This window comes from Pseudomonas sp. Irchel 3E13 (assembly GCF_900187455.1).
Taxonomy (GTDB): domain Bacteria; phylum Pseudomonadota; class Gammaproteobacteria; order Pseudomonadales; family Pseudomonadaceae; genus Aquipseudomonas.
Window position 1 is genome coordinate 112,687 of sequence record NZ_FYDX01000003.1, and the last position, 57,671, is coordinate 170,357.

Genomic DNA, 57,671 nt, shown 5'->3' on the forward strand with positions numbered 1-57,671 from the left:
GCGAGACCGGCAGCGCCTTGGCCGGGTAGCGCAGCAGCAGGACCAGCCAGGTAAGGATGAGCAGGATGCCGATGATCATGACGAGTACCGAGACGGAGGGGTTCCTTGATCCTAGCGGCAAGGTGGGCGGGCTGTCATGTTTGTCACGAGGCCTGACCCGCCGCGCCGCGGGTTAGCAGACCGAGCCACGAGAAACCCCGGCAGGACCGTTTGAACTGTAGGAGCGAGCTTGCTCGCGAAGGGCGCAACGCAATGAAACCGTGCCCCGAAGGGCACGGCCCGGCACCTCTTTACTGCGCGATCGTCTTGATCGACACCCCGCGCTCGATCGGCGTCGAGCGGCCGTAGATGTCTTCGAAGCGCTCGATATCGTCCTCGCCCAGGTAACTGCCGGACTGCACTTCGATGATTTCCAGCGGGATCTTGCCGGGGTTGCGCAGGCGGTGGATGGAGGCGATCGGGATGTAGGTGGACTGGTTTTCGGTGAGCAGGAACACGTTTTCGTCACAGGTCACCTCGGCGGTGCCGGTGACCACGATCCAGTGTTCGGCGCGGTGGTGGTGCATCTGCAGCGACAGGCTGGCGCCCGGCTTGACGGTGATGTGCTTGACCTGGAAGCGCCCGCCCATGTCCACCGAGTCGTAGGACCCCCACGGTCGGTAGACCTCGCAGTGGGTCTGGGTCTCGCTGCGGCCTTGGGCGTCGAGGGTGTTGACCATTTGCTTGACGCCCTGAACCTTGTCCTTGTGGGCGATCATCATGGCGTCCTTGGTTTCGACCACGACGATGTTTTCCAGGCCGATCACCGACACCAGTTTGCCGTTGCCGTGGATCATGCAGTTGTGGCTGTCCTGCACCACTACGTCGCCCTTGGTGACGTTGCCGTTGTCGTCCTTCGGGTGCACGTCCCACAACGATGACCAGCAGCCGACATCGCTCCAGCCGGCGGACAGCGGCACGACGCAGGCGCGCTGGGTTTTTTCCATCACCGCGTAGTCGATGGAGTTGTCCGGGCAGCAGGCGAAGGTGGCTTCGTCGATGCTCAGGCTGTCGCCGTCTTCCTGGCTGCGTTCGAGGGTCAGCAGGCAGGTGTCGTAGATGTCCGGGTCGTGCTTTTTCAGCTCTTCGAGGAAGCGGCTGGCGCGGAACAGGAACATGCCGCTGTTCCAGAAGTAACCGCCGGCCTGGACGAATTCGCGGGCGCGTTTTTCATCGGGTTTTTCCACGAACTGCGCGACCCGGCTGACGCCCTCCGGCAGCAGCGCATCCTGGCTGGAACGGATGTAGCCGTAACCGGTTTCCGGTTTGGTCGCGGGGATGCCGAACAGCACCATCTCGCCGCGTTCGGCGGCCACGGTGGCCAGGGCGAGGGCGCGTTGCAGGGCTTTCTGGTCGTCGATCACGTGGTCGGCGGGCAGCACCAGCATCAACTCGTCGCGGCCTTCATTGATCAGCTTCATCGCACTGAGCGCCACCGCCGGCGCGGTGTTGCGGCCGAAGGGTTCCATGAGGATGGCCTGGGTCTCCAGGCTCAGGCTGCTCAGTTGCTCGTTGACGATGAAGCGGTGGTCTTTGTTGCAGACCACGATGGGCGTGTCCATGCCGTCGAACACCAGCCGCGACAGGGTCTGCTGGAACAGCGTGTGTTCGCCGGTGAGGGCCAGGAACTGCTTGGGAAATTGCTTGCGCGACAGCGGCCACAGGCGCGAACCGTTACCACCGGACAGGATGACTGGAATCATGGTTGTTCTCCGAATCGTTCAATAAAGGGCAGTGGAATTAACGGGTCGAGACCGGGCGCTTGACCCAGACCGGGGACAGCTCGTTGCCGGAACCGGTGACGTAGAGCACGGCGGCTTCACCGCGCTCCAGGGCGACCGGTTTGACGTCGCTGACTTTTTTGTCGCCTTCGTACAGCGCCAGGCTGACCTTGACCGGGTTGATCTCGCGTTCGCCGCGGCTGCTGGCGGCCACCGGCTTGACCACTTCGGTCTTGCCGTCGGCGGTCTTCAGGGTCAGGGCCTGGTCACTCAGGTTCTGCACCCGCACCAGGGATTTCTGCTTGTTGCGAAACGGCGGTTCTTCCACCAGTTGCGGCTTGCCGTTGGCGTGGTTGACCAGGGTGTAGTAGTGGTCGGCGGCCAGTTTCACCGGCAGGTTGGCGCTGCCGATTTTTGCGCTGTAGTCGCCTTGCGGCATGAAGCTGAAGTCGCTGCTGGCCAGCGCCCCGACCTGGTTGATCGGGGTGTTGCCGACGCTGGCGGCGACCGGCTGGCTGGAGGCGTTGTACAGGCGCACGAAGGTCGAGCCTTTCGGTGCGCTCGGGCCGTAGAGCGCGGCGTCACCACCGGCCCAGGCTTGCAGCGAGGCGAGGGTGAGGCCGGCAGCGAGGGCGCAGGCTTTGGCGATACGGTGCTTGGAAGTGTGCAAGGTCATGTGCGTTTCCTCTTCAGTGTTCCGTCCGATGGGACGACAGGGCCAGCTCTTGATGGGTATTACGGGTTTTTTTCAGTTGCGCGATCCAGTGCGGATCGAAGCCGCTGAGATCGTTCTTGATGGGCAGATAACGCTCGGGAAATTCCCAGACCACGACTTGTGGCGGGCTGTTTTTGAATTCATCGCTTTGCAGGTACTTGAGCATCGGCAGGACCGGGCCGTGGCCGTCCTCGGCGTAGTTGGCGACATCGCTGCGCAGCGCTTGCTGCAAGGCGCCGAGGAAGTTCCAGTTGGGGTTGGCGCTGTAGCTGGTGCCGACCAGCGCCACCGGAATCTGCTTGTCGGCGAACAGGGCGTCGTCGCCGCCGCTGCCTTCTTCGGTGGCGCGGGTGCTGCGTTTCTGCAGTTGGTCCGGCTTGGGCAGGAGGTTGCTGAACAGCGGGTCCAGCGGCAGGAAGTTGGTCAGGTCGCCTTTGTATGGCGTCTGTTGCTGGTGCTCGGTGACGAAGGTCTGCGGCTCGCCGTTGAGCAGGGTCTGCCGGGCCACGGCCTCGGCCAGTTGCCGGGCGGCGACTTCCGCGCCCATCGGCGTCCAGTGGCTGTCGGTGCGCAGGAACACCTGGCCGCGGGCCTTGGCCGCTTGCAGCGGGCCGAACAGGTCCGGGGCGAAGATGTTGGCCTGGCGGGCCTGGGCGTGGAAGGCGTTGTAGAGGTCCGCGTGAAGGCTGGCCGGGGCCTGCTCGCCGATGTACTCGGGATAGACCCGCGCCTTGGCCGGGACGATCGCCAGTACCAGTTCCACACCGTGCTCGCGCAGGGTGTCGCGCACGCCGCGCAGCAGGGCGAGGTTCTCGGCCTGGGTCTGTTCGGCGTTAACCGCCGGCTTGAATTCCTCGTCGCTGAACAGCCACTGGTCGCGACCCAGGACCACGCCGGGACGGCCTTCGTTGAACAGCTTGAAGTCCAGCGCCGCCCACAGGTTGGTGCCGATGCGCTTGAGCGGGAACTGCTCGTCGTAGTGGGTCTCGGCGGCCTTGGCCAGCTTGCCGTCGAGCAGGCTCATCTGCGCCGTGCGCTGGAACCCGCCGAGCCCGCCGAGGGACCACAGGCCCAGCGCCGTCAACAGGGCGAGGAACAGCAGGGAGTAGAGGATGCGTAATGATCGGGTCATGGTCGGCTCGCTCAGAACTGGAAGTAGAGGAAGGGCGAGTAGCTCTGCGCCGAGAGCTTGAGGATCGAGGCGACGAACAGCAGCAGCACCAGCACGCGGGTGGCGTAGAGGCTCCAGTCGAGGCCGACGCTGCCGTCGTGGTGCACCACCACCGGGCTGGCCTTGGCGGTCGGTTTGGCATTGCGGTAGAAATCGCGCAGGCCGAACCAGGCCAGGGTGATGTAGGCCAGGATCAGGGTCGCCACTTGCAGGCCGGTGAGGCTGGCGCGGTTGAGTTCCGAGAGGTTCCAGTCGCCGAGGCTGAACATGGCGGCGTACATGCGTCCGGCGACGTGCAGGTTTTCAGCGCGGAAGATCACCCAGCCGATCACTACCAGCAGGAAGGTGAAGGCCCATTTGACCGGGTTGAAACGCTGCGGGTTGGTGTCGAGGCCCAGCGCCCGCTCGATCGCCAGCCACATGCCGTGCCAGGCGCCCCAGAGGATGTAGGTGAAGTTGGCGCCGTGCCACAGGCCGCCGAGCAGCATGGTCAGGAACAGGTTGCGGTAGGTGGCGAACGTGCCGCCGCGGTTGCCGCCGAGGGTGATGTACAGGTAGTCGCGCAGCCAGGTCGACAGGCTGATGTGCCAGCGCCGCCAGAACTCGGTGATCGACTGGCTGATGTACGGCTGCTTGAAGTTTTCCATGAAACGGAAGCCCATCATCAGGCCGAGGCCGATGGCCATGTCGCTGTAGCCGGAGAAGTCGAAGTACAACTGCGCGGTGTAGGCCAGCGCGCCGAGCCAGGCATCGCCGGTGGTGGGGTTTTCCAGGGCGAAGCAATGGTCGGCGACCACCGCCAGGGTGTCGGCGATGAACACTTTCTTGATGAAGCCCTGCATGAAGCGGGTGCAGCCTTCGGCGAACTTGTCGACGGTGTGGGTGCGGTGGTTGAACTGGTCGGCGAGGTCCTTGAAACGCAGCACGGGGCCGGCGATCAGGTGCGGGAAAATCGCGACGAACGCGGCGAAGTCGATCAGGTTGCGCGTGGCCGGGGTGTCGCCGCGGTAGACGTCGATGATGTAGCTGATGGACTCGAAGATGTAGAACGAGATCCCGATCGGCAGCAGCACGTGGGTCAGGATGAACGGCTCCAGGCCGAACGACGTCATGATCGCGTTGATGCTGTCGACGCCGAAGTTGGCGTACTTGAAATAGCCGAGGATGCACAGGTCCACCGCCACCCCGAGCAGCAGCCAGCGCTGGGCAGGTTTGGTGCGCACACCGGCGGCGCCGACTTTCAGGCCGATCCAGTAGTTCCACAGGGTGACCCCGGCGAACAGCGCGAGGAAATCCACCCGCCACCAGGCGTAGAACAGGTAGCTGGCCAGCAGCAACAGCAGGTTGCGGTAGCGTTGCCCGCTCAGGTAGTACAGGCCGAGAAAGGTCGGCAAAAACAGGAACAGGAACACGTTGGACGAGAAGACCATCCCGGTTCTCCTTGTTGTTCAAGCATCCGGGGCAACAGCGCCCCCCAAACCCCCCGCTGTTTGGCGGGGGAAACCAGTGTTTCAAGATCCTTGTAGGAGCGAGCTTGCTCGCGATCGCGTCAGCAGGTCCGGCACCGGTGTCCGGGCGGGCCTCATCGCGAGCAAGCTCGCTCCTACCGGGCTCCGGGGTCGTAGACCCGCGTCACGTCCCCGCCGAGGCGGAAGCTGTTGAAGGGTTGCAGGTCGTGTCGGCGCTGTTGCACGTCGGCGCCGCAGGCGTAGACGCTGCACCACGGTTCCAGCCAGGCGTATTTGCTGCCGACCTTGAGGTCTTTCATGTCCTGGTCTTCGCCGTTCTTGCGGGTGAACGCCGACGGGTCTTTCGATCCGCTCAGCACTCGATCCCCCAAGCGTTTCAACGCCTGGTTGTTTTCATCGCGCAGGTCCACGCCGTTGACCTGGGCGAAGCTGGCGATCATCGCCAGCGGCGGCAGGGCGTAGTTGTGGTAGGCGAGGGCGCGCTGTTTGCGCTTGAGTTCGTTAGGCAAGAAACCCTGGTCGTCGATCTGGTTGGCGGCGACGCGGTATTCCTTCACCGACCAGTCGAACAGGTCGCGACGGTCGGTGGCGACGGCGGTGGCCATCACCGACCAGGCGGCCCAGTAGCTGTGGTTGTTGATCTTGGCCAGGGGCAGGTTGCTCCAGTCGCTGACCACTTGATCGGCCAGGCGGCCGAACCATTTTTCGATTTCTTCGGCCTGGGCCTGATGCGCCGCCAGCGGCCGCGCATTGGAGAACTTCAGGCGCAGCCAGGCGCTGCTCATGCTGCCCAGCGCCCATTTGCGCATGGACTTGCCGGTGTGGTTGAAGTCCTTCGACAGCAGCGCATCGGCCCGCGCCCAGGTGCCCAGCCACGTGAGGGTGCAGTCGAGTTGCTGCGGACGGCCATCGCGCAGGTAGCGGTTGACCTGCTGGGCGACGCCGCGCTCCAGGGTGGTGATGCTGGCGGTGGAGTCGCGGAAGGCCTGTTCGGCGTCTTCGTTGAGGGTCGAGCGGGCGCCGTCCGAGCCTTCGTACTTGCTGCGAAATTGCAGCTTGCCGGTGTAGGGCGTCGGTACCGCGTCGCACTTGAAGTCGTTCTTGCCTGTTTTCTGTTTCTCGATGCCGGCGTAGTAGCCGGGCGGCGGCACCAGCCCGGCGGCCATGACCTGGCCGCCGAGGCTGAGCAGTACCGCGCTGGCGAGCATGCTGAGTCTGTTCATGGTGTCCTCACAATCCGGCCTGGGCGTTGCGCGAAGCATCGCCTGAACCGCGTTTGCACAAGGTGGCCTGCACCTTCTGGCTGCCGTTTTCCGGACCCTGGAGTTCCACGGCCAGCAGGGTTTGCCCGGCCCAGTCCTCGTCCTCGCGCAACTGGAAGGTGAAGCGGCCATCGGTGTCGGAGGTGGTCGGCTTGTCGATCTTCAGGTCTTCGTGGCGGCCGTTGAGGTACCAGAGGGTGGCCTGCAGGGTCTTCACCGAGGTGTCTTCGAAACGGATGTCGAGCTGGTGATTGCGGTTGGTCAGGTCCTTGATCACGCCATTGCGACCGTTGACCAGCAGCTCGTTGGTGCCCGGCTTGAGCGCGGTGCTGGCGCTCATCTGCGCCGGCTTGCCTTCGCAGCCGTTGTCGAGCAGGGCAAGCATCTGCCGCCAGATGGTTTCCTGGTTCAGCGGGTACAGCGGCGAGAATTCCCAGACCAGGATCTTCGGCGGGTTCTTCTTGAATTCCTCGCTGCCCAGGTACTGGATCATCGAGCCTTCCAGACCGCCGCCGGGGAAGGCGACGTTGAGCACGTCGGCGCCGATGTACTGCTCCAGGAAGCCCGAGAAGTTGTAGTTCTTGCCGCTGTGGCTGGTGCCGACCAGGGTGATCTGCGCGTTGCCGGAATCACCGAACAGGTCGTCGCCGCCGCTTTCGCCCTTCGGCTCGGTGGCGAACTGGTCCATGTACTGCACGGCGTAGCTGGTGCCGCAGAGCTGGCCGGCGACGTTGTGCAAGGTGCCGGTCTTGCCCATGCGCCCGGATTTGGTCGTCTCGAATTCCTTGCGCGGAATGCCTTCGAAGGCGGGCATCGAGTGCACCGTCTCGGCCACGATTTTCGCTGCGCGCTCGGCGCCGTAAGGCGTCCAGTGCTGGTCACCGCGGAAGTAGAAATCCTTGCCCTGGTCGGCGGCGGCCAGTTGCTCGTTGGTCAGCGGCGACAGGTCGGGCACGTTGTAGCCCATGCCGCCGAAGCGCTTGAGCATCGCCTTGTAGTTGCCGAGGGCCTTCTGGTAATCGAAGGCGGCCTTGTCGGCGGGGTTGAGCATGTTGCGGTTTACCAGGCCGCGGGTCGGCTGATAGACCACCACCAGTTCGATGCCGCGCGCCTTGAACGCATCGTGGATCTGCTGCAGGCGTTTGTAGCCGGCCGCCGTGGTGGTGAACTCGGTGCGCAGGTCTTCCTTGGTGCGGAACAGCCAGTCGCCCTGGGCCTGCACCAGCGTGGTGAAGTTCTGCTGGTAGCGGGTGGTGTAGCGGCTGGCGTCGTGGGCTTCGGGGCACAGTTGGCAGCACGGCTCGGCGCTGAAGGTCGGCGCCTTGACCTCGTCGGCGCGCACGCCGTTGCTGATCGCCAGCAGGGCGGCGCTGAGGCCGAGAAGTTTCATCAGGTGTGGGGTCATGTCGGGCTTCCTCAATCCAGCATTTCGGTCTGGCGTTCGACCGGGTCGATCAGCACGGCCTTCTGCTGGCGCACCATCAGGTCGAGAATCTCGTCCTGACGCTCGCCGAGCACGCCGGAGAAACTGATGCCGCTGGCCTTGCTCGGGGCCAGCATCGACACCCGGTACAGCTCGACGCTCAGCGGCGAGTCGATGGACAGCGGACCGCTGCCGTTGGCCGCCAGCTCGCCGCCGACGAGGATCAGCGAAACCTTGGTGTCGAACGGGTCGAGGGCGATGTCGCGGTCGGTGTCGGACAGGTCCTTGATGTGCCCGTAGACGCCCACCAGGCCGTTGGCCATGGCGAGGTTTTCGTACAGGCGGATGTTCACGCTGTTGCGCACGCGGATGCCGTGGCGGCGGTTGCTGATCAGCTTGTTGCCCCAGATCAGGTTGTCGCCGCTCTCGTACAGGGTGATGCCGTCGGTGTGGTTGCGGTAAATCTCGTTGTAGGCGATCAGGTTGTTGACGCTGTTACGGTCGATCACCACGCCGGAGAGTTTGTTGTCGAAGCTCTTGTTGTTGATGATCCAACTGTCGTTGACCTCGCGGGAAATGATGATCCCGTGCTTCTTCTTCGTGCCGTGGACGGTGTTGCCGGCGATGATCAGCCGGTGCGAACGGTCGTGGGGGTCGATGCCGTAGACGATGTTGTCGCGGTAGGTGCTGTCCTTGACCACGAAGTCGCTGGTCTCGTAGCAGTAGAAGCCGTACCACATGTCGCTGAAGGTCGAGCCGATGATCCAGCCGGTGGGTTCGGCGCGGCCCATCTGCTTGGCCATGTTCGGCGTGTACTGCGAAATGCTCACGCCGTAGGACTTGCTCTTGGCGTAGCCGAAGCTGGCCATGGTGGTGTTGACGATGTAGGTCTCGGTGCCGCCCCACGACAGCAGGAACGGGCGGAATTCATCCGGCTTGCGGAAGGTCGCCGGACCGTTGTCCGCCTCGCGCCAGCCGATCACCCGGCTGTCGCTGACGAACAGCTTGCCGTCGTTGACCAGGAACGCGCCGCCTTCCTGGGACAGCCGCAGTTCCTTGACCTTGCCGTTGATTTCCAGGGTCGCGCCGTGGCCGACCACGATCGGCAGGCGGGCCAGGTACACGCCCGGCGAGACTTCACGGACATAGCGCTCGGGCACTTTTTTCGCCAGTTCGGCGAAGTCCACATGGCCGCCCTCGATGAAGATCGCCTGGGGAATGCCGCGCTGGCGGGCGACCCATTCGGCGCCCTTGTTGTCGCCGCCGATGAACTCCTTGAGGGTGGTTTCCTGGAGCATGCGGCGGACCGAAACCTTGCCCTTGTGACGGCGGTCGATTTTCTTCTGCACCGCCTCGGCGGTGTAGCCGCTGAGGTCCGGCAGGGTCGGCGGGTCCATCTGCAAAGGCTCCACCGGCGCGCTGCTGACGGTGTAGGTCTTGGCATGTTGCAGCCCTTTGGCGGTCGGCGCCGCCTGGCCGTTGGCCTGGGCGATGCCGGTGGCCAGCAGCAGGGCGCCGGCCAGCAGGGCGTGGAGCCTGTTCGGGTGAAGGTTCATGTCAGTGCTCTCCGTGCATCAGAAGCGCCAGACCACGTCAACGAAGGCGCGATGCATGTAGGCGTCGGCCTCTTTGCCGTAGGCGTCGCCCGGCTTGAACACGCCGCCGCGAAAGCGCACCAGCGCCGAGGGTTCATCGATCGACTTGCTCAGTGAGGCAGGCAGCAGGCCCTGCTTGAAGTACTTGGTGACCACCAGGTCCATCTCCTGCCCGACATCTTTTTCGCCCTGGATCAGCGGACGGTTGATGCCGCCGTCGTCGACCACTGCGTTGATGCCGCTGCCGCCGAGGTTCTGGTCGCCATCGACGCGCCAGAACTTGTGGTAGATCAGGCTGGCGTCGTAGTCGTCGCGCAGCTGCCAGGAGGTGAACAGGGTCGCCGCCTGCAGGTTGCCCAGTTCGCCGCGGAAGGCTTCGCCGAAGCGGTGCACGCGCGAGCGGGTGCCGGTGAAGTTGGAGCGGTTGCTCTCGAGGCCGGTCTGCTCGTAGTTGTTCGAACCGTCGCTGCCGCCGCCACCGCTGCCGCGGGCGTAGGCGGCGCCGACCTGCCAGTTGGGATCGAGGCGCAGGCGGATGCCGAGGTCGGTGGCCCAGGCGTTGACGTCACCGCTCTGCTTGCCGGTGGCGACCTGTTCGCCGTTTACCGTGGTGCTGCTCAGGGTGTCGCGGTCGCCGGTCAGCCAGGTGAGGCTGCCCCAATAGTTGACGGTGTTTTGATTGCGCCAGTTGTAGGCGTCGCTGTTGGCTTCCACGCCGAGCCAGGTGAGGTCGCCGTTGCGCGTCTTGTCGAGGGCGTCGAGGGTTTCGCCGGGGTTCTTCAGCTTGCCGTCGTCGCGGGTGTGGTGGGCGCGCAGGCCGACCCAGTGGCCGGGTGTCCATTGCGCCGCGACATCGCCGTAGACATGCAGGCGGTCCTTGTCTTCGGCGGCCAGTTCGGTGAGGTCGGTGCGGTACTCGCTGAAGCGTTCGGCGACGCCGAGGTTGGCCCGCAGCAGGGTGGTGTCGAAGGTCCAGTTCAGCGCTTCGATATTGGTGTCGCGCCACATGCCGTCGTCGTTGCGCAGGCGCTGGCGGCCGAAGCGCAGTTGCTCGCCGGGGTAGGCGGTGAAGCCGCTGTAGCCGACCCAGAACTCGCGCATCGCCAGGTAGTTTTTCTTGGCTTCGCGGTCGTCGTTGCTGCTGTTGGCGTTGTCGATTTCGCTGCCGTCGGCGGACTGGCGGCTGGTGTCGGTTTCGATGATGTCGGTGGCCGCGACCGCCTGGCCCATGGCGTAGGCGCTCCAGTCGCCGCGCTCGAAGAACACCCACGGGCGCAGGTCGAGGCCGAGGCCGTTGACGTCGCCGCCGGCGCGGGTGCCGAGGTCGCGGTCGTCTTCCGACTGGCCGGTGATTTTCACTTCCAGGCCGAAGTTCTTTTCGGCGGTTTCGGCGGCCAGGGTCGGGCAGGCCCAGAACAGCGCGAAGCTCAGGCCGAGGCCGGCTTTCATCCACGGATTGAGCGTCATAGGGAATCCTCACCTTGTTCTTCGTCGGGAGCTTGTACGGCTTGCAGGGCCAGGGCATTCGGGCCCGGGCCGATGGCGCCACGGGCGGCGCGTTCCTGTTCCAGCAGGCGCTGGGCGGCGGCTTTTTGTTCGGGGCTGAGCTGGGCGTCGAGTTCGCCGGCCAGCGTGGTCGATTGTTCGCTGGCGTTGGCCTGCGCCAGTTGGGCGAAGACCCAGGCGTTGACCGGGTCCTGGCGAATGCCGTGGCCTTCGCTGAACAACTGGGCCAGGGCGTAGTCGGCGCTGAGTTGGCCGCCACGGGCGGCCTGGAGCAGATGATCGACGGCTTTCTGCGGCTCGACCTCGCCCAGGTAGCCGCGGCGATAAAGCTGGCCGAGGTAGTAATGGGCGCTGATCTCGCCGGCGCTGGCGGCGGCGAGCAGGTGGGATTCGGCTTTCTTCGCGTCGGCTGGAAGGGTCTTGCCTTCGTAGTAGAGGCGACCCAGCAGCAGTTCGGCACGCGGCTGCTCGGCGGCGCGGCCCTTGTCGATGTAGCCCATCAACTGGTCGCTGTCGCCCAGCTCGGGGAAGTCGTAGAGCAGTTGCGCCAGGCTGACCCAGGACGCCGGGTTCTGCGGCGCGATGTCTTCGAGCAGGGCCTGGGCGGTTTTTTCGTCGGTCTGGCCGAGGCTGCGGTCGGCCAGCACGCGGGCCACGCTGTCGACCCGGCTGGCCGGAACCGCGCCGCGCTGGTGTGCGCTCTTGAGCTGTTCCAGCAGCGCCGCCTGTTGTTCCGGCTGCGCGCGTTTCTGGTAGACGGTGGCGAGTTCGACGTAGCAGATGTCGGTGCTGGTCAGCGCCGCCTTGCAGATGCGCTCGACGTCATCGAGGTGCTGGTCGTAGGTGTTCTGGGTGCGGTACAGCAGGACCTGGGCCAGGCCCGCCTCCGGGTAGCCGGCGCTGCGCCACTGGTCGATCTGCTGCTGCGCGTTGATTCGCGGGAAGCTCTGCGGGTATTGCAGGTAGAGCATCGCCAGCGGGATCAGGGTGTTGCCCTCGCCGTTGGCGAAGGCTTTCTTCAACAGGGCCTCGGCTTCCTGGCGCTCGGCTTCGCTGGCGTCGGGTTTCGCCGCCAGCAGGCGGCCGAGGCGCGACTGGGCGCGGGGCGAGATTTCGGCGGCGGCGCGGTAGGTGGCTTCGGCTTCCTTCAGCTTGGCCGGGTCGCGGGTTTCCACCTGGATATCGGCGAGCCCGACCTGGGCTTCGCTGTAGCCGAGGTCAGCCAGTTGCCGATAGTTGCGCTCGGCGGTGGCGGTGTCACCGTTTTTCAGGGCTTCGTTGGCCAGGCGCTGGTCGGGCAGGCCGGCGCAACCGGTGAGGCTGATGGCCAGGGCCAGGGCGCACAGCAGGGGTGAGGCTGGGGGCCTCATCGCGAGCAAGCTCGCTCCTACGGGGGATGGCTGCACGTCCGTTGTAGGAGAGAGCCGGGCGGCGTTCCGCTCGCTCGCGATGGACGCAATGTGATTATTCATCGGAGAACCCTCTTCAGAGCCCATGCGCTACAGCGCTATCGATCAACCAGTCCAGCGACGGACCCCGCTTGGCGTTGACACTCGCCGGCAAGCCGATCAGGTTCGCGGGCATCGGTGCATCCGGTTTGATCTGCACGCGGATGTCCGAGGACAGGTCGTCCTGGTTCAGGTTGCTGCTGCTGACGATCTGCCCGGTACGGGTCTGCTCTTCGCCGGCGACCTGGAAGTTGACCCGGGTGCCCGGCTTCACATCGTCGAACTGGCGATAGCTGAAGCGCGCCTCGACGGTCGGGTTGGTGGTGCGCGGGATCAACTGGAAGATCACCGTGCCCTTGGCGGCGTACTGGCCGTCGTCCACCAGTTGCCGCGCCACGGTGCAATCGCACGGGCTGGTGAGGGTGCCGCTCATCTGCTTGCCGAACAGTTCTTCAACCTTGGCCGGCTCCAGTTGCTGGTCGTCCAGATGCCCTTTGAGCAGGTCGAGCATGCTGGTGCTGAAGGACGCCAGCGGTGCGCCCTTGACCACCTCGCCACCGTTGTCCACCAGCGCCTGCACGGTGCCGTCGCGGGGCATGGTGACCTGGGTGGTCGGCACGCTGACCACACCGGCCTCGGCATGGCTGACGAAGTACAGGCCGTAGATCGACTTGGCGACGAAGCCGAACGCGGCGACCCCGACCACGAACACGCCGAGGCTGAAGGTCACCGCCCGCAGCCGGCCCAGCGGGCTCAGGCCGCCGTGGGTGTCTTTCTGCTTGCGCGCCTTGGTGAAGTTGTCGCGCTGCAGGGTGCTGAGCACGTCGCCGATGCTGATCAACTCGCCGGACAGGTGCGAAGTGATGAGGTGGCGCAGGGTGGCGATGTCGCGCTGTTCGAGGTTCTGGAACTGCACCCCGGTGCGGCCGCTGGACGGGTCAAAGGAGCGCACCTGGAATTCCACGTCCATCGACAGGCCGAGGTTGTCCACCGTGAATTGCAGGCGGCCACGCAGCACGTCGCCGACTGTCAGTGGCTGTTTGGCGTGGAAGCTCAGGCCCCCGGCGGAGAGGTCGTCGACTTTCATCTCCAGGGTTTCGCGGTTGCCCCCCAGGTAGCGCAGCTTGGCGGGAATGCGCACCCGGGCGTGTTGGCGCTGGGTTTCGGACTCATGCACGACATTGACGTTCACGGCGGTATTCATGGCGATGTTTTCCTATTGGATCCGTTGGGTTGCCGCGGCTCACACGACCACGAACAGCACAGCAACGAAGATGCTGGCCGCCGAGAAGGTCATGGTCCGGGAAGACCAGGTGTTGAACCATTGTTGAAAGCTGGCGAGGTCGCGTTTGAGCGCGGTGGGCTGGCGGGTCCAGGACTGCCGGTCGAGGCGGAAGAACACGTAGATCTTCATCAGCGCGCCGACGATCTGGTTGTAGTAAAGGATCAGCGGATAAGCCGGGCCGATCTTGTGCCCCGAGCACAGCAGCATGAGGGTCAGGATCAGGCGGGTGAGGCCGATCCATAGCAGGTAGGCGAGGAGGAATTTGCCGCCGAACTTGAGGCTGGCGATCACCGCGACGGTCAGCCCGAGCAGGCTGGTCCACATCGACACGCGCTGGTCGAACAGCACCACGCTGGTGAACAGGCCGAGGCGACGCATGCCGAGGCCGAGGGCGCGGGAGTTCTGCCGCAGGTTGTTGCCGTACCAGCGGTACATCAGTTTGCGGCTGGCCTTGATGAAGCTCTTTTCCGGCGGGTGCTCGACGGTGTTGATCGCCGCGTCAGGCACGTAGAAGGTGTCGTAGCCCAGGCGCATCAGGCTGAACCAGCTCGACTTGTCGTCGCCGGTGAGGAACTTGAAGCGGCCCAGGCGCCAGTGCATCAGCGAGTCGCTTTCGACGTCGGCGATGAACTCGGGGTTGGTCACCACGCTGGCGCGGAACACCGACATGCGCCCGGTCATGGTCAGCACGCGCTTGGACAGGGCCATCGAGCACATGTTGATGTGGCGCTGGGCGAAGCGCAGCTTGTGCCACTCGCTCATGATGTAGCCGCCGCGCACTTCGCAGAATTCGTTGGTGGTCAGGCCGCCGACATTGCCGAACAGCTTGAACCAGGGGACGGTCTTGCGCACCACGCCTTCGCCGAGCACGGTATCGCCGTCGATCACCGCGACCACTGCGTTGTCGTCCGGCAGGTGACGGGAGATGGCGCGGAAGCCGAAGGCCAGGCCGTCGCGCTTGCCGGTGCCGGCGATGCGCACGAAGTCCAGGCTGACCCGATCCGGCGGGTTGTATTTGGCCCACAGGCTTTTCACCAGCAACTCATCGGACATTTCCACCAGCGAGCAGACCACGGTGGTGGGGTAGCCGCAGTCGATCGCTTCGCGGATCACCGAGCTGTAGACCTGCGCGGTGGTCAGGGCGTCGATGCGAAAGCTGGTGACCATCAGGTACACGTGCGACGGGTCGGCGGCGGCGCCGAGCTTGCGCACCTTGCGCCGCAGCCGTGGGTAGACCACGTAGAGAAACAGCATGCCGCGGACGAAATGGGTGGCGCCCATGGAATAGCGCCAGATGCCGACGGCGCCGATCAGGAAGAGGAAGTCCTTCGAGTCGGGGTCGAACAGGGTGTTGGGCAAGGCCAGGGCGATCAACATGAGCAGGGTCACGTAGAACAGCCAACCGGCAGCCTGTAGCAGGCCGTGCTTGAGGCTTTGCATGTTCTGCATCCGTATCGGTGACGTCAGGTTGGAAAAAGCGCGCGGGGCCGGATGGCCCCGCGCGGCCTGCTTACCAGCAGATGCCTTCGGTACGGTTGGTCGGGGAGGTGGCCTGGCTCATGAAGCCCACCAGGTCGATCACCTGCTTGCCGGCCGGTGCTTGTTGGGCGAGGGCGCGGAACTGCTCGTCGCGGTTGCCCAGGACGATGATCTCGGCGTCGTCGATGACCTGTTGCAGGTCAGCGTTGAGCAGCGAGGAGACGTGGGGAATCTTCGATTCGATGTAGTCCTTGTTGGCGCCGTGGACACGGGCGTACTGGACGTTCTGGTCGTAGATGTTCAGTTGGTAGCCCTTGCCGATCAGGCGCTCGGCCAGTTCCACCAGCGGGCTTTCGCGCAGGTCGTCGGTGCCGGCCTTGAAGCTCAGGCCGAGCAGGGCGACCTTGCGCTTGTCGTGGCTTTCGATGATGTCGAAGGCGTTCTGCACCTGGGATTCGTTGCTGCGCATCAGCGAGTCGAGCAGTGGCGCTTTCACGTCCAGGCTGCCGGCGCGGTAGGTGAGGGCGCGGACGTCCTTGGGCAGGCACGAGCCGCCGAAGGCGAAGCCGGGGCGCATGTAGTACTGCGACAGGTTCAGGGCCTTGTCCTGGCAGACCACCTCCATCACTTCGCGGCCATCGACACCCACCGCCTTGGCGATGTTGCCGATCTCGTTGGCGAAGGTGACCTTGGTCGCGTGCCAGACGTTGCAGGTGTACTTGATCATCTCGGCAACTTCGATGTCCTTGCGGATGATCGGCGCGTCGAGTTCTTCGTAGAGGGCCTGGAGCACGTCGCCGCTGGCGCGGTCCAGTTCACCGATGACGGTCATGGGTGGCTTGTCGTAGTCGGCGATCGCGGTACTTTCGCGGAGGAACTCGGGGTTTACCGCGACACCGAAATCGACGCCGGCTTTCTTGCCCGAGCAGTCTTCGAGGATCGGGATCACCACGTTCTTCACGGTGCCCGGCAGCACGGTGCTGCGCACCACGATGGTGTGGCGGCTGGCTTTGTCGCGCAGGACGAAACCGATTTCACGGCACACCGACTTGATGTATTCCAGGCCGAGGTCGCCGTTTTTCTTGCTGGGGGTACCGACGCAGATCATCGACAGGTCGCTGTCGCGGATGGCCTGGGAAAAGTCGGTGGTGCCGCGCAGGCGGCCGGTGCTGATGCCCTGTTGCAACAGGCCTTCGAGGCCGGGTTCGACAATCGGGGATTTGCCCTGGTTGATCAGGTCGATCTTGGTTGCGGAAACGTCCACGCCAATCACGTCATGGCCTCGTGCGGACAGACAACCGGCACAGACTGCACCCACATAACCCAAACCAAAGATGCTGATACGCATCGCATTCACCTCATGTAGTAAGCAATGCCGATTCCATTCAAAGAACCGGACCGGGTTGATTTACCAGCCGTTTTTCGGGCGCACGGAACCGCGGCGTTAAATACGCAGTACCGCGTGCAGGCATAAGTAATTTGTGAGCGCGCACTCTCACGTGCTCAAAGTAGGCAGCCAATGGCCATTAATCGGGACGTGCCCAAAACGCTAGCCGTCTTTATTGCAGTACTGCACTTTCAATACTGCAGTGCTTGTTTTTTCAAGTGGATTAAATCCTTTGAAATCAACCACTAGGACGAATTATGAGTGCGTATTCTCCTGGGCGTGAGCCGCGCGCCGAACGGATTTCGGGCGGATGCTCAACTGACTCTGTGTAACTTCCTGACTTCGGTTTTTTATGTAAGTCATTTCTCACACAGGGTTCGAAAATCGTTACGGGTGGTATGAGCGAGCGGCGAGGGGATAAGTTCCTGAGGGCGCAGAGTGTCGGTGAAAGATTTTTTAATATTTTTCTACTTGCCGATACTTTCACTTTGATAGCACGCGGGAGTCTCGTCCCTATATATAAAGGGCGAACTTGAGGTGGGATGGTTTTGTGCCAGTACGGAAAATTTTTTCAGGATTTTTCGTCAAAAAACTACGAACGGTCTTATGGCGTTTTGCGATAAGGATGGAAGGGTGGTTTTTTGGCGCCTGGATAATGGCGGTTTTGGGTGGGAAATGGAGTTTGCTGTTGGTGGTTTTATCGCTGCATGGGTATCTACACATCTTTCGGTCATGTGGTGGTTGGAGGGCGCTTGTCAAAAGACCGAGTAATGGTCACCAGGTGCATGTCGGTAGTTTTACAGTGTTCTTGAGATTGAGCGCCGCCCGCGCGGCGCTCGGTCTTCCAGCCACCACATGACCGAAAGATGTGTAGATACCCATGCAGCGATAGAGCCTTCAGCCACACAACAGATCAGTCGTCAGGATGATCCCGCAAGAACACCAGATTATCCGGCTTCGACTGCTCGGCACTGTAGTAGTAGCCCTGCGCATCGAACTGCTTGAGCTGCTGCGGATCGTTGATCCGTTCCTGGATCACGAAGCGGCTCATCAGGCCGCGCGCCTTCTTGGCGTAGAAACTGATGATCTTGTACTGGCCATTTTTCTGGTCGCGGAACTCGGTGTTGATGATCCGCGCCTTGAGGGCGCTGCGTTTCACGGCGCTGAAGTATTCGTTGCTGGCCAGGTTCAACAGCAGGTCGTCGCCTTGCTCGGCGAGCGCCTGGTTCAGCCATTCGCTGATCCGCGTGCCCCAGAAGGCATACAAGTCCTTGCCGCGGGCGTTGGCGAGTTTGGTGCCCATTTCCAGGCGGTACGGCTGCATCAGGTCCAGCGGGCGCAGCAGGCCATACAGGCCGGACAGCATACGCAGGTGATCCTGGGCGTAGCTGAAATCATCTTCGCTGAGGCTTTCGGCATTGAGCCCGGTGTACACGTCACCCTTGAACGCCAGCAGCGCCTGCTTGGCGTTGGCCGGGGTGAAATCCGGGGTCCAGCTACCGAAACGCGCGGCGTTGAGGCCGGCGAGCTTGTCGGACAGGTGCATCAGTTCGCTGATCTGCGCCGGCGACAGGTCGCGCAGTTGCACGATCAGTTCCTGGGAGTCGTCCAGGTACTGCGGCAGGGTGTGCCGCGAGGTGACGGGCGGGGTGTCGTAATCGAGGGTCTTGGCGGGGGAAATCACCGTCAGCATGAGGTCGGCTCCTTGAATCGTGGCCGCGATTCTACGGGGCGGGGCCGATGTTCTCCAGCTATCGCGGCGATAGCCGGGCGCGCTGCTATAGTGCGCGGCGGATGAACCGGAGAGTGTGAACGTGCGCATAGCCCTTGTTGCCCTGACAGCCCTGCTCAGCCTCGTGGCCCAGGCCGCCCCGCTGGAAATCGCGACGTTCGAGCGCAGTCACTGGCCGGAAACGCTGGACACCCCGGTGTTGTTCGACGTCGCCTCGCGGGCCGAGATTCTGTCCTTTGCCCGGGTCCTGAGTGAAACCGAGGTGCTGAACGAGCCGACCCTGGCGGCGCGCCTGCAACTGCGCCAGATCAACCTGCCGGCCATCAGCGAATACCGCGAACGGCTCTGGCGCACGCTGTGGCGCAACTACGACATGGCCCAGCAGAGTTGCGAGCAGGACGCGTCGTTCTGTTATGCCATCGAAAACCTCGGTGACCTGCGCCAGCAAGCGGCGAAGTTCGCCGTCGACGCCGACTCCTTCTATGCCGGCTGGGCCGAGCCGAGCCGGCAGTTCCATACCGCCTACCTCAATGAACTGCTGCGCAAGGCCGCGCTGTTCCCGCAGACCGCCAGCGAAGTGATGTTCTACGACGCCGCAGAGGTCAACGGTGATCGTCTCAATGACCGTGTGTTCTTGTTCACCTTCGATGGTGGCCCGAGCATGGCCGGGGCCAGCACCGAGCAATTGAGCGTGTTCCTGCGCAAGCAGAAACTCGACGGCCTGTTCTTCGTCCTCGGCCAGAGCGTGCAGAGCCGGCGCGACAAACTTTCGCTGGCGGCGCTGCGCGAGGTCTATCGCGGACAGTGCGTCGGTGTGCAGGGCTGGCAGTACCGCTCCCATGCCCAGTGGAAGGACTGGGAAGACTCGGTGCTGCGCAGTGTGGCGCGGGTTCAGGGCGATCTGCCGGACCCGTATGTGCCGCTGTTTCGCCCACCTTACGGCCAGCGCCGGGCCGACAGCGCCGGCTTTTTCGCCAGTCAGAACCTGCGCGTGACCCTGTGGGATATCGACGCCCAGGACCTCAGTCCACTGACCGCCGAGCAATCGGCGCAGCGCACCTTGAGTCTGATGTTGTTATGGCGTCGCGGCTTGATCCAGTTGCATGACAGCCAGCCGAAAGCGCAGGCGGTAGTGACCTGGGTGCTGACGCACACGGCACAAAGCGGGATTGGCTGGGAGAGTTGCCGAGACTTCGCGGGTCGGCAGTAGCAGGGGAGTCCGGGGCTGGGCGAAACGTTTCAACGGGCTCCATCCTTGAATGTAGTCGCGCTTTGCGACGCCGCCAAGGGCAATTCGTCCAAGTGAAAAATAAACTGCCCTGACGCATGAAAATGCTTTTTCCGGTAACGGTTTTTGCGGTATGTAGGAGTCAGACAGCCGAACCCTGCAGCCAGGTGGCGTCTTCCAAGGCCCCCTTGTTGGCAGGTTCACTTCCCGCCCGTAGCAACGCGGATACGGGAAGCGCGGCGGTCACTCTGCGATGCGTGAAGTACCGCATCGTGTAGCTTCCACATAAGGTGACCGAGTATGGATGACCAAGGACGCAACCCTTCCTCCAACCAGCCAATCCTGTATGTGCTCGATACCAATGTCCTGATTCACGATCCCAACGCCTTGCTCAACTTCGAGGAGCACCACGTCGCGATACCGATGACGGTGCTGGAGGAACTCGACAAGCTCAAGACCGGAAAACACACCGTCGCTGCCGAATGTCGCCAGGCCATCCGTCTGATCGACCAGACCCTCGGTGACGCCACGCCCGAAGACGTCGAACAGGGCGTACCGATCCAGCGTGGCAAGAGCGGGCCCAAAGGGTTCCTGTCGATCCTGATGACCCCGCGTGCCGAACCGCACCGTCTGCTGCCCGAACACCTGAACGACAACATCATCATCAACCAGTTGCTGGACCTGCGCAGTCGGCGCAAGGACCGCGACGTGGTGCTGGTGACCAAAGACATCAACATGCGCCTCAAGGCCCGCGCCTGTGGAATCGCGGCCGAGGACTACAGTACCGACCAGTTGGTTGACGACGTCAGCCTGCTGTCCAAGGGCTATCACTCGGTCACCGGATCGTTCTGGGACCGCGTGAGCAAGGTCGAGACCCGCCAGGAACGTGGTCGCACCTGGCACCGTGTGCAACTGATCGACAACCTGCCGGCGGTCCACGTCAACGAGTTCATCATCGACGAGCAGGGCTTCGTCGGCTGGATCAAGGGCATCAAGGACAGCGAACTGCTGCTGCTCGACCTGCACCAGGAACCGCTGCTGCACCAGGAAGCCTGGGGCCTGAAACCTCGTGATATTCATCAGGCGCTGGCGCTGTTCGCGCTGCTCGACCCGGATATCCACCTGGTCAACCTCACCGGCGCCGCGGGCTCCGGCAAGACCATCCTGGCCCTGGCCGCGGCCATCGAGCAGACCATGGTCAGCAAGCGCTACCGGCGCATCATCGCCACCCGCAGCGTGCAGGGGCTGGACCAGGAGATCGGCTTCCTGCCGGGCACCGAAGCGGAAAAAATGGAACCCTGGCTCGGCGCCATCACCGACAACCTCGAAGCCCTGCACATGGACGACGAGAGCACCCACGGCAGCGTCGAATACATCCTTGAACGCGTCCCGCTGCAGTTCAAGTCGCTCAACTACATTCGCGGCCGCAGCTTCCAGCAGAGCCTGATCCTGATCGACGAATGCCAGAACCTCACGCCGCACCAGATGAAAACCATCATCACCCGTGCCGGCACCGGTTCGAAAGTGATCTGTCTGGGCAACCTGGCACAGATCGACACTCCCTACCTGTCGGCCACCAGCTCCGGGCTGACCTACCTCACCGAACGCTTCAAGGACTTCCCCAACGGGGTCCACATCACCCTGCAGGGCGTACCTCGGTCGATCCTCGCCGAATATGCCGAATCCCACCTGTAACCACGCCCCGGGCGGCCTTGCGCCGCCCGGTTTTTTTCGCTGGCAAAGCTGACTCCCAGGTTTACAATCGGGGCTCCTGATCTGGAGTAACCCCGTGCTGACTCATCTCGATTCCCAAGGTCGCGCCGCCATGGTCGACGTCACCGACAAGGCCGTGACCTTCCGCGAAGCCGTGGCCGAAGCCCGCGTGCGCATGCTCCCGCAGACCCTGGCGATGATCGTCGACGGCGCCCATCCCAAGGGTGATGTGTTCGCCGTGGCGCGTATCGCCGGGATCCAGGCGGCGAAGAAAACCAGCGACCTGATTCCCCTGTGCCATCCGCTGATGCTCACCAGCGTCAAGGTCGAACTGAGCGCTGAGGGCGCGGACGCCGTGCACATCGTCGCCCGCTGCAAGCTGTCCGGGCAGACCGGCGTGGAAATGGAAGCCCTGACCGCCGCCAGCGTTGCCGCGTTGACCATTTACGACATGTGCAAGGCCGTCGATCGCGGCATGACCATTGAAAACGTGCGCCTGCTGGAAAAGCTTGGCGGCAAGAGCGGCCACTACCAGGCGGATGCGCAATGAAGATCAAGGTGGTGTATTTTGCCCGCTACCGTGAGTTGCTGGGCACCGACGGCGAGGTGCTCGACGGCGCTTTCGCCCGTGTCGAAGACGTGCGCCAAGCCTTGCTCGACAAGGGCGAGCGCTACGCCGTGCTGGCCGAACAGAACCTGATGTGCGCACGCAACCAGGACCTGTGCAAGCCGGACGAAGCCCTGGAAGACGGCGACGAAGTCGCGTTCTTCCCGCCGGTCACCGGAGGTTGAGATGAGCGTTCGGGTCCAGACCGCGCCCTTCGATCCGGGGGCGGAAACCAATGCCATGCACGCGGCCAATGTCGGGGTCGGCGCCGTGGTGGCCTTCGTGGGTTATGTGCGTGACTTCAATGATGGCCGGGAGGTGGCGGGGATGTTCCTCGAGCATTACCCGGGCATGACCGAGAAAGCGCTGGGCAAGATCGTCATCGAGGCCGAGGCGCGCTGGCCGCTGCTCAAGGTCGAGGTGCTGCACCGTATTGGCGCGCTCGAACCGGGCGAGCCGATCGTCTTCGTCGGCGTCGCCAGCGCCCACCGCCAGGCGGCATTCGACGCCTGCAACTTCATCATGGACTACCTCAAGACCCGCGCGCCGTTCTGGAAAAAGGAACAGACCTGCGAAGGCCCGCGTTGGGTCGAGGGCAAGCAGAGTGATGCTGACGCCGCCGAGCGTTGGTAGACACTGATTCCGAATTATCCGTAAACCTCATGGGAGCTGGCTTGCCAGCTCCTACAGCGTCTTGCCTGACTTTTCTGACTGTTGTTTTTTTGTACGATAAAGTCCAGTATGGATTCATAAGTACAAAATAATGACAGGCCCCGTGCCTGACTTCCTTTCCTCTGTCTTGTCACCCCCAACACAACAACGAGCGAGAGAGCCCCATCATGAAGACCTCCAACCTGATCGCCGGTCTGGCGCTTGGCCTGTTGGCCAGCAGCCCTGTGTTCGCGGCCGACGACGTTCTGCGCATCGGCATCGAGGCTGCTTACCCGCCCTTTGCCTACAAGACCCCGAATGGCATAGAAGGCTTTGACTACGACATCGGCAACGCGCTGTGCGCCGAGATGAAGGTCAAGTGCCAGTGGGTCGAGCAGGAATACGACGGCCTGATCCCGTCGCTGAAGGTCAAGAAAATCGACGCGGCCCTGTCGTCGATCACCATCACCGAAGAGCGCAAGAAGTCCGTGGACTTCACCAACAAGTACTACTTCACGTCGGCGCGCCTGGCGATGAAGGAAGGCACCCAGGTGGACGATCAGTACGCAGCCCTCAAGGGCAAGCGCATCGGTGTGCAGCGCGCCACCACCACTGACCGCTATGTGCGTGCGGTGCTGGAGCCCAAAGGTGTGATCGTGGTGCCGTATACCACCAACGAAGAGATCTTCCTGGACATGGAAAGCGGGCGCCTGGACGGTGTGTTCGCCGATACCATCCCGCTGCAACTGGGCTTCCTCGACACGCCACGGGGCAAGGGCTTCGCCTTTGTCGGCCCTGAGCTGAAAGATCCGAAATTCGTCGGTGAAGGCGCCGGTATCGCCGTGCGCAAGGGCAATACCGAGCTGGTGAAGAAACTGAACGATGCCATTGCCGCAATCCGCGCCGATGGCGAGTACCAGAAGATCCAGAGCAAGTACTTCAAGACCGACATCTACGGCGACTGATCGCCTGACTCAAGCGCCCGGGGCTGCTGCCATTTTGTAGGAGCGAGCTTGCTCGCGAAGCGGTACCCGCAGCCTCAGGCCTTGAGTTCCTTCAGGTGTTTGTACACCGTCGCCCGCCCCATATTCAGCACATTGGCCACATAGTTGGCCGCACTCTTGCCGCGAAACGCGCCTTCGGCGTGCAGGGCCAGGACCAGTTCGCGCTTGTGGTCGCGGTTGAGCACGTTGAGGCTGAGCTGGCGCTGGCGCAGCCAACTGTTGAGAAAGGTATTGATCCGCTCCTGCCAGTCATCGCGAAACAGGGCGTCGGGCTGCGGGATCAATTTGCTCGGTGACAGGAACAAATCCAGCGCCGCCTTGGCATTCTCGAACAGCGAAATATTCAGGTTGATGCACAACACGGCCTGCGGGTTGCCCGCGGCGTCGCGCAGCACCGTGCTCAGGGAGCGGATCTTCTGTCCGTCCCAGTTGAGCTTCTCGTAGGGGCCGATATTGGTCTCGTCGGTACCTTCCTCGAACATGTCCTCCAGCGCCGCATCGTCGCCCACTTCGCGTTTGGACAGGTTGTTGGCGATGTAGTCGATCTTCTGTGTGCGCAGGTCGTGCAGGACGACTTCAGCATGGGGGAAGAACAGCGTGGCGATGGCATCGGCGATCGCCCGGTAGTTCTGCAGGACATCATCGGGTGTCGACATTCGGGCGGGCTCCGGACGGGTTCAGCGCCCTGGGGCCAGGGCGCTGGGAGTGTGCCGCAAACGCGCGGGCGCGTCATCCTTCCTGGCGGGTGGCCAGGCGCGCGGGCGAGAGTTGCTCGGCGCTCAGGCCGAAATCACCGAGGTGGGCGGGCAGGGGCTCGCCGCGCACCAGTGCGGCGCTGGCCTGGCCCATTGCCGGCGAGGTCTGGATGCCGTAGCCGCCTTGCGCTGCGACCCAGAACAGGCCGGGCACGGCGCCGTCGAAACCGGCCACCAGATCTCCGTCGGCGACGAAGCTGCGCAGCCCGGCCCAGGTGCGGAACGGGCGGCGGATGCTCAGGGTGGTGGCTTCCTCGATCTGGTAGATACCCATGGCTATATCCAGCTCTTCGGGCTGCACGTCGTGGGGCTCGACCGGGTCGGCGTTGCACGGTGAGCCCAGCAACATGCCGGCGTCCGGCTTCATATAGAAGGACTCGTCGAGGCTGACCAGCATCGGCCAGCCATGGGTGTCCAGATCGGCCGGCGCTTCGAAGATGAACGCGGCACGCCGCTTGGGTTGCAGGCCCAACGGACGGGCGCCCGCCAGTTGGCCGACGCGGTCGGCCCAGGCGCCGGCGGCGTTGATGATCACCGGTGCGCGGAATTCGCCGCGGCTGGTTTCCACGCGCCACTGGCCGTCGTCTTCGCGGTGCAGGGCGAGGACTTCACAGTCGCCGTGCACTTCGCCCTGCTGGCGGCGGATGCCGCGCAGGTAGCCCTGATGCAGGCCGTCGGTGTCGATATCGCTGGCGCTCGGGTCGTACAGCGCGCCGTGGACTTTCTCCCGGCGCAGCACCGGCAGGCGCGCGCAGGCCTCATCGGCGCTGAGCAATTGCATCTCCGGCACGCAGGCGCGGGCGCTGTCGAACTGGCGTTGCAGTTCGGCGGCGTCGCCATCGAAGTCCACGGTCATCTCGCCGCGCGGGGTCAGCAGCGGGTGCTCGGCGAAGCCGACCGGCGGCTGGTCGAAGAACGCCCGGCTGGCCAGGGTCAGGGCGCGCACTTGCGGCGTACCGTAGGCCGCGGTGTACAGCGCGGCCGAGCGACCGGTTGAGTGATAACCCGGCAGCGTCTCGCGTTCGAGCAGCAGCACCCGGCCATGCGCGGCCAGCCAGTAACCGGTGGAAGCGCCGGCGATACCGGCGCCGATAATGATGAAGTCAGCCTGTTGCATGGGAGCTCCCGACGCTGTCAGCGCGCGCGTTGCAGGTGGTACAGGGCGTTGGCCAGGGCGATGTCTTCCAGGCCGAGGCCGATGGAGCGGAAGAACACGTGGCGCTGGTAGTCCGGGCGTGGTGCCTGGCCGCTGATCAGCTCCGGCAGGTCGCCGATGATGGCTTCGGTCTTCCAGCCATGGTCTTCGGCGGCCAGGCACATTTCTCCGGCGCTGCCCGGCGTGGTCACGCGGTAGTCGCAGTACACGTCCATCGCCGCGAGGCTGGCGGGTGGTACTTCATGAGCGCGCACCGCATTGGTGCTGATGGAGGTAATCAGTGCCGGCTTGCTCAATTGGGCCGGATCGATGACCGGCTTGGCCGACGAGGTGCACAGCAGGATCACATCGGCGTCGACCAGGGCCGCGTCGGCGTTGTCGTGCAGGCTCAGGCGCGGATCAAGGGCGGTGAGGGCGTCACGCTCGCTGGCGCGCTTGCCGTTGAGGCTCGGCGAGTAAAGGCGGATGTCCTGCCATGGCCGCAGGTTGCGCACGTAATGCAGGTGAGCGCGGGCAATCGAGCCGCTGCCGATGAGGGTCAGGCGCCGGGCTTCGGCCGGGGCCAGGGCATCCACGGCCACTGCGGTGGTCGCGGCGGTACGCGCGGTGGTCAGCTCGCCGGCGTCGCACAGCAACAGCGGCAGGCCGCTGTCCATGGACATCAGCAGGGTCCAGGCGGTGACCAGTGCGCCTTGCTCACGGACGATATAAGGCGAAGTCTTGACCCCGTAGACGCGCTCCTGCGCCAGCACGCCGCCGTAATTGATGAAGTCGCCCTTGCCGGACGGGAATTCCACCAGTTGCTGCGGTGGCTGCACCGCCTGGCCGGCTGCCAGGTCACGGAACAGATCGCGCAGCACCTGGGGAACATCCACCTGGGCGAGCAGTTGACGGGCGTGCTGCTGATCGAGAACGAGGGGCGCGGCCATTCGGGACTCCGGGGTGACTGGTTTCTAAACTAATTTTTCCATTATGGACTTTTAGTTTAAGTCTTCGCTATCCCGGTGGAAAAAAAGATTGGAGCTGCCGAGGGGCTTCGCGAGCAAGCTCGCTCCTACAGACCGGTATGGTCTGAGTCTGTAGGAGCGAGCTTGCTCGCGAAAAAATTGCAGCCATAAAAAAACGCAGCTCCAAGGCTGCGTTTTCTCGATCATCCGTGCTTGCGCGGCACTGATTTCAACAACTCGGTCGGCGGCATCTCGCAACTGATCTTGCGACCCAGCAACGCCTCGATCGCCGGCAACTGGTAGGAGTCATCCTCACCGGCAAAGCTGATCGACACACCGCTGGTCCCCGCACGACCGGTACGGCCGATACGGTGCACGTAGTCGTCCGGATCTTCCGGCAACGTGAAGTTGATCACGTGGCTGATGCCATCGATGTGGATACCGCGACCGGCCACGTCGGTGGCAACCAGCACGGTAATGCGGCCTTCGCGGAAGCTTTCCAGGGTGCGGATGCGCTTGTGCTGCGGCACGTCGCCGGACAGTTGCGCGGCATTCACGCCGTCGCGCACCAGTTTTTCTTCGATGCGCCGCACTTCGTCCTTGCGGTTGGCGAAGACGATCACCCGTTCCCACTTGTTCTCGGTGACCAGGTTGTACAACAGCTTGTACTTGTCGCTGCCGGCAACGGCGTAGACGTGCTGTTCGACGGTTTCGCTGGCGACGTTCTCCGGCTCGATCTCGACGATGGCCGGGTCGGTGGTCCACTGCTTGGCCAGGTTCATCACGTCTTCGGTGAAGGTGGCCGAGAACAGCAGGGTCTGACGCTCGCTCTTCGGCGGGGTCTGGCGAATGATCTGGCGCACCTGTGGGATGAAGCCCATGTCGAGCATGCGGTCGGCTTCGTCCAGCACCATCACTTCGACCATGTCCAGGTGCACTTCGCCGCGCTGGTTGAAGTCCAGCAGACGGCCAGGGGTGGCAACCAGGATGTCGCAGTGGCGGGCTTCGAGGGCCTTGAGCTGCTTGTCGTAGTCCATGCCGCCGACGAAGGTCATCACGTTCAGGCCGGTGTACTTGGTCAGCAACTCGGCGTCCTTGGCGATCTGTACCACCAGTTCCCGGGTCGGGGCGATGATCAGCGCCCGTGGCTCACCCATGTAGCGCTCTTTCGGCGGGGGAGTCTGTTGCAGCTGGGTGATGATCGAGATCAGAAAGGCCGCAGTCTTGCCGGTGCCGGTCTGGGCGCGACCGATGGCGTCCTGGCCACGCAGGGTGAAACCCAGGACCTGGGCCTGGATCGGCGTGCAATAAGGAAAGCCGAGGTCATGGATGGCGTGCATCAGCTCGGGGGAGAGCTTGAAGTCGTGGAAACGGGTTTTGCCTTCCTGTGGCTCGACGGCGAAGTCTTCCAGCTTCCAGGTCGAAGCTTGTGGTTTTGGCTTGCGCTCGCGGCGAGGTTTGGCAGCGGCGGCGGGTTCGGCGCGAACGGGTTGGGGTTCCTCGGCCTTGAGCGGGGCCACCGGTGCGGGAGCGGTGGCCGGCGTGGGTGGCTGCATCACGGGAGCAGCGCTTTCGGCGGCGAGTGGCTCATCCTCGCCTTTGCCGAACATCTTCTTGAGTGCTTTGAGCACGGTCTTCTCGTCAATTGATTAAGGAATGTACGCCGGGCAGTGTAATGCAAGATTCGGGCTCGGCGTAGCGGATTGCACTGACAACTACAGGGAATACGACCGTCAGCGCAAGCGCTCTGTCAGCCAGGCGCCAATGTCGTTGATTTCTTCCGGCAGCACCGCGTGTTCCATCGGGTATTCCTGCCATTGGGCACTGACGCCCCATTTTTTCAGGTACTCGAAGGCCGTGCGGCCCATGGCCGGCAGGACCACCGGATCGTAGACGCCATGCAGGCACAGTGCGGGGATGCGTTGCTGGCTGGCGCTGAGTTGAAGGTCGTCCTTGAAGGTCGGCGCGTAGGTGGACAGGGCCATCACCCCGCCGAGCGCTTCTTGCCACTTTATATAGGCGGTGTGCAGCACCACCGCGCCGCCCTGGGAGAAACCGGCCAGGATGATGCGGCTGGGATGGATGCCGGCACCGCGCTGCTCTTCGATCAGCTCGATGACGTGGGCGGCGGATTCTTCCAGTTGCGCCTCGTCGATCGCCCGGGCCGGGCTCATGGCCTTGATGTCGTACCAACTGGGCATTTCATAACCGCCATTGATCGTCACCGGGCGACTCGGTGCCTGGGGCATTACGAAACGCGTGCTGAGCAAGTGCTCTTGCAGGGCTTCGGCCACTGGCATGAAGTCATAGCGGTCAGCGCCGAGGCCGTGCAACCAGATCACACAGGCGTCCGCAGTTTTCTGTGGTTCGAGAATCAAGGGTTTGGTCATGACTGCTCCGAAAAAGTGCACGCGATCTCAATTGAGTGCATGAAAAAAAGGCACGAGGGGGCAATACGGAAAGAAGGTGTCGCATTGCTGCAACTTTGCGCGTTGTAGAACACTGAAACGCTTTAGCCACCAGATCTGGTACGCGCTTTGCTACTTGACCTACGACGTGAGGTGGCGTGTTTCCGCGGTAACACCCCTCATGGGTAACCCAAGGCTGTCACAGAACAGCGTATTGCGCCAATTGACCCAATAACAAGCCGAAACGGGTCGGATGCGCCTCATAAGGGTGCGGTGCAAAACCGGCTCACACAACAAGAGCGATCTGGAGGTTTGAATGAAGATGTTGAAATCCACCCTGGCAGTCATGACGGCTGCCGCTGCGCTGGGCCTGAGCTCCTTTGCCCACGCGGGTGCGACCCTGGATGCGGTGCAGAAGAAAGGTTTCGTGCAGTGTGGCGTGAGTGACGGTCTGCCGGGCTTCTCGGTGCCGGACGCCAAGGGCACCATCGTCGGGATCGACGCCGACGTCTGCCGTGCAGTAGCAGCGGCGGTATTCGGTGACGCGACCAAGGTCAAGTTCAGCCAGCTCAACGCCAAGGAGCGCTTCACCGCGCTGCAGTCCGGCGAAGTCGACGTGCTGTCGCGCAACACCACTTGGACCAGCTCGCGCGATTCCGGCATGGGCCTGGTGTTCGCCGGCGTCACCTACTACGACGGCATCGGCTTCCTGGTGAACAAGAAGCTCGGCGTTTCCAGCGCCAAGGAACTGGACGGTGCAACCATCTGCATCCAGGCCGGTACCACCACCGAGCTGAACGTCTCCGACTACTTCCGCGCCAACGGTCTGAAATACACCCCGATCACCTTCGACACCTCCGATGAAAGCGCCAAGTCGCTGGAATCCGGTCGTTGCGACGTGCTGACCTCCGACAAGTCGCAACTCTACGCACAGCGTTCCAAGCTGGCCGCGCCGACCGACTACGTGGTCCTGCCGGAAACCATCTCCAAGGAGCCGCTGGGCCCGGTGGTGCGCAAGGGTGACGAGGAATGGTTCAGCATCGTCAAGTGGACCCTCTTCGCCATGCTCAATGCCGAAGAAATGGGCGTCACCTCGAAGAACGTCGAGGCCGAAGCCAAAGGCACCAAGAACCCTGACGTGGCGCGCATGCTCGGCGCCGACGGTGAGTACGGCAAGGACCTGAAACTGCCGAAGGACTGGGTGGTGCAGATCGTCAAGCAAGTGGGTAACTACGGCGAAGTGTTCGAGAAGAACCTCGGCAAGGCTACCCCGCTGCAGATCGACCGCGGTCTGAACGCCCTGTGGAACAACGGCGGCATCCAGTACGCGCCTCCGGTGCGCTGATTGGGTCGGCCCGCGGCGGCGAGGTTGCCGTCGCGGGCCGTTACGTTCCTTCTCTTCGGGGCTTTTCATGCAAAATCCACCCAAGGGCTTGTCCCTGAACGACCCACGTGTGCGTGCGTGGCTGTTCCAGATCCTCACCATTGTCGTGGTGGTCGGTCTGGGCTGGTACCTGTTCCACAACACCCAGACCAACCTGCAACACCGGGGCATCACCTCGGGCTTCGACTTCCTCGAGCGCAGTGCCGGTTTCGGCATCGCCCAGCACCTCATTCCGTACACGGAATCCGACACGTACGCCCGGGTATTCGTCATCGGCCTGCTCAACACCCTGCTGGTGACCGTTATCGGCATCATCCTGGCGACCCTGCTGGGGTTCATCATCGGCGTGGCACGACTGTCACCGAACTGGATGATCAACAAGCTGGCCACGGTGTATGTCGAGACTTTCCGTAACATCCCGCCGCTACTGCAGATCCTCTTCTGGTACTTCGCGGTGTTCCTGACCCTGCCGGGACCGCGGGGCAGCATCAACCTCAACGACACCTTCTTCATCAGCAACCGTGGGCTGAACATGCCCGGGGCTTCGCTGGCCGACGGCTTCTGGCCGTTCGTGATCTGCCTGGTGGTGGCAATCGTCGCCGTGGTGCTGATGGTGCGCTGGGCCAACCGGCGTTTCGAAGCGACCGGCGTGCCATTCCACAAGTTCTGGGCCGGACTGGCCCTGTTGCTGGTGATCCCTGGGCTGAGCGTGCTGTTGTTCGGCAACCCGCTGAGCTGGGAACTGCCGCAATTGAAAGGATTCAACTTCACCGGTGGCTGGGTACTGATCCCCGAGCTGCTGGCGCTGACCCTGGCACTGACCATCTACACCGCGGCGTTCATCGCCGAGATCGTGCGCTCCGGCATCCGTTCGGTGAGCCACGGCCAGACCGAGACGGCACGTTCGCTGGGCCTGCGTGAAGGCCCGACGCTGCGCAAGGTGATCATTCCCCAGGCGCTGCGGGTAATCATTCCGCCGCTGACCAGCCAATACCTGAACCTGGCGAAAAACTCCTCGCTGGCGGCCGGTATCGGTTACCCGGAAATGGTTTCGCTGTTCGCCGGCACCGTGCTCAACCAGACCGGCCAGGCCATCGAGGTCATCGCCATCACCATGAGCGTTTACCTGGCCATCAGCATCAGCATTTCGCTGTTGATGAACTGGTACAACAAGCGCATCGCGCTGATCGAGCGGTAAGGAGACGCGCATGACTTCCCATGTTTTCAAACCCGATATGCCGCCACCGGTGAAAACCGTCGGCGTACTCGCCTGGATGCGCGCCAACCTGTTCTCCAGCTGGATGAACACCCTGTTGACGCTGTTCGCCATCTACCTGGTCTGGCTGATCGTGCCGCCGCTGCTGCAGTGGTCGATCTTCGATGCCAACTGGGTCGGCACCACCCGCGCCGACTGCACCAAGGAGGGCGCCTGCTGGGTGTTCATCCAGCAGCGCTTCGGCCAGTTCATGTACGGCTATTACCCCACCGAGCTGCGCTGGCGGGTCGACCTGACGGTCTGGCTGGCCGTGATTGGCGCCGCGCCATTGTTCATTTCGCGCTTCCCGCGCAAGACGATCTACGGCCTGTGCTTCCTGGTTGCGTACCCGATCGTCGCCTACACCCTGCTGCACGGCGGGACTCTTGGTCTTGCCACGGTACCGACCAGCCAATGGGGCGGCCTGATGCTGACCCTGGTCATCGCCACCGTGGGCATCGTTGGCGCCTTGCCGCTGGGCATTCTGCTGGCCCTGGGCCGGCGCTCGAAAATGCCGGCGGTGAAAGTGGTCTGCGTGACCTTCATCGAGTTCTGGCGCGGCGTGCCGCTGATCACCGTGCTGTTCATGTCCTCGGTGATGCTGCCGCTGTTCCTGCCTGAAGGCATGAGCTTCGACAAGCTGCTGCGGGCGATGATCGGCGTCATCCTGTTCCAGTCGGCGTACATCGCCGAAGTGGTGCGCGGTGGCCTGCAGGCCATTCCCAAGGGCCAGTACGAAGCCGCCGCGGCCATGGGCCTCGGCTACTGGCGCTCGATGGGCCTGGTGATCCTGCCGCAAGCCCTGAAGCTGGTGATTCCCGGCATCGTCAACACCTTCATTGCCCTGTTCAAGGACACCAGCCTGGTGATCATCATCGGCCTGTTCGACCTGCTCAACAGCGTCAAGCAGGCGGCCGCCGACCCGGCCTGGCTGGGCATGGCGACCGAGGGCTACGTGTTCGCGGCCCTGGTGTTCTGGATTTTCTGTTTCGGTATGTCCCGCTACTCCATGCACCTGGAGCGCAAGCTGGACACAGGCCACAAGCGTTAGGAGAGATTTTGATGAGCGAAGCGATCAAACAGCCTGTTGGCCCTGAAGGCATTATCCAGATGCAGGGCGTGAACAAGTGGTACGGCCAGTTCCACGTGCTCAAGGACATCAACCTGAACGTGCGCCAGGGCGAGCGCATCGTGCTGTGCGGGCCTTCGGGCTCGGGCAAGTCCACCACCATCCGTTGCCTCAACCGCCTGGAAGAACACCAGCAAGGTCGCATCGTGGTCGATGGCGTGGAGCTGACCAACGACCTCAAGCAGATCGAGGCGATCCGCCGCGAAGTCGGCATGGTGTTCCAGCACTTCAACCTGTTCCCGCACCTGACCATCCTGCAGAACTGCACCCTGGCGCCGATGTGGGTGCGCAAGATGCCCAAGCGCAAGGCCGAGGAAATCGCCATGCACTACCTGGAGCGGGTGCGGATTCCGGAGCAGGCCAACAAGTTTCCCGGTCAGTTGTCCGGTGGTCAGCAACAGCGTGTGGCGATTGCCCGGGCGCTGTGTATGAAGCCGAAGATCATGCTGTTCGACGAGCCGACCTCGGCCCTCGATCCGGAAATGGTCAAGGAAGTGCTCGACACCATGGTCGGCCTGGCGGAAGACGGCATGACCATGCTCTGCGTGACCCACGAAATGGGCTTCGCCCGCACCGTGGCGAACCGGGTGATCTTCATGGACAAAGGGGAAATCGTCGAGCAGGCTGCGCCGGATGACTTCTTCGACCGGCCGCAGAACGAGCGAACCAAGCTGTTCCTGAGCCAGATCCTGCACTAATGAAAAGGGGCCGCAAGCGGCCCCGAAATCAGTTCTCTTCCTGCACCGCCGGCGCTGGCGGCGGTCGCAGACCTACCTCGGCAACCAGTTTCAGCGGCTTGCCATTGCGCACCACTTCGATCGCAACCTTCTCATTGGGCTTGATCCGCGCCACCTGGTTCATCGAGCGGCGGCCATCGCCGGCCGGTTCGCCATTGATGCTGAGGATTACGTCACCCAGTTGCAGACCGGCTTTCTGTGCCGGGCCATCGCGGAAAATACCCGCTACCACGATGCCTGGTCGGCCCTGCATGCCGAACGACTCGGCCAGTTCCTGGCTCAACGGCTGAACCTCGATGCCCAGCCAGCCGCGAATCACCTGGCCATGCTCGATGATCGACTTCATCACCTCCAGCGCCAGCTTGGTCGGAATGGCGAAGCCGATCCCTTGCGAGCCGCCGGACTTGGAGAAGATCGCCGTGTTGATACCGGTCAGGTTGCCGCTGGCATCCACCAGCGCGCCGCCGGAGTTGCCGGGGTTGATCGCCGCGTCGGTCTGGATGAAGTCTTCGTAGTTGTTCAGGCCCAACTGATTGCGCCCGGTGGCGCTGATGATGCCCATGGTGACGGTCTGGCCGACCCCGAACGGGTTGCCGATGGCCAAGGCGACGTCGCCGATATGAATATTGTCGGAGCGGCCGATGGTGATCGCCGGCAGGTTCTTCAGGTCGATCTTGAGGACCGCGAGGTCGGTTTCCGGGTCGCTGCCGATGACCCGGGCCAGCGTTTCGCGGCCATCCTTGAGCGCCACCACGATCTGGTCGGCGCCGGCGGTCACGTGGTTGTTGGTCAGCAGGTAGCCTTCCGGGCTCATGATCACCGCCGAACCCAGGCTCGATTCCCAGCGTCGCTGCTTGGGCAGGTTGTCACCGAAGAAACGCCGGAACTGCGGGTCTTCGAACAGCGGGTGCGCGGACTTGTTGACCACTTTGGTGGTGTACAGGTTGGCTACCGCGGGCGCCGCGTGGCTGACCGCATCGGCGTAGGACACCGGGCCCTGGACGATGCTGGTGGTCTGCGGCGCTTGTTGCAGGTTGACGTCCTGGCTGGGCAGGCCGACCCATTGGGGAAAACGCTGGATGACCAGCAGCGCGATCAGCACGCCGGTGAACAGTGGCCAGCCGAAGTAACGCAAAGCCTTGAACATTGAATGGATCCTGGGGGGTTGGCCCGAGCCGATGACGCAGTGGGGAGTTAATGAACGCGCGCGATCATACTTCGGCAAGACCTGTGCAGGAACAGCTAAATCATTCGGCCTGTGATGACGTTGGCCGAATGCCCCCAGGTTGTTGCCGCCGGTTTCCCCAACACAGTCGACGGCCCATAATGGCGGGCATTATACGGGGCCTTGCGCCGCGCTGAACTGCTGAATTGAGGAGTCTTTCCATGGCTGTTGCCCTGACTACCCTGGTCGAGGAAGCCGACCGCTACCTCGGTAGCGCGAAAATCCAGGATTACTGCCCCAACGGCCTGCAGGTCGAAGGCCGGCCGCAGGTCACCCGCATCGTCAGCGGCGTGACCGCCAGCCAGGCGTTGCTGGATGCTGCCGTCGAGGCCGGGGCCGATCTGGTGCTGGTGCACCACGGCTATTTCTGGAAGGGCGAGAACCCCTGCATCACCGGCATGAAGCAGCGCCGCCTGAAAACCCTGTTGAAAAACGACCTGAGTTTGCTGGCGTACCACCTGCCGCTGGATGTCCACCCGGAAGTGGGCAACAACGTGCAACTGGCGCGGCAACTGGACATTACCGTGGAAGGCCCGCTAGACCCGAACAACCCACGGGTGGTGGGCCTGGTCGGCTCCCTGGCCGAACCCGTGTCGGCGCGGGATTTTGCCCGTCGCGTCAGTGAAGTGATGGGGCGCGAGCCGTTGCTGATCGAGGGCGAGGAGATTATCCGTCGGGTCGGCTGGTGCACCGGCGGCGGCCAAGGCTATATCGACCAGGCGATCGCCGTCGGCGTCGACCTGTTCATCAGTGGCGAAGCCTCCGAGCAGACATTCCACAGTGCCCGGGAAAACGGCGTCAGCTTCATCGCCGCCGGCCACCACGCCACCGAGCGCTACGGTGTACAGGCGCTGGGCGACTACCTGGCGCGGCGTTTCGCCCTGGAACATCTGTTCATCGATTGCCCCAATCCGGTCTGAATCCTAAAACGACTGGGCATATCCATATACTGTTTCGTTCTAGCCGCCTTCCTAAATAGAATCGGGCGCTGTGATAAAGTTGCCCGCTCGAACACGGCCCGCTTGGCCGTCCATAAGATCGTTTTCCCGTGAGTAGCCATGGTCGACAAACTGACGCATTTGAAACAGTTGGAGGCGGAAAGCATCCACATCATTCGTGAGGTGGCCGCCGAGTTCGATAACCCGGTGATGCTGTATTCCATTGGCAAGGATTCGGCCGTGATGCTGCATCTGGCACGCAAGGCCTTCTTCCCTGGCAAGCTGCCGTTTCCAGTGATGCATGTCGACACCCAGTGGAAATTCCAGGAGATGTACAGCTTCCGCGACAAGATGGTCGAGGAAATGGGCCTTGAACTGATCACCCACGTCAACCCGGAAGGTGTGGCGCAGGGCATCAACCCGTTCACCCATGGCAGCTCCAAGCACACTGACATCATGAAGACCCAGGGCCTGAAACAGGCGCTGGACAAGCATGGTTTCGACGCCGCCTTCGGTGGCGCGCGCCGCGACGAAGAGAAGTCCCGCGCCAAAGAGCGCGTCTACTCCTTCCGCGACAGCAAGCACCGCTGGGACCCGAAGAACCAGCGTCCCGAGTTGTGGAACGTCTACAACGGCAAGGTCAACAAAGGCGAGTCGATTCGCGTCTTCCCGCTGTCCAACTGGACCGAGCTGGACATCTGGCAGTACATCTACCTCGAAGGCATCCCGATCGTCCCGCTGTACTTCGCCGCCGAGCGTGAAGTCATCGAGAAGAACGGCACCCTGATCATGATCGACGACGATCGCATCCTCGAGCACCTCAGCGACGAGGAAAAGGCCCGTATCGTCAAGAAGAAGGTGCGTTTCCGTACCCTCGGCTGCTACCCGCTGACGGGCGCCGTCGAGTCGGAGGCCGAAACCCTGACGGACATCATTCAGGAAATGCTCCTGACCCGTACGTCCGAACGCCAGGGCCGTGTCATCGACCACGATGGCGCCGGCTCCATGGAAGACAAGAAACGCCAAGGCTACTTCTAATTTCAGGGTTACTCCATGTCGCACCAATCTGATCTGATCAGCGAGGACATCCTCGCCTACCTGGCCCAGCACGAGCGCAAGGAACTGCTGCGTTTCCTGACCTGCGGCAACGTCGACGACGGCAAGAGCACCCTGATCGGGCGCCTGCTGCACGACTCCAAGATGATCTACGAGGACCACCTCGAGGCCATCACCCGCGATTCGAAGAAAGTCGGCACCACCGGCGAAGACATCGACCTGGCGTTGCTGGTCGACGGCCTGCAGGCCGAGCGTGAGCAGGGCATCACCATCGATGTCGCCTACCGCTATTTCTCCACCGCCAAGCGCAAGTTCATCATTGCCGACACCCCCGGCCATGAGCAGTACACCCGCAACATGGCCACCGGTGCGTCCACCTGTGACCTGGCGATCATCCTGGTCGATGCCCGTTACGGCGTGCAGACCCAGACTCGCCGCCACAGCTACATCGCGTCGTTGCTGGGCATCAAGCACATCGTCGTCGCCATCAACAAGATGGACCTCAAGGGCTTCGATGAGCAGGTCTTCGAGTCGATCAAGGCCGACTACCTGAAGTTCGCCGAGGGCATCAACCTTCAGCCGAGCAGCCTGCACTTCGTGCCGATGTCCGCGCTCAAGGGCGATAACGTGGTCAACCGCAGCGAGCGTTCGCCGTGGTACACCGGCCCCGCGCTGATGGAAATCCTTGAGACCGTTGAAGTCGCCGCCGACCGCAATTTCACCGACCTGCGCTTCCCGGTGCAGTACGTCAACCGTCCGAACCTCAACTTCCGCGGCTTCGCCGGCACCATCGCCAGCGGCGTGGTACACAAGGGTGACGACGTGGTAGTGCTGCCGTCGGGCAAGAGCAGCCGCGTCAAATCCATCGTCACCTACGAAGGTGAGCTGGAGAACGCAGGCCCAGGCCAGGCCGTAACCCTGACCATGGAAGACGAGATCGACATCTCCCGTGGCGACCTGCTGGTTCACGCCGACAACGTACCGCCGGTGACCGACCAGTTCGACGCGATGCTGGTGTGGATGTCCGAAGAGCCACTGCTGCCGGGCAAGAAATACGACATCAAGCGCGCCACCAGCTATGTGCCGGGCTCGGTTGCCAGCATCACCCACAAGGTCGATGTGAACACCCTGGAGCAGGGTGCCGCGAGCGCACTGCAACTGAACGAGATCGGCCGGGTCAAGGTCAGCCTCGATACCGCCATCGCCCTGGACGGTTACGACAGCAACCGCACCACCGGCGCGTTCATCGTCATCGACCGCCTGACCAACGGCACCGTCGGCGCCGGCATGATCATCGCGCCGCCGGTCCTGCCGCATGGCAGCACCGGTCAGCATGGCAAGCTGGCCCACGTCGCGACCGAAGAGCGCGCCCTGCGCTTCGGCCAGCAGCCGGCCACCGTGCTGTTCAGCGGCCTGTCCGGCGCTGGCAAGAGCACCCTGGCCTATGCCGTGGAGCGCAAGCTGTTCGACATGGGCCGTGCGGTCTACGTCCTCGACGGCCAGAACCTGCGTCATGACCTGAACAAGGGTCTGCCACAGGACCGCGCCGGTCGCACCGAGAACTGGCGTCGTGCCGCCCACGTGGCGCGTCAGTTCAACGAAGCCGGCCTGCTGACCCTGGCCGCATTCGTTGCACCGGATGCCGAAGGCCGCGAGCAGGCCAAGGCGCTGATCGGCAAGGAGCGTCTGGTCACCGTCTACGTCCAGGCGTCCCCGCAAGCCTGTCGCGAGCGTGACCCGCAAGGCCTGTACGCCGCTGGCGGCGACAACATCCCGGGCGAGAGCTTCCCGTACGATGTGCCGCTGAACGCCGACCTGGTCATCGACACCCAATCCACCAGCGTGGAAGAGGGCGTCAAGCAGGTGCTGGACGTGCTGCGTGAGCGTGGCGCGATCTAAGCGTCGACGCTGAAAAACAAGAAACCCGCGATGGTGAAAACCATCGCGGGTTTTTTTGTGCTTGGCGAAGGTGGCCTCAGATGTGCTTCTCCGACACCGGGATCACCCGTTTTTCCTTCACCGCCTTATAGGAAAAGCTCGAATAGATTTCTTTCACACCCGGTAACGATTGCAGCACCTCGCGGGCGAATTCGCCGAAGGACTCCAGGTCCCGCGCCAGCACTTCCAACAGGAAGTCATAGCGCCCGGAAATATTGTGGCAGGCGACGATTTCGGGGATTTCCATCAGCCGCTGTTCGAAGGCGCGGGCCATGTCCTTGGTGTGTGAGTCCATCATGATGCTGACGAAGGCGGTAACGCCGAAACCCAGGGCCTTGGGTGACAGGATCGCCTGGTAACCATTGATATAGCCGCTTTCCTCCAGCAGCTTGACCCGCCGCCAGCAGGGCGAGGTGGTCAGGGCGACGGTGTCGGCCAATTCCGAAATGGTCAGTCGGGCGTTGTCCTGAAGGGCGGCGAGGAGGGCGCGGTCGGTGCGATCAATGGCGTTGGGCAAAATTTGCCCTGTCTTCGCCGAATCATGAGCTTTCATGCCTGCAATACCCCAAAGCGGTGGTCACATTTGGAAAAATATTAGTCGGTCAGTGGCATAAGCTTATTACAAACCACAAGAGGCTGTTGTCATGAGCGGCTCGACCAGAAACCCAGGATTCGCCACCCGTGCCATTCACCATGGCTACGACCCACAGGCCCACGGAGGGGCGCTGGTGCCGCCGATCTACCAGACGGCCACATTCGCTTTTCCCACTGTCGAATACGGCGCGGCCTGTTTTGCCGGCGAAGAAGCCGGGCATTTCTACAGCCGTATCTCCAACCCCACCTTGGCGTTGCTGGAGGCGCGAATGGCGTCACTGGAAGGTGGCGAGGCAGGTCTGGCCCTGGCCTCCGGCATGGGCGCCATTACCGCCACCTTGTGGACGCTGCTGCGCCCCGGCGACGAAGTGCTGCTGGGCAGCACGTTGTATGGCTGCACCTTCGCCTTTCTGCACCACGGCATCGGTGAGTTCGGGGTCAAGCTCAAGCATGTCGATATGGCCGACCTGAAAGCGGTCGAGGCTGCCATCACACCGGCAACGCGGCTGATCTATTTCGAGTCGCCCGCCAACCCCAACATGCACCTGGCCGACATCGCCGGTGTCGCGAAGATCGCCCATCGCCACGGCGCGACACTGGTCGTCGACAACACCTATTGCACGCCCTACCTGCAACGCCCGCTGGAGCTGGGCGCGGACCTGGTGGTGCATTCGGCGACCAAGTACCTCAGCGGTCATGGCGACATCACTGCGGGGCTGGTGGTCGGGCGCAAGGCGCTGGTGGACCGCATCCGCCTGGAAGGGCTCAAGGACATGACCGGTGCGGTGCTCTCGCCTCACGATGCGTCGTTGCTGATGCGTGGCCTGAAGACCCTTAACCTGCGCATGGACCGCCACTGTTCCAATGCAATGGCCGTAGCCGAATTCCTCCAGCAACAGCCGGAAGTCGAGCTACTGCATTACCCCGGCTTGCCGTCCTTCCCGCAGTACGCCCTGGCGAAGCGGCAAATGGCGCTGCCGGGCGGCATGCTGGCGTTCGAGCTAAAGGGCGGCATTACTGCCGGCCGCCGCTTTATGAATGCCCTGCAATTGTTCAGCCGCGCGGTCAGCCTGGGGGATGCCGAGTCGCTGGCGCAGCATCCGGCGAGCATGACCCATTCCAGCTACACGCCGGAGGAGCGGGCCCGCTACGGGATTTCCGAAGGGCTGGTGCGGTTGTCGGTGGGGCTGGAGGATGTCGAGGACTTGTTGGCGGATATCAAACACGCGTTGCGGGCGCAAGATTGAGTAGAAGGGGATTACAACTAGTTACCTGACTTCCTGTAGTCCCCTTACAAGACCTCGATTTTGTTACCGAAATTTCTGTCGCCATTGCAGGATCCAGCATGATTTTTCTCACCAGTGAATGAGCCTAGTTTCCGGGGATGCTTTTCCCGGACATGAGGCACTCGCGGTGGCGACAGACAATCGGAATCAACAAGGCGAGTGGCTGGACTCTGGTCTGGCATGCCTGGTCATGCTGGCGCGTTATCACAATACGGTGGCTAGCGCAGAGCAACTTGTTCACCGCTTCGCGGCCGGCAGGGCGCGCTTTTCCACCCCTCAGTTACTTCAGGCGTTCAAGCAGCTCGACCTCAAGGTCACGCTGTCCACGTGCACGGTTGAGCGTCTTCCCCGGTTGCCGCTACCGGCCATTGCCATTGACCGCGACGGTGAGTACTTCATCCTTGCCCGGCTCGAGGGCAGTCAGGCGCTGGTTCAGGATCCCCGTACAGCGACCCCGCAAGTACTGACGCTCGACGCCCTGGGCAAACGCTGGAGTGGTGAGGTGATCCTTGTGCGTTCGCAGGCGCTCCTTCCCGGCGTAGCGGCGCGATTCGACTTCACCTGGTTCATCCCCGCCGTGGTGAAGCACCGAAAGCTACTGGCTGAAACGCTGTTCGTGTCGTTCGTCCTGCAGCTGTTTGCCCTGGTGACACCGCTGTTTTTCCAGGTGGTGATGGACAAGGTTCTGGTGCACCGGGGGCTGACCACGCTTGACGTAATCGTGGTCGGGTTGCTCGCGATTACCCTGTTCGAAACCCTGCTCAGCCTGTTGCGCACCTATGTGTTTGCCCACACGGCCAGCCGCATGGACGTGGAGTTGGGAAAGCGGCTGTTTCAACACCTGGTGGAATTGCCACTGGCGTATTTTCGGTCGCGCCGGGTGGGTGACTCCATCGCCCGTGTGAGAGAGCTTGAAAACATCCGCAGTTTTCTCACCGGGAACAGCATCACCCTGGTGCTGGACGTGCTGTTTTCCATCGTGTTCATCGCGGTCATGTTCGTCTACAGCGGATGGCTGACCCTGGTGGTGGTGGCATCGCTGCCGCTGTATGTCCTGATCTCCCTGCTGCTCACCCCGATACTGCGTGCCCGGCTGGAACAGAGTTTCAACCGCGGCGCCGAAAACCAGGCATTTCTGGTCGAGACCATCAATGGCATCGACACCCTCAAGTCGATGGCGGTGGAACCGCAGGTCACGCGGCGCTGGGACGACCAACTGGCCGCCTATGTATCGGCCAGTTTCAAGACGCAGAACCTTTCCACCCTCGCCCATGAGAGCGCTGCGTTGATCGGCAAGCTGGTCACCGTCATCACCCTGTGGCTGGGCGCGCGGCTGGTCATCGATGGAGAACTGACAGTCGGCCAGTTGATTGCCTTCAACATGCTTGCTGGCCGCGTGTCGCAACCGATCATGCGCCTGGCTCAACTGTGGAGCGGTTTCCAGCAGGTTGGGCTGTCTATTCAGCGACTGGGCGACATTCTCAATACCCGGACCGAAGCGAACCATGGCAACGGCAGCGTGCTGCCGAAACTGGTCGGGCGTATCGAACTCGACCAGGTGAGCTTTCGTTACCGGCCCGATGCCAGTGAAGCATTGCGTGCGGTTAGCCTTCAGATCGAGGCCGGCGAGCTGATTGGCGTCGTGGGCCGCTCTGGCTCCGGCAAAAGCACTCTGACCCGGCTGATCCAGCGCCTCTATTCGCCGGAGCGCGGCCGGGTGCTGCTCGACGGCATGGACCTGGCGATCGCGGATGTCTCCTCCCTGCGCCGGCAGATCGGTGTCGTACTGCAGGACAACATGCTGTTTCGCCGCAGTGTCCGCGACAACATCGCCCTCAGCGACCCTGGCGCGCCGATCGAGGACATCGTGCGGGTGGCGAAGCTGGCGGGCGCCCATGATTTCATCCTCGAATTGCCCGAGGGCTACGACACGATGGTGGGGGAGCATGGCGCCTCGTTGTCGGGCGGGCAGCGGCAGCGCCTCGCCATTGCCCGGGCCTTGCTGAGCAATCCGCGGATCCTGATTCTCGACGAGGCCACCAGTGCCCTCGACTACGAGTCGGAGCGGATCATCCAGCAGAACATGGCGCATATCTGTCGCGAGCGCACGGTCATCATCATTGCTCACCGGTTGTCTGCCGTGCGCCATGCCAACCGCATTCTGGTGATGGAGCGCGGGCAGATTGTCGAGCAAGGCCCTCATGAGCAGTTGCTCCGCAAACCTGATGGTGTCTATGCCCACCTGCACCGGTTGCAGCAAGGGGGCGGCGAATGACTGCCCTCAGGATGCTGATGGCGCGTTATTGCGAGGTTTGGCGTGAAGCCTGGCGTCAGCGCCGCTCGATGGACGGGCCGCAGCGAACGCGACACGAACTTGAGTTCCTGCCTGCCGCGCTCGCCTTGCAGGAAACACCCGTGCATCCCGCGCCGCGTTACCTGCAACGGATCTTGCTGCTCTTCGCGGCCCTGACCCTCGCCTGGGTCTGCATCGGCGAAATCGATGTTGTCGCCAGTGCCGCGGGAAAGATCGTTCCCAGTGGTCGGAGCAAGTTGATCCAGGCCAGTGAGGGCGCCGTTATCCGTGTTATCCACGTCAGCGACGGGCAAGTCGTCAAGGCCGGTGATCTTCTGGTGGAACTGGAAGACCGGATAACGGCCGCCGAGGTCGAGCGACTGGGCAGTGAGCTGCTGGCAGCCCGTATCGACAAGGCCAGGGCGCAGGCGTTGTTGTCAGCCATCGAGCGACAGCGCGAACCGGAACCGCTGGCAGCGCTTATACCCGACGCACCCGCCGTGCAAAAACAGGCCGCGCAACGTTGGTTGCAGGGGCAGTACCTGGAATTGCGTGCGGCCCTCGATCAGGTGACGGCTGAAATCGAACAGCGCAGCGCCGAGATCCGCTCCGCCAGTGCCCGGGTCGAGTCGCTGCAGCAGATGTTGGTCATCACCCGGCAACTGGCCGCTGACTACAAACTGCTGTGGCGGGAGTCGGCCATGGCCAAGCACCTGTACCTGGAAAAGGAACAGATTCGCCTCGACCAAGAGCGGGAACTGACGACGCAGCGTTTGCGGGTGGAGGAACTGACCGCGGCGAAAAACGCCGCCAGCCACCGTCATGCCGGTGTCATCGCGCAAACCCGAAGGGCAATGCTCGACCTCTACGGCGAAGCCGGACAGCGGGTTGCAGCCCTGACGCTTGAGGTGAGCAAGGCCGAACAACGGCATCGCCTGAAGACCCTCACATCGCCGGTCGATGGCACTGTCCAGCAATTGGCGATTCACACACGTGGGGGTGTTGTTACCGAAGCGCAGACGCTGATGGTGATTGTTCCGGTCAAGCAGCCCGTTGAAGTGGAAGTGCAATTCGAGAACAAGGACATCGGCTTTGTTTTTCCTGGTCAGCCGGTAGAAATAAAGATCGAGACGTTCACGTTTACCAAGTACGGCGTGATTCCCGGTGTTGTTCAAAGTATTTCGAGCGACGCCATCGAGGATGAACGGCGCGGGTTGATGTACAGCGCCAGGGTGAAACTGGAACAAAGCCATATTCGAGTGAATGAGCGGGACATTCGGTTATCTGCGGGTATGGCTGTGCGTGCGGAAGTGATAACGGATAGGCGCAAGGTGATCAGTTATTTCTTGAGTCCGTTGCAGCGGCATGTGAGGGAGAGTTTGGGGGAGCGATAAGGACGATGAAAATAATCCCAAATTAACGGGTGTCAGACCTGGAGGATGCTAGGTGTTAATTCTGAGGTGGTTTTTTTCTGTATTTACATTTGCGTGGAATTTGCTCAGGGTTCTTGCGGCTTCACTAATTTTTTTATTGGGGGTTATATGTTTGAAGGTGGTATTTGACTGGGTTGTTAGCCCTCCTGTTGTCCCGGTTTTTTATGATCCCTATACGTGCGGAAAAATTTCTGGGTATGTGCTCAGGTATCCCAAAGTGTACGTGAAATTTTGGCCGGAGTATGAGGGGGAAAGTTCATGGGGTCCCGGATTTATCAAAAATAAAAAAGGGTGTGGTGCGAACTTGAGATCACTAACAATGATGATGTCTTGGCCGGATATGAAACCAGTTAGTTTTAGCGTTGGGGCTTCATCGGAGTTTACCGGGGTGATCATTACGATTATGCCTTTGTTGCCAGTATTTAAAGGTATGTCGAAGGTATTGGAGACTTCGCTTGACTTTGTTACACCTGAACAAATGTGCGGGGCAAAGTATAAAAATGATCTCGGTTTGTATCACGTCAGAGGTTACGGTCCTGTCTGGAGAGATAGTTATTCTGATTTTTATTGGAGCGAGCGAGATGGGGCAGTGGAACACTTGATTTATTGCCTCTGGTTACCAATCCAGAACAAAAACTATAGATGCATGGCGAGGTTTTTAATTCCGGAGCTTGATGCTTTCGCGGAAGTTGAATTTCCGTCAGAAAATATAAATTTATGGCGCGAGATTTTAACCGATTCAGTAAGTTTTTTTAATGATGGTTTGATTGGGAGTGAGTGATGAATAAATTGACGGCGCAGGACTTGGATGACGCTAGAGCAGTTCTCGAGGGGGAGGGACCTGTCGTCATGTATAAGTACTTGGCGGCGAGGGGGATCGATACGCGATTCTTGCGAGTGGTGTAGTAAGTGCTGACTCTGTTGCGGGGTCGCAGCAATTAGCTGTATGAAATCGGTTGCGGGGGAAGTTCGAATTCCGCTTGCTGAAACGGTAACTTCTAAAATTGTGAAGAATATGGCTGCGGCGTAATTGGAACAAAGCCATATTTGAGTGAATGAGTGGGGCATTCCGTTATCTGCGGGTATGGCTGTGCGCGCGGAAGTGATAACGGATAGGCGCAAGGTGCTCAGTCATTTTTTTGAGTCTGTTGCAGCGGCATGTGCGGGAGAGTTTGGGGATGCGGTGAGTTCGATGAAAATAATCCACAATTAACGAGTGTCAGGCCTGGAGGGGTGCGAGGTGTTTATTCGGGGTTGGGGGGTTTCTGCATTTAAATTTGTATGGAAGTTGCTCAGGTTTTTAGCGGTGTCGTTGGTTTTTTTGTGGGGACTTCTATTTCTTAAGCTGATTTTTGAGTGGGCTGTTAGCCCTCCCGTTGTTCCAGTTTTTTATGATCCCTATACGTGCGGAAAAATTTCCGGGTATGTGCTCAGGTATCCCAAGGCGTATGTGAAATATTGGCCGGAGTATGAAGGGAAAAGCTCATGGGAGCCCGGATTTATCCACAATAAAAAGGGGTGCGGTGCGAACTTGAGATCACTAACAATGATGATGTCTTGGCCGGAGATGAAACCGGTAAGTCTTATTGTTGGTGGTTCTTCGGATTTTAAAGGGTTGACCGTCACGATTGTGCCCGTGCTACCTATATTCAAAGGCATGTCCCGAGTTTCGGAAGTAGCCCTTAGATTTTTGACACCTGATCAGCGTAACAGTGCTGAATACCGAGATGACTTAGGTTTGCATCATGTAAGAGGCTACAACAATACATCGCGTAATAGTTATTCGGATTTTTACTGGGGAGGGCAAGATGGACAGATAGAGTATGTTATTTCCTGTCGTTGGTTGTTGATGCAACAAAGAAATTCTACATGCGAAGCAAGATTTATGATTTCGGAGCTTGAGGCTTTGTCGGAAGTTCGCTTTCCACCTGAAAAAATAAAATTATGGCGAGAGTTTGTTGAGTCTTCAACGTTGTTTTTTAATGATGGCTTGATTGGGAGTGAATGATGGCTAAGTTGACTATGCAAGATATTGAAAGTGCTAGGGCGCTTCTCCATAGTGAAGGCCCGGCTGCGATGTATGACTATCTGGCTGCTCAGGGTGACCGTTACGCAGTTCTTGCGAACGGTGTGGTGATGGTCGACTCTATCGCAGGGGTTGCCGCGCTTAGCTATATGAAGTCAGTGGCGAAAGATGCAGGCGCGCCATTGGATGATATCGGTATATCAAAGATAATGTTTAATATGGGGGCGGGTTATCTAGATAATCGAATTGCCAATATGGAGGGCGGCGTTGTCGATAGGGATATAGATTATAAGGGTGCGACAATACTTCACAATGAAACTTTTGAAGGTGTCGGTCTTCCTCATGAAGCCTGGACACTACACGCGGTGCTCGATGTTCTGACTGAAGAGGGAAAAAATGCATATTGGACTACTGTGCTTGATTCCGCAGGCGATGGAGTAAAGGAATTAGGGATAACCGCCAAAACCTATGGATTTATGGCGTTGGCCGTGGCCATAGCCCCTCCAGAACAAAGCCAAAAGGCTGGAAAATTTCTCTCCCGCTTCGACTCCCCTTCAGGCGTGGCAGAGCTTGCTGATACGGTTTTCACCGAATGGGCGAAATCCATCAAAGGCGTCTTCTCCGACGGTCCCGGCGCCCCGCAAAGCGACGCTCTCAACATCCAGATCACTCCCTCCCCTCAACCCCAACAACAAATCCTCGACGAAGACCGCATCCGCGACGACGTCTCCAACGGTTTCGTCGACAGGCGCGGGACCCACAGCATTGCCTTCAACGACGGCACGCTGGATAAAACCGATTTCACCTCCGTGCAGATGGGCAGCCTTGCCACGGGCGGTATTCGTCCCGGTGAGCTGCAGCCAGACCCCAATGTGCAGCCGGCTGCTTATCTTTCCCGGTTCTACAAGGATGGCAAGGAAGACGGCCCTACAGATTTCAGCCTGCGCAATGCAGCATCGCTCAACGGGCTCGCGGCACTGACAACGGTGAACACGTTCGTCGACCCGTTGCTGCTGGACCTCACCGGCCTGGGCGCCGGTATGACTCCTCTCAGTGACGGCGTGCTGTTCGATGCTGACAACAGCGGCTTATTGCGGCGTACAGGGTGGGCTGACCCGCAAACGGGCATGCTGGTACGCGATGACGGCAGCGGCGTTAGCAATATCAGCCAGTTGTTTTCCGAGTACTACGCGGGGCGGGCCGGCGCCGACGGTGCGCCAGGCGAGAGGCCGCATAAGGACGCTTTCGCGGCGCTCGCCAGTGAGGACAGTAATGCAGACGGCGCGATCAATTCCCAGGACCCGATCTGGAGCCAGCTGCGCGTCTGGGTGGATAGCAGCCAGGATGGACGCGCCGACGCTGGCGAACTCAAGACACCGGATGAGCTGGGCATCAGCGCAATCAGGGTCGATCAAGTCAGCCCGGTGGGAGAACTGCGCCACGGTAATCAGGTGATCGCGCGGAGCACCTTTTCCATTCAGGGTGTTGAGCGAGAGGTGCTCGCGGTCAACTTTCTTTCCGATACGGTCAGCAACCAGATCATTTCCCTAGCTGGCGGCAGCACGCTGGTCTCGACGGCGCAAGGGATCACCAGGCGAGCATTCGTCGGGCAGAGCAGCATGGGCGAAACTCTGGATGCTTCGGCCCTGGGTGTGGACAACCTGTACGGCGGCAGCGGCGATGATGTGCTCAAGGCTTCGGTAGCGGGCAGTTGGCTGGTGGGTGGGCAGGGCAGCAATACCTATGTGGGTGGTGCGGGCGACGATGTCTTTGTCATCAGCGCCAGCGATGATCAGCGCAACATCAAGGGCAATGGTGGACGGGACACGGTGCTGATCGTCGGCGATCAGGGTGTCGGGTTGAACATGGCCGAAGCGGGGTTGACCATCGCGCAGGGCGGTCGCGGCAAGGACATCATCGCCAGTGGCGGTGGTCGCGGCGTTTTCATCAAGGGCGGGGCAGGTGATTCCACTCTGATCGGCGGCGCGGGGAATGATGTGCTGGCTGGAGGAGCGGGCCGCAATACCATCATCGGCGGCAGCGGCAAGTCGGTGATCTATGCGGGCCCGCTCGGGGACACGATTTTCGCCTCGGACGCCGGAAGCATCATTTACGCCGGAGGAGGGATGGACCGGATCCAGGGCGGTCCCGCCGACGATGTGATCGAAGCTGGTCGAGGTAATGCGCAGATTGACGGCGCGGGTGGGGTCAATCTGGTCTCTCTGCACGGCAGTCACGACCAGTACCCCGACATCGGAAACCTAATCGACTCGATGGCGGCATTTGCACCGCCGTCTTCGGCAGGGTTCTTCCCAAGGGGAGATCAGGCGTTGGCGTGGCAACCGACGCTCGCGGTCAGTGCCTGACGGGCGTGTCGAATAACGGGCCTAATAAAAAGCCCCGCGGGTGCGGGGCTTCGGGGGTCAGTTGCGCTTGAGTCCGTAATGCTCGTCGAGCATGCCCGGTGTATTCGGCGCTTTGGGCGCGTAGTCACGCGGGACTTCGGTGTCCTTTGGCGGAGTCAGGCGATCACGCGGACCTTGTGGCGCGTCGGAGTGCAGGGCAGCCAGCAGGCGCTGACGGGTCAGTTCATCCAGTGCCAGGCGGTTGGCGCCATCGGCCAGGTGATCCTGCACTTCCTGGTAGCTTTGGGTAAGTTTCTTGACCAGAGCCGCGGTGCTGTTGAAGTGGGTCACCACTTCATTCTGGTAGCTGTCGAAGCGTTCCTGGATATCGTCCAACTGCCGCTGGGTGCTGCTCGGTGCGGCATTGGGCAGAAGGCGGGCAACCAGGAAACCAACGACGACACCCACTGCCAGGGCCAGGGTCGGCAACAACCAAACTAAGAGCGAGAGTTCCACGAGTCCTTCCTCTATAAACGGCTTTGCTTTACGTTAACGGCTCGGACCTGCGCTGTATACCGCGAAGCATCGCAAATATCTCAGAACAGAATCATTCAGCTAGACGAGTCGACCCTTGCCGGGGTCACGGAGTTTAATTCCTTGCTTACCCGCGAAACCCCCGTATTCATCGACGGCCCGGTCGGCCAACTGGAAGCGCTTTATCAGGAGGCGGCCGACGCCCCTGGCGCGGTGCTGATCTGCCACCCCAATCCGGTCCAGGGCGGAACCATGCTGAACAAGGTGGTTTCGACGCTGCAGCGTACCGCGCGGGACGCCGGGCTGATCACCCTGCGCTTCAATTATCGTGGCGTTGGTGCCAGCGAGGGCAGCCACGACATGAGCAGCGGTGAAGTGGATGATGCCCAGGCCGCCGCCGCCTGGCTGCGGGAAAAGCACCCGGACTTGTCGTTGACACTGCTCGGTTTCTCCTTCGGCGGTTTCGTCGCCGCTGCGCTCGGCGGCCGTCTGGAGGCCGAAGGTGCAGCGCTGAAGCAGTTGTTCATGATCGCACCCGCGGTGATGCGCCTGGGAGACAGCCATGCGATCCCGCAGCACTGCCCGCTGACCGTCATCCAGCCGGACGCCGACGAAGTGATCGAGCCTCGCGTCGTCTACGACTGGTCCGCTGAACTGCCGCGTCCCCATGAGCTGCTGAAAGTGGCAGAATGCGGACACTTTTTTCATGGCAAGCTGACCGACCTCAAGGATCTGGTGCTGCCGCGTCTTTCGAACTGAGCCAAGCCTGAATAAGCGATAACCCATGACTACGCGCATTCTCACCGGTATCACTACCACCGGCACCCCGCACCTGGGCAACTACGCCGGTGCCATCCGCCCGGCGATCCTCGCCAGCCAGCAGCCGGGTGCCGACTCGTTCTACTTCCTCGCCGACTACCACGCCCTGATCAAATGCGATGACCCGCAGCGCATCCAGCGCTCGCGTCTGGAAATCGCCGCGACCTGGCTGGCCGGTGGCCTGGACCCCGAGAAGGTGACCTTCTATCGCCAGTCCGACATTCCCGAGATTCCCGAGCTGACCTGGCTGCTGACCTGTGTCGCTGCCAAGGGCCTGCTCAACCGCGCGCATGCCTACAAGGCGTCGGTGGACAAGAACCTGGAAAACGGCGAAGACCCGGATGCCGGCGTGAGCATGGGCCTGTACAGCTATCCGGTGCTGATGGCTGCGGACATCCTGATGTTCAACGCGCACAAGGTGCCGGTGGGCCGTGACCAGATCCAGCACGTGGAAATGGCCCGGGATATCGGCCAGCGCTTCAACCACCTGTTCGGCCAGGGCAAGGACTTCTTCGTCCTGCCGGAAGCGGCGATCGAGGAAAGCGTGGCGACCCTGCCGGGCCTGGACGGTCGCAAGATGTCCAAGAGCTACGACAACACCATCCCGCTGTTCAGCAGCGCGAAGGACATGAAGGACGCGATCTCCCGCATCGTCACCGACTCCCGCGCGCCGGGTGAGGCGAAGGATCCGGACAATTCGCACCTGTTCACCCTCTATCAAGCCTTCTCCACGCCAGCACAGGCCGACGCCTTCCGCAGCGAGCTGCTGCAGGGCCTGGGCTGGGGCGATGCCAAGCAGCAACTGTTCCAGTTGCTCGACGGTCAACTGGGCGAAGCCCGCGAGCGTTACCACCAACTGATTACCCGCCCGGCGGACCTGGAGGACATCCTCCTGGCCGGCGCGCAGAAAGCCCGCAAGGTCGCGACCCCGTTCCTCGAGCAACTGCGTGAAGCGGTGGGCCTGCGCTCGTTCCGCGCCCTCGATCAGGGCCCGGCCGAAGTGAAGAAAAAGGCCGCGAAAGCCGCGCGTTTCGTCAGCTTCCGTGATGAAGACGGCAGCTTCCGCTTCCGCCTGCTGGGCGCTGATGGCGAGCAACTGCTGCTTTCCCGCAGCTTCGCCGATGGCAAGACCGCCGGTGCCGTGACCAAGCAACTGCAGCAAGGTCAGGCGCTGGACGTCCGTGAGGAAGGTTTGGGCTTCAGCCTGTGGCTGGAAGGCGAGAGCGTGGCCGATGGCCCGCAGTTCGACGATGCCGCGGCCCGTGACAGCGCCATCGAAGCTCTGCGCGCGGCGCTGGCGCCTCAACAGGACTGACGGCTTATCGGAAGTCTGATTGCCATTACCCGGGGCCGTCGCTACAGTGACGGCCCGCTTTTGTTGCCTTGCTAACGAATTATGACGCCCCTAGAACGATATCAAGCAGATCTGAAACGTCCCGATTTCTTCCATGACGCGGCCCAGGAAACGGCAGTGCGCCATTTGCAGCGCCTGTACGACGATTTGATCGCGGCGCAGAACAGCAAGCCGGGCGTGTTCGGCAAACTGTTCGGCAAGAAAGAGCAGGTGCCGGTCAAGGGCTTGTACTTCTGGGGTGGCGTTGGCCGGGGCAAGACTTATCTGGTCGACACCTTCTTTGAAGCGCTGCCATTCAAGGAAAAGTCCCGCACGCACTTCCACCGCTTCATGAAGCGGGTCCACGAGGAAATGAAAGGGCTCAAGGGTGAGAAGAACCCGCTGACCCTGATTGCCAAGCGTTTCTCCGACGAAGCGCGGGTCATCTGCTTCGATGAATTCTTCGTCTCCGACATCACCGACGCCATGATCCTTGGCACACTGATGGAAGAGCTGTTCAAGAACGGCGTGACCCTGGTGGCCACCTCCAACATCGTTCCGGACGGTCTGTACAAGGATGGCCTGCAGCGGGCGCGCTTCCTCCCGGCTATCGCCCTGATCAAGCAGAACACCGAGATCGTCAACGTCGACAGCGGCGTGGACTATCGTCTGCGCCACCTGGAACAGGCCGAACTGTTCCACTTCCCGCTGGACGAAGCTGCCCACGAAAGCCTGCGCAAGAGCTTCCGCGCGCTGACGCCGGAATGCACCCAGGCAGTGGAAAACGATGTGCTGATCATCGAAAACCGCGAAATCCGCGCTCTGCGCACCTGCGACGACGTGGCCTGGTTCGAATTCCGCGAACTGTGCGACGGCCCGCGCAGCCAGAACGACTACATCGAGCTGGGCAAGATCTTCCATGCGGTGTTGTTGAGCGGTGTGGAGCAGATGGGTGTGGCGACCGACGATATCGCGCGGCGCTTCATCAACATGGTCGACGAATTCTATGACCGCAACGTCAAGCTGATCATCTCGGCGGAAGTGGAATTGAAGGACCTGTACACCGGCGGACGCCTGACGTTCGAATTCCAGCGCACCCTGAGCCGCCTGCTGGAAATGCAATCCCACGAATTCCTGGCTCGCGCGCACAAGCCTTAAAAGCAGCTACTAGCGGTAAGCGACAAGTCGAGCGCGCGCTCTTCTTGTAGCTTGCCGCTTGCCGCTTTCAACTGCCGTCAAGCTTCCTGCATGAACTGCTGCCGATACTGATTCGGCGACAGCGCGGTGTGCTGCCTGAAGAGTCGTGCGAAGAAGCTGGCATCGTCGTAGCCGACTTCGTAGCTGATGGTCTTGATGCTCTTGCGTGTGCCGGACAGCAACCCTTTTGCCGTTTCGATCCGCAGCCGTTGCAGGTAGTGCAGCGGCTTGTCGCCCGTGGCGCTCTGGAACCGGCGCATGAAGTTGCGGATGCTCATGCCGTGGTTGCGGGCTACATCCTCAAAGCGGAACTTGTCGGCGAAGTGCTCTTCGAGCCAGTGCTGGATCTGCAGGATGATCACGTCCTGATGCAACTTCTGCCCGCCGAAGCCCATGCGGCCCGGGGTGTAGTTGCGTTGCACTTCATAGAGGATGTCGCGGGCAACGGCCTGGGCGACATTGGCGCCGCAGAAACGCTCGATCAAGTAGATATAGAGGTCGCAGGCCGATGTGGTGCCTGCGGCGCAGTAGAGATTGTCGGCGTCGGTCAGGTGCTTGTCCTGATTCAGCTGGACCTTGGGGAAGCGCTCGGCGAACTGGTTGAAGAAGCGCCAGTAGGTGGTTGCTTCCTTGCCATCCAGCAGGCCGGCTTCGGCCAGCCAGAACACGCCGCTGGCCTCGCCACAGAGCACTGCTCCACGGGCATGCTGCTCGCGTAGCCAGGGCAGAATCTGGGGGTAACGCTCGCAGAGCGAGGAGAAATCCTCCCAGAAGGCGGGAAGGATGATCACGTCGGCTTCTTCCAGGCCGCCGTCGACCGGCACCTGGACGTCGCTGAAGCTGTTGACCGGCTCGCCGTCAGGGCTCACCAGGCGGGTCTCGAACATGGGTTGGAGACTCAGGCCCAGTTGCTTGGCGTAGCGCAGGCTGGCCAGATGGAAAAAGTCCTTGGCCTGCATCAGGGTCGAAGCGAAGACTTTGTCGATGGCCAGGATGCTGACGCGGCGCAGGGGCGCGTTGGGTTGGGTAAACATCATGTTCTTTATTCTTATAGGGGAGAGTGGTCAATCACCGGCTGGATCGTCTTATTTTTTGGCGATTGTGTCCAGTCTCGCGTCCCTGTGTTGTGTACACGTTCTTCAAACATTGCCCAGGGCGCAGGCAAAGGCCTGGGAATCGCTCGCCAGAGCGCGGTTTCCGCAAAATCAGGTTGATATTTTCCCGGTAATCTGGATAATCCTGCTGCTCTTTCTTCGGTGGAAGTGATGCCCCGCCGTCGAACGGAATCCCTGCCGTATATTGGACGCGCTGACCCGAGCCCCCGATAGCGTTCGTATGCGGCTGCCTTTGACCTTGTCAAAGTAAGCACTATTCAGTAAGATTTGCCGTCTTATTTTCGCAGGGCGGCCCCTGAGGCTTATAAAGAATGAAAACTTTTACTGCTAAACCGGAAACAGTAAAACGCGAGTGGTTCGTCGTTGATGCTGCTGGTCAGACCCTGGGTCGTCTGGCCACTGAAATCGCGAGCCGTCTGCGTGGCAAGCACAAACCTGAATACACCCCTCACGTTGACACCGGCGACTACATCGTCGTAATCAACGCCGAGCAGGTACGTGTTACTGGTGCCAAGAGTTCGGACAAAATGTACTACTCCCACTCCGGTTTCCCGGGCGGCATCAAGGAAATCAGCTTCGAGAAGCTGATTGCCAAGGCCCCTGAGCGTGTGATCGAGACCGCGGTCAAAGGCATGCTGCCTAAGAACCCGCTGGGTCGTGACATGTACCGTAAGCTGAAAGTCTATGCGGGCGCTGCTCACCCTCATACTGCTCAGCAGCCCCAAGAACTGAAGATTTAACGGAATAGTTCATTATGTCGGCGACTCAAAATTACGGCACTGGCCGTCGCAAGACTGCAACCGCACGCGTTTTCCTGCGTCCGGGCACTGGCAACATCTCCATCAACAACCGTTCTCTGGACGTGTTCTTCGGTCGTGAAACCGCGCGCATGGTCGTTCGCCAGCCGCTGGAACTGACTGAAACCACCCAGAAGTTCGACATCTACGTCACCGTTATCGGTGGTGGTGTCAGCGGTCAAGCCGGTGCTATCCGTCACGGTATCACTCGCGCTCTGATGGACTACGACGAGTCCCTGCGTGGCGCTCTGCGCCGTGCTGGCTTCGTTACCCGCGACGCTCGTGAAGTCGAGCGTAAGAAAGTGGGTCTGCGTAAAGCACGTAAGCGTCCACAGTACTCGAAGCGTTAATTCGCCCGAGTTTCAAAAAAAGCCCGGTTCCAGGTGGAACCGGGCTTTTTTTATGTCTTGAATAATGGGGGTTGATCATCCGTGTGACAACTTGCCGCATAGACGCAGGTCAAGGCCAGCACGGGATGCAGGCCTTTGGCCAGGGTAATAACCTTGTCAGGCATGGGTCTTTTCTTTACCATGCGGCAAATTTTTAGCGGTTCGGAAGTTACTTAGTAGATGCCTGTTTCAACAGGCCACAAAGCTGATGGGAGAGGACTGAATGAGCAATGACGGCGTCAACGCAGGCCGGCGTCGCTTCCTGGTAGCAGCCACGTCTGTAGTGGGTGCAGCAGGAGCGGTGGGGGCTGCGGTCCCGTTCGTAGGGTCATGGTTCCCCAGTGCCAAGGCGAAAGCTGCCGGTGCACCGGTGAAGGTCAATATTGCCAAGGTGGAGCCTGGGCAGCAGTTGGTGGCCGAATGGCGTGGCCAGCCGGTTTTCATTGTCCGTCGCACTGAAGAGATCCTCGGTAACCTCAAGAAGATCACTGGCGACCTTTCCGATCCGGAGTCCAAGGCGTCGGTCCAGCCGACTTACGTTGACCCATCGAACCGCTCGATCAAGCCGGAGATCCTCGTGCTGGTTGGCCTGTGCACCCACTTGGGCTGCTCGCCGACTTTCCGTCCGGAAGTGGCGCCCGTCGACCTCGGGCCCAAATGGGTGGGTGGCTATTTCTGCCCATGCCACGGTTCTCACTACGACCTCGCCGGCCGCGTCTACAAGTCCCAGCCTGCGCCGCTCAATCTACCGGTGCCACCGCATTCGTACGAGTCGGATGAGATCATCATCGTCGGCATCGATCAGGAGAAAGCGTGATGAGTAAGTTCATGGAATGGGTTGACGCCCGCTTCCCCGCCACCAAGATGTGGGAAGACCATCTGAGCAAGTATTACGCTCCGAAGAACTTCAACTTCCTGTATTTCTTCGGCTCCCTGGCGCTGCTGGTCCTGGTCAACCAGATCGTTACCGGTGTCTGGCTGACCATGAGCTTTACCCCTTCGGCCGAAGAGGCGTTCGCCTCGGTCGAATACATCATGCGTGACGTCGAGTACGGCTGGATCCTGCGCTACCTGCACTCTACCGGTGCGTCGGCGTTCTTCATCGTCGTCTACCTGCACATGTTCCGCGGCCTGCTGTACGGTTCCTACCAGAAGCCACGCGAGCTGGTGTGGATCTTCGGCATGCTGATCTACCTGGCGCTGATGGCGGAAGCCTTCATGGGTTACCTGCTGCCTTGGGGCCAGATGTCCTACTGGGGTGCCCAGGTGATCATCTCGCTGTTCGGTGCCATCCCTGTGATCGGCGATGACCTGACGCAGTGGATCCGCGGTGACTACCTGATTTCGGGCATTACCCTGAACCGCTTCTTTGCGCTGCACGTGATCGCACTGCCAATCGTGATCCTCGGCCTGGTGGTTCTGCACATCCTGGCGTTGCACGAAGTGGGTTCGAACAACCCTGATGGTGTCGACATCAAGAAGAAAAAAGACGAGAACGGCATTCCGCTGGACGGCATTCCATTCCACCCTTACTACACCGTGAAAGACATCGCCGGTGTTGTGGTCTTCCTGTTCGTGTTCTGTGCCGTGGTGTTCTTCTTCCCGGAAATGGGCGGTTACTTCCTGGAGAAACCGAACTTCGAACAGGCCAACGCCTTCAAGACGCCTGAGCACATTGCGCCGGTTTGGTACTTCACGCCGTTCTACGCAATTTTGCGGGCGATTCCAGACAAGCTCATGGGTGTCATTGCCATGGGTGCTGCGATCGCGGTGCTGTTCGTCCTGCCCTGGCTGGACCGCAGTCCGGTTCGCTCCATGCGCTACAAAGGCTGGCTGAGCAAAGTGTGGCTGCTGGTGTTCTGCATCTCCTTCGTGATTCTGGGTGTGCTGGGTGTGCTGGCACCAACCCCGGGCCGTACGCTGTTGTCGCAGGTATGTACCTTCCTGTATTTCGCCTACTTCATTCTGATGCCGTTCTACACCAGGCTTGAGAAGACCAAACCGGTTCCGGAAAGGGTGACTGGCTGATGAAAAAGCTATTTGCAGTATTGATGCTGGCAGTGATGCCGACCCTGACCTTCGCTGCCGGTGGGCATGAAGTCGAACTGGACAAGGTCAATATCGACCTGACCGACAAGGCCGCCATGCAGGACGGTGCCCGTACCTTTGCCAACTATTGCATGGGTTGCCACAGCGCCAAGTTCCAGCGCTATGAGCGTGTTGCTGATGACCTCGGCATTCCGCATGAGATCATGCTCGAGAAGCTGGTCCTCACCGGTGCCAAGATCGGTGATCACATGAATGTCGGCATGCAGCCGAACGACGCGAAGACCTGGTTCGGTGCGGCGCCGCCCGACCTGACCCTGGTTGCCCGTGTTCGTGGTACTGACTGGCTGTACAGCTACCTGCGGGCGTTCTACGAAGATCCATCGCGCCCATGGGGTGTGAACAACAAGATCTTCCCGAACGTCGGCATGCCGAACGTGCTGGTTGGTCTGCAGGGTCGTCAGGTCGTGGGTTGCAAGCAGATCCAGACCGTCGTCGAAGGCAAGAAGCAATTCGACCCGCTGACCGGTGCTCCTCTGACCCATGAAGCATGTGATCAGCTGACCATCGTGCCGAAATCCGGTACCCTGACCGACGAGCAGTTCGACGAGAAGGTCAAGAACCTGGTGACCTTCCTGGCCTATTCGGCCAACCCGGTCAAACTGGAAAGTCAGCGCATCGGTACTTACGTGCTGCTGTACCTGGCCTTCTTCTTCGTATTCGCCTACCTGCTCAAGCGCGAATACTGGAAGGACGTGCACTGATCACGCAGTAATTTCTGGTAGTTGAACGCGCGCCCTGGGGCGCCTCCGGAATACGGAGGTGGCCGCAGGGCGCGTTTGCATTTGTATCTTTATTATTCCAACACGCGAGGAGGACCCATATGGGCGTGACCAACCGGTTAGCCTGCTACTCCGACCCCGCTGATCACTATTCTCATCGGGTGCGCATCGTTCTCGCCGAGAAGGGTGTCAGCGTCGAAATCATCAACGTCGCGGCGGGAAATCAGCCGGCCAAACTGCTTGAGGCCAATCCGTACGGCACGCTGCCGACCCTGGTCGATCGCGATCTGGCGTTGTACGAATCGACGGTCGTAATGGA

General features: G+C 61.5%; 51 protein-coding genes (2 of these 51 only partly in view). 28 read left to right on the forward strand and 23 right to left on the reverse strand.

The window, feature by feature from the left end:
* The 14 genes from CKW37_RS05335 to yaaA all read right to left on the reverse strand — a co-directional run.
* Positions 1-79 carry the start of a multidrug transporter gene (locus CKW37_RS05335; RefSeq protein WP_095154552.1) on the reverse strand. It extends 386 nt beyond the left edge of the window, so the window shows 79 of its 465 coding nt (coding positions 1-79); the start codon lies at positions 77-79; its stop codon lies beyond the left edge, outside the window.
* A gap of 211 nt (positions 80-290) precedes the next feature.
* A complete protein-coding gene (locus tag CKW37_RS05340) occupies positions 291-1,742 on the reverse strand; it encodes a mannose-1-phosphate guanylyltransferase/mannose-6-phosphate isomerase (RefSeq protein WP_095154554.1) in 1,452 nt (483 codons plus the stop codon).
* Positions 1,743-1,779: 37 nt separating this feature from the next.
* Positions 1,780-2,436, reverse strand: coding sequence for an alginate O-acetyltransferase AlgF (locus CKW37_RS05345; RefSeq protein WP_095154556.1), 657 nt, complete (start codon positions 2,434-2,436; stop codon positions 1,780-1,782).
* 13 nt (positions 2,437-2,449) lie between these two features.
* Entirely contained in the window at positions 2,450-3,607 is a 1,158-nt protein-coding gene (locus CKW37_RS05350; RefSeq protein WP_095154558.1) for an alginate O-acetyltransferase, read from the reverse strand.
* 11 nt (positions 3,608-3,618) lie between these two features.
* The gene (locus CKW37_RS05355) at positions 3,619-5,076 is read right to left on the reverse strand and encodes an MBOAT family protein (RefSeq protein WP_095154560.1); all 1,458 of its coding nucleotides are present in this window, start codon (positions 5,074-5,076) and stop codon (positions 3,619-3,621) included.
* Between the two features lie 173 nt (positions 5,077-5,249).
* A complete protein-coding gene (locus CKW37_RS05360; protein ID WP_371864272.1) occupies positions 5,250-6,323 on the reverse strand; it encodes a mannuronate-specific alginate lyase in 1,074 nt (357 codons plus the stop codon).
* Positions 6,324-6,345: 22 nt separating this feature from the next.
* Positions 6,346-7,782 (reverse strand): alginate O-acetyltransferase, encoded by a 1,437-nt coding sequence (locus tag CKW37_RS05365; RefSeq protein ID WP_095154564.1) that lies wholly within the window; start codon positions 7,780-7,782, stop codon positions 6,346-6,348.
* A gap of 11 nt (positions 7,783-7,793) precedes the next feature.
* On the reverse strand, positions 7,794-9,356 hold the full coding sequence (gene algG, locus CKW37_RS05370; protein WP_095154566.1) for a mannuronan 5-epimerase AlgG: 1,563 nt from the start codon (positions 9,354-9,356) through the stop codon (positions 7,794-7,796).
* Positions 9,357-9,374: 18 nt separating this feature from the next.
* Positions 9,375-10,862 (reverse strand): alginate export family protein, encoded by a 1,488-nt coding sequence (locus CKW37_RS05375; protein ID WP_095154568.1) that lies wholly within the window; start codon positions 10,860-10,862, stop codon positions 9,375-9,377.
* A complete protein-coding gene (algK, locus tag CKW37_RS05380; protein WP_095154570.1) occupies positions 10,859-12,271 on the reverse strand; it encodes an alginate biosynthesis TPR repeat lipoprotein AlgK in 1,413 nt (470 codons plus the stop codon). The genes CKW37_RS05375 and algK overlap by 4 nt, the downstream gene beginning before the upstream one ends.
* A 115-nt stretch (positions 12,272-12,386) precedes the next feature.
* Positions 12,387-13,553, reverse strand: coding sequence for an alginate biosynthesis protein Alg44 (locus CKW37_RS05385; protein ID WP_095154572.1), 1,167 nt, complete (start codon positions 13,551-13,553; stop codon positions 12,387-12,389).
* Between the two features lie 39 nt (positions 13,554-13,592).
* Positions 13,593-15,083 (reverse strand): mannuronan synthase, encoded by a 1,491-nt coding sequence (alg8, locus tag CKW37_RS05390; protein ID WP_095154574.1) that lies wholly within the window; start codon positions 15,081-15,083, stop codon positions 13,593-13,595.
* Between the two features lie 61 nt (positions 15,084-15,144).
* Entirely contained in the window at positions 15,145-16,461 is a 1,317-nt protein-coding gene (locus CKW37_RS05395) for a nucleotide sugar dehydrogenase (RefSeq protein WP_095154576.1), read from the reverse strand.
* Positions 16,462-17,413: 952 nt separating this feature from the next.
* The gene (yaaA, locus tag CKW37_RS05400; protein WP_095154578.1) at positions 17,414-18,193 is read right to left on the reverse strand and encodes a peroxide stress protein YaaA; all 780 of its coding nucleotides are present in this window, start codon (positions 18,191-18,193) and stop codon (positions 17,414-17,416) included.
* Positions 18,194-18,314: 121 nt separating this feature from the next.
* Between yaaA and CKW37_RS05405 the strand changes: the two genes are divergently transcribed.
* The 6 genes from CKW37_RS05405 (at position 18,315) to CKW37_RS05430 (ending at position 23,396) form a co-directional block, all read left to right on the forward strand.
* Positions 18,315-19,442, forward strand: coding sequence for a polysaccharide deacetylase family protein (locus CKW37_RS05405; protein ID WP_095154970.1), 1,128 nt, complete (start codon positions 18,315-18,317; stop codon positions 19,440-19,442).
* A gap of 318 nt (positions 19,443-19,760) precedes the next feature.
* Positions 19,761-21,155: a PhoH family protein gene (locus tag CKW37_RS05410; RefSeq protein ID WP_095154580.1), complete on the forward strand. Its 1,395-nt coding sequence runs from the start codon at positions 19,761-19,763 to the stop codon at positions 21,153-21,155.
* Positions 21,156-21,249: 94 nt separating this feature from the next.
* Positions 21,250-21,723 (forward strand): cyclic pyranopterin monophosphate synthase MoaC, encoded by a 474-nt coding sequence (gene moaC / locus CKW37_RS05415; RefSeq protein WP_095154582.1) that lies wholly within the window; start codon positions 21,250-21,252, stop codon positions 21,721-21,723.
* A complete protein-coding gene (moaD, locus tag CKW37_RS05420) occupies positions 21,720-21,965 on the forward strand; it encodes a molybdopterin converting factor subunit 1 (RefSeq protein ID WP_095154584.1) in 246 nt (81 codons plus the stop codon). The genes moaC and moaD overlap by 4 nt, the downstream gene beginning before the upstream one ends.
* Position 21,966: 1 nt before the next feature.
* Entirely contained in the window at positions 21,967-22,413 is a 447-nt protein-coding gene (gene moaE / locus CKW37_RS05425; RefSeq protein ID WP_095154586.1) for a molybdopterin synthase catalytic subunit MoaE, read from the forward strand.
* A gap of 206 nt (positions 22,414-22,619) precedes the next feature.
* Complete coding sequence (locus tag CKW37_RS05430) at positions 22,620-23,396, forward strand: ABC transporter substrate-binding protein (RefSeq protein ID WP_095154588.1); 777 nt, start codon at positions 22,620-22,622, stop codon at positions 23,394-23,396.
* Between the two features lie 74 nt (positions 23,397-23,470).
* On the opposite strand, the gene CKW37_RS05435 is transcribed toward CKW37_RS05430, so the two are convergent.
* The 5 genes from CKW37_RS05435 to CKW37_RS05455 all read right to left on the reverse strand — a co-directional run bounded on the left by CKW37_RS05435 (position 23,471) and on the right by CKW37_RS05455 (position 28,683).
* Positions 23,471-24,091 (reverse strand): transcriptional regulator, encoded by a 621-nt coding sequence (locus CKW37_RS05435; RefSeq protein ID WP_095154590.1) that lies wholly within the window; start codon positions 24,089-24,091, stop codon positions 23,471-23,473.
* A gap of 73 nt (positions 24,092-24,164) precedes the next feature.
* A complete protein-coding gene (locus CKW37_RS05440; RefSeq protein ID WP_095154592.1) occupies positions 24,165-25,307 on the reverse strand; it encodes an FAD-binding oxidoreductase in 1,143 nt (380 codons plus the stop codon).
* A gap of 17 nt (positions 25,308-25,324) precedes the next feature.
* Positions 25,325-26,275: an ornithine cyclodeaminase family protein gene (locus CKW37_RS05445; protein ID WP_095154593.1), complete on the reverse strand. Its 951-nt coding sequence runs from the start codon at positions 26,273-26,275 to the stop codon at positions 25,325-25,327.
* Between the two features lie 221 nt (positions 26,276-26,496).
* A complete protein-coding gene (gene rhlB / locus CKW37_RS05450) occupies positions 26,497-27,924 on the reverse strand; it encodes an ATP-dependent RNA helicase RhlB (RefSeq protein WP_095154595.1) in 1,428 nt (475 codons plus the stop codon).
* Positions 27,925-28,026: 102 nt separating this feature from the next.
* Positions 28,027-28,683, reverse strand: a complete 657-nt coding sequence (locus tag CKW37_RS05455) for an alpha/beta hydrolase (protein ID WP_095154597.1) — start codon at positions 28,681-28,683, stop codon at positions 28,027-28,029.
* 334 nt (positions 28,684-29,017) lie between these two features.
* Here CKW37_RS05455 and CKW37_RS05460 point away from each other — a divergent pair, with 334 nt between their 5' ends.
* The 4 genes from CKW37_RS05460 (at position 29,018) to CKW37_RS05475 (ending at position 33,167) form a co-directional block, all read left to right on the forward strand.
* On the forward strand, positions 29,018-30,046 hold the full coding sequence (locus tag CKW37_RS05460) for an amino acid ABC transporter substrate-binding protein (protein WP_095154599.1): 1,029 nt from the start codon (positions 29,018-29,020) through the stop codon (positions 30,044-30,046).
* A 67-nt stretch (positions 30,047-30,113) separates the two neighbouring features.
* Complete coding sequence (locus CKW37_RS05465; protein ID WP_095154601.1) at positions 30,114-31,283, forward strand: amino acid ABC transporter permease; 1,170 nt, start codon at positions 30,114-30,116, stop codon at positions 31,281-31,283.
* Between the two features lie 10 nt (positions 31,284-31,293).
* Positions 31,294-32,391 (forward strand): amino acid ABC transporter permease, encoded by a 1,098-nt coding sequence (locus CKW37_RS05470; RefSeq protein ID WP_095154603.1) that lies wholly within the window; start codon positions 31,294-31,296, stop codon positions 32,389-32,391.
* Positions 32,392-32,402: 11 nt separating this feature from the next.
* Entirely contained in the window at positions 32,403-33,167 is a 765-nt protein-coding gene (locus CKW37_RS05475) for an amino acid ABC transporter ATP-binding protein (RefSeq protein ID WP_095154605.1), read from the forward strand.
* A 28-nt stretch (positions 33,168-33,195) separates the two neighbouring features.
* Here the strand turns inward: CKW37_RS05475 and algW are convergent, their stop codons facing one another.
* Entirely contained in the window at positions 33,196-34,353 is a 1,158-nt protein-coding gene (gene algW, locus CKW37_RS05480; protein ID WP_095154607.1) for a Do family serine endopeptidase AlgW, read from the reverse strand.
* Positions 34,354-34,592: 239 nt separating this feature from the next.
* Between algW and CKW37_RS05485 the strand changes: the two genes are divergently transcribed.
* The 3 genes from CKW37_RS05485 (at position 34,593) to cysN (ending at position 38,324) form a co-directional block, all read left to right on the forward strand.
* Entirely contained in the window at positions 34,593-35,351 is a 759-nt protein-coding gene (locus CKW37_RS05485) for a Nif3-like dinuclear metal center hexameric protein (RefSeq protein ID WP_095154609.1), read from the forward strand.
* A 138-nt stretch (positions 35,352-35,489) separates the two neighbouring features.
* Positions 35,490-36,407: a sulfate adenylyltransferase subunit CysD gene (cysD, locus tag CKW37_RS05490; RefSeq protein ID WP_095154611.1), complete on the forward strand. Its 918-nt coding sequence runs from the start codon at positions 35,490-35,492 to the stop codon at positions 36,405-36,407.
* A 15-nt stretch (positions 36,408-36,422) separates the two neighbouring features.
* Positions 36,423-38,324 (forward strand): sulfate adenylyltransferase subunit CysN, encoded by a 1,902-nt coding sequence (gene cysN / locus CKW37_RS05495; protein ID WP_095154613.1) that lies wholly within the window; start codon positions 36,423-36,425, stop codon positions 38,322-38,324.
* A gap of 76 nt (positions 38,325-38,400) precedes the next feature.
* Here cysN and CKW37_RS05500 read toward each other — a convergent pair whose 3' ends face one another.
* Entirely contained in the window at positions 38,401-38,880 is a 480-nt protein-coding gene (locus tag CKW37_RS05500) for an Lrp/AsnC family transcriptional regulator (protein WP_095154615.1), read from the reverse strand.
* Between the two features lie 127 nt (positions 38,881-39,007).
* On the opposite strand from CKW37_RS05500, the gene CKW37_RS05505 reads away from it, so the two are divergent.
* From CKW37_RS05505 to CKW37_RS05520, 6 genes are all read left to right on the forward strand, one after another.
* Entirely contained in the window at positions 39,008-40,204 is a 1,197-nt protein-coding gene (locus tag CKW37_RS05505) for a methionine gamma-lyase (RefSeq protein ID WP_095154617.1), read from the forward strand.
* Positions 40,205-40,433: 229 nt separating this feature from the next.
* Positions 40,434-42,518 (forward strand): type I secretion system permease/ATPase, encoded by a 2,085-nt coding sequence (locus CKW37_RS05510; RefSeq protein ID WP_371864273.1) that lies wholly within the window; start codon positions 40,434-40,436, stop codon positions 42,516-42,518.
* Positions 42,515-43,930: an HlyD family type I secretion periplasmic adaptor subunit gene (locus CKW37_RS05515; RefSeq protein ID WP_095154621.1), complete on the forward strand. Its 1,416-nt coding sequence runs from the start codon at positions 42,515-42,517 to the stop codon at positions 43,928-43,930. Before CKW37_RS05510 ends, CKW37_RS05515 begins: the two co-directional genes overlap by 4 nt.
* A gap of 256 nt (positions 43,931-44,186) precedes the next feature.
* On the forward strand, positions 44,187-44,750 hold the full coding sequence (locus tag CKW37_RS32330) for a hypothetical protein (protein ID WP_143501908.1): 564 nt from the start codon (positions 44,187-44,189) through the stop codon (positions 44,748-44,750).
* Between the two features lie 459 nt (positions 44,751-45,209).
* Entirely contained in the window at positions 45,210-45,977 is a 768-nt protein-coding gene (locus tag CKW37_RS32335; protein WP_143501912.1) for a hypothetical protein, read from the forward strand.
* Positions 45,977-48,361 (forward strand): calcium-binding protein, encoded by a 2,385-nt coding sequence (locus tag CKW37_RS05520; RefSeq protein WP_305885281.1) that lies wholly within the window; start codon positions 45,977-45,979, stop codon positions 48,359-48,361. Before CKW37_RS32335 ends, CKW37_RS05520 begins: the two co-directional genes overlap by 1 nt.
* Before the next feature lie 57 nt (positions 48,362-48,418).
* On the opposite strand, the gene CKW37_RS05525 is transcribed toward CKW37_RS05520, so the two are convergent.
* On the reverse strand, positions 48,419-48,856 hold the full coding sequence (locus tag CKW37_RS05525; protein ID WP_095154622.1) for a YhcB family protein: 438 nt from the start codon (positions 48,854-48,856) through the stop codon (positions 48,419-48,421).
* A 141-nt stretch (positions 48,857-48,997) separates the two neighbouring features.
* Between CKW37_RS05525 and CKW37_RS05530 the strand changes: the two genes are divergently transcribed.
* The 3 genes from CKW37_RS05530 to zapE all read left to right on the forward strand — a co-directional run bounded on the left by CKW37_RS05530 (position 48,998) and on the right by zapE (position 52,184).
* Entirely contained in the window at positions 48,998-49,633 is a 636-nt protein-coding gene (locus tag CKW37_RS05530) for an alpha/beta hydrolase (RefSeq protein WP_095154624.1), read from the forward strand.
* A 25-nt stretch (positions 49,634-49,658) separates the two neighbouring features.
* Positions 49,659-51,008, forward strand: coding sequence for a tryptophan--tRNA ligase (locus tag CKW37_RS05535; RefSeq protein ID WP_095154626.1), 1,350 nt, complete (start codon positions 49,659-49,661; stop codon positions 51,006-51,008).
* Between the two features lie 81 nt (positions 51,009-51,089).
* On the forward strand, positions 51,090-52,184 hold the full coding sequence (gene zapE / locus CKW37_RS05540) for a cell division protein ZapE (RefSeq protein ID WP_095154627.1): 1,095 nt from the start codon (positions 51,090-51,092) through the stop codon (positions 52,182-52,184).
* A gap of 77 nt (positions 52,185-52,261) precedes the next feature.
* Here zapE and CKW37_RS05545 read toward each other — a convergent pair whose 3' ends face one another.
* On the reverse strand, positions 52,262-53,158 hold the full coding sequence (locus tag CKW37_RS05545; RefSeq protein WP_175652472.1) for a GlxA family transcriptional regulator: 897 nt from the start codon (positions 53,156-53,158) through the stop codon (positions 52,262-52,264).
* Between the two features lie 491 nt (positions 53,159-53,649).
* Here CKW37_RS05545 and rplM point away from each other — a divergent pair, with 491 nt between their 5' ends.
* From rplM to CKW37_RS05575, 6 genes are all read left to right on the forward strand, one after another.
* On the forward strand, positions 53,650-54,078 hold the full coding sequence (gene rplM / locus CKW37_RS05550; protein WP_095154629.1) for a 50S ribosomal protein L13: 429 nt from the start codon (positions 53,650-53,652) through the stop codon (positions 54,076-54,078).
* Between the two features lie 14 nt (positions 54,079-54,092).
* Positions 54,093-54,485 (forward strand): 30S ribosomal protein S9, encoded by a 393-nt coding sequence (gene rpsI / locus CKW37_RS05555; protein ID WP_095154631.1) that lies wholly within the window; start codon positions 54,093-54,095, stop codon positions 54,483-54,485.
* 262 nt (positions 54,486-54,747) lie between these two features.
* Positions 54,748-55,341, forward strand: a complete 594-nt coding sequence (petA, locus tag CKW37_RS05560) for a ubiquinol-cytochrome c reductase iron-sulfur subunit (RefSeq protein WP_095154633.1) — start codon at positions 54,748-54,750, stop codon at positions 55,339-55,341.
* Positions 55,341-56,552 (forward strand): cytochrome bc complex cytochrome b subunit, encoded by a 1,212-nt coding sequence (locus CKW37_RS05565; protein ID WP_095154635.1) that lies wholly within the window; start codon positions 55,341-55,343, stop codon positions 56,550-56,552. Before petA ends, CKW37_RS05565 begins: the two co-directional genes overlap by 1 nt.
* Positions 56,552-57,334 carry a cytochrome c1 gene (locus tag CKW37_RS05570; protein WP_095154637.1) on the forward strand — a complete coding sequence of 261 codons (783 nt, stop codon included), beginning with the start codon at positions 56,552-56,554 and terminating at the stop codon, positions 57,332-57,334. The genes CKW37_RS05565 and CKW37_RS05570 overlap by 1 nt, the downstream gene beginning before the upstream one ends.
* A gap of 119 nt (positions 57,335-57,453) precedes the next feature.
* On the forward strand, positions 57,454-57,671 hold the 5' end (the start) of the coding sequence (locus tag CKW37_RS05575) for a glutathione S-transferase N-terminal domain-containing protein (RefSeq protein ID WP_095154639.1). Its footprint extends 406 nt past the window's final position; 218 of the gene's 624 nt are visible here — the first part of the coding sequence; the start codon lies at positions 57,454-57,456; the stop codon falls past the right edge of the window.

What these genes read in the sequence shown, in the direction of transcription:
- CKW37_RS05340 (WP_095154554.1), bottom strand. Translation starts at nt 1,742, where the DNA reads ATGATTCCAGTCATCCTGTCCGGTGGTAACGGTTCGCGCCTGTGGCCG.
- CKW37_RS05345 (WP_095154556.1), bottom strand. Translation starts at nt 2,436, where the DNA reads ATGACCTTGCACACTTCCAAGCACCGTATCGCCAAAGCCTGCGCCCTC.
- CKW37_RS05350 (WP_095154558.1), bottom strand. Translation starts at nt 3,607, where the DNA reads ATGACCCGATCATTACGCATCCTCTACTCCCTGCTGTTCCTCGCCCTG.
- CKW37_RS05355 (WP_095154560.1), bottom strand. Translation starts at nt 5,076, where the DNA reads ATGGTCTTCTCGTCCAACGTGTTCCTGTTCCTGTTTTTGCCGACCTTT.
- CKW37_RS05360 (WP_371864272.1), bottom strand. Translation starts at nt 6,323, where the DNA reads ATGCTCGCCAGCGCGGTACTGCTCAGCCTCGGCGGCCAGGTCATGGCC.
- CKW37_RS05365 (WP_095154564.1), bottom strand. Translation starts at nt 7,782, where the DNA reads ATGACCCCACACCTGATGAAACTTCTCGGCCTCAGCGCCGCCCTGCTG.
- algG (WP_095154566.1), bottom strand. Translation starts at nt 9,356, where the DNA reads ATGAACCTTCACCCGAACAGGCTCCACGCCCTGCTGGCCGGCGCCCTG.
- CKW37_RS05375 (WP_095154568.1), bottom strand. Translation starts at nt 10,862, where the DNA reads ATGACGCTCAATCCGTGGATGAAAGCCGGCCTCGGCCTGAGCTTCGCG.
- algK (WP_095154570.1), bottom strand. Translation starts at nt 12,271, where the DNA reads ATGAGGCCCCCAGCCTCACCCCTGCTGTGCGCCCTGGCCCTGGCCATC.
- CKW37_RS05385 (WP_095154572.1), bottom strand. Translation starts at nt 13,553, where the DNA reads ATGAATACCGCCGTGAACGTCAATGTCGTGCATGAGTCCGAAACCCAG.
- alg8 (WP_095154574.1), bottom strand. Translation starts at nt 15,083, where the DNA reads ATGCAGAACATGCAAAGCCTCAAGCACGGCCTGCTACAGGCTGCCGGT.
- CKW37_RS05395 (WP_095154576.1), bottom strand. Translation starts at nt 16,461, where the DNA reads ATGCGTATCAGCATCTTTGGTTTGGGTTATGTGGGTGCAGTCTGTGCC.
- yaaA (WP_095154578.1), bottom strand. Translation starts at nt 18,193, where the DNA reads ATGCTGACGGTGATTTCCCCCGCCAAGACCCTCGATTACGACACCCCG.
- CKW37_RS05410 (WP_095154580.1), top strand. Translation starts at nt 19,761, where the DNA reads ATGGATGACCAAGGACGCAACCCTTCCTCCAACCAGCCAATCCTGTAT.
- moaD (WP_095154584.1), top strand. Translation starts at nt 21,720, where the DNA reads ATGAAGATCAAGGTGGTGTATTTTGCCCGCTACCGTGAGTTGCTGGGC.
- moaE (WP_095154586.1), top strand. Translation starts at nt 21,967, where the DNA reads ATGAGCGTTCGGGTCCAGACCGCGCCCTTCGATCCGGGGGCGGAAACC.
- CKW37_RS05430 (WP_095154588.1), top strand. Translation starts at nt 22,620, where the DNA reads ATGAAGACCTCCAACCTGATCGCCGGTCTGGCGCTTGGCCTGTTGGCC.
- CKW37_RS05435 (WP_095154590.1), bottom strand. Translation starts at nt 24,091, where the DNA reads ATGTCGACACCCGATGATGTCCTGCAGAACTACCGGGCGATCGCCGAT.
- CKW37_RS05440 (WP_095154592.1), bottom strand. Translation starts at nt 25,307, where the DNA reads ATGCAACAGGCTGACTTCATCATTATCGGCGCCGGTATCGCCGGCGCT.
- CKW37_RS05445 (WP_095154593.1), bottom strand. Translation starts at nt 26,275, where the DNA reads ATGGCCGCGCCCCTCGTTCTCGATCAGCAGCACGCCCGTCAACTGCTC.
- CKW37_RS05455 (WP_095154597.1), bottom strand. Translation starts at nt 28,683, where the DNA reads ATGACCAAACCCTTGATTCTCGAACCACAGAAAACTGCGGACGCCTGT.
- CKW37_RS05460 (WP_095154599.1), top strand. Translation starts at nt 29,018, where the DNA reads ATGAAGATGTTGAAATCCACCCTGGCAGTCATGACGGCTGCCGCTGCG.
- CKW37_RS05465 (WP_095154601.1), top strand. Translation starts at nt 30,114, where the DNA reads ATGCAAAATCCACCCAAGGGCTTGTCCCTGAACGACCCACGTGTGCGT.
- CKW37_RS05470 (WP_095154603.1), top strand. Translation starts at nt 31,294, where the DNA reads ATGACTTCCCATGTTTTCAAACCCGATATGCCGCCACCGGTGAAAACC.
- CKW37_RS05475 (WP_095154605.1), top strand. Translation starts at nt 32,403, where the DNA reads ATGAGCGAAGCGATCAAACAGCCTGTTGGCCCTGAAGGCATTATCCAG.
- algW (WP_095154607.1), bottom strand. Translation starts at nt 34,353, where the DNA reads ATGTTCAAGGCTTTGCGTTACTTCGGCTGGCCACTGTTCACCGGCGTG.
- CKW37_RS05485 (WP_095154609.1), top strand. Translation starts at nt 34,593, where the DNA reads ATGGCTGTTGCCCTGACTACCCTGGTCGAGGAAGCCGACCGCTACCTC.
- cysD (WP_095154611.1), top strand. Translation starts at nt 35,490, where the DNA reads ATGGTCGACAAACTGACGCATTTGAAACAGTTGGAGGCGGAAAGCATC.
- cysN (WP_095154613.1), top strand. Translation starts at nt 36,423, where the DNA reads ATGTCGCACCAATCTGATCTGATCAGCGAGGACATCCTCGCCTACCTG.
- CKW37_RS05505 (WP_095154617.1), top strand. Translation starts at nt 39,008, where the DNA reads ATGAGCGGCTCGACCAGAAACCCAGGATTCGCCACCCGTGCCATTCAC.
- CKW37_RS05510 (WP_371864273.1), top strand. Translation starts at nt 40,434, where the DNA reads ATGCTGGCGCGTTATCACAATACGGTGGCTAGCGCAGAGCAACTTGTT.
- CKW37_RS05515 (WP_095154621.1), top strand. Translation starts at nt 42,515, where the DNA reads ATGACTGCCCTCAGGATGCTGATGGCGCGTTATTGCGAGGTTTGGCGT.
- CKW37_RS05520 (WP_305885281.1), top strand. Translation starts at nt 45,977, where the DNA reads ATGGCTAAGTTGACTATGCAAGATATTGAAAGTGCTAGGGCGCTTCTC.
- CKW37_RS05535 (WP_095154626.1), top strand. Translation starts at nt 49,659, where the DNA reads ATGACTACGCGCATTCTCACCGGTATCACTACCACCGGCACCCCGCAC.
- zapE (WP_095154627.1), top strand. Translation starts at nt 51,090, where the DNA reads ATGACGCCCCTAGAACGATATCAAGCAGATCTGAAACGTCCCGATTTC.
- rplM (WP_095154629.1), top strand. Translation starts at nt 53,650, where the DNA reads ATGAAAACTTTTACTGCTAAACCGGAAACAGTAAAACGCGAGTGGTTC.
- rpsI (WP_095154631.1), top strand. Translation starts at nt 54,093, where the DNA reads ATGTCGGCGACTCAAAATTACGGCACTGGCCGTCGCAAGACTGCAACC.
- petA (WP_095154633.1), top strand. Translation starts at nt 54,748, where the DNA reads ATGAGCAATGACGGCGTCAACGCAGGCCGGCGTCGCTTCCTGGTAGCA.
- CKW37_RS05565 (WP_095154635.1), top strand. Translation starts at nt 55,341, where the DNA reads ATGAGTAAGTTCATGGAATGGGTTGACGCCCGCTTCCCCGCCACCAAG.
- CKW37_RS05570 (WP_095154637.1), top strand. Translation starts at nt 56,552, where the DNA reads ATGAAAAAGCTATTTGCAGTATTGATGCTGGCAGTGATGCCGACCCTG.